The organism is Ruegeria sp. HKCCD7221, from assembly GCF_013031225.1.
GTDB lineage: Bacteria > Pseudomonadota > Alphaproteobacteria > Rhodobacterales > Rhodobacteraceae > Ruegeria.
The window spans coordinates 1-50,577 of sequence record NZ_WPZE01000014.1; the positions used below are offsets into that span (position 1 = coordinate 1).

Consider the following 50,577-nt stretch of genomic DNA (forward strand, 5'->3'; position numbering starts at 1 on the left):
GTGAAAAAACCGTTCGAAACCACACAAGTAAAATCTACGCAAAACTTGAACTGCAAAACAGGCAGCATGCAATTCGCACGTATGGGCATCTGTTCTGATTAGAGCATGAAACTGCAAACCTATTAATCTGATCTAACGTGGCAATGGTAGCTTTGTCCGCAGAGCAATCGTTCACGCCGAGCGCCGCGAAGGTTCGATTGCCGCTCGCCGCTATTCACTTCAACGACTGTTCGCAGACCAAATTGGGCATTCTTCCAGCGGCAAAAAATATGTTTCCACATGTTGCATGCTTGCTATGACTTGCCGCTGGTCTACAACTGGTGTCGTCAATCAGGAATGCCTGCGGCTGCCAGCATTTTATAGTAGGCGTCATAGATTTCTGGTTTTGCGACAGAGATACGAGCGCGCATATGCCGGAACATTGAAACGCTAAAATCGGGTTCCCGCGACATGTGAATACGTGCGAGTTCTCTAGCTCGGCTCTCATTGCCGAGAGCCATTTCCGCCACAAGTTCGTTCAGGCGAAAGACGGTCACAGTGTTATGAAATGCACGCATTTTTTGGGCGGTTTCTCTTAGATCGCGCCAGTTCCCTTCCGCGATTTGCGACAGGCTGATACCCATGTGGACACGGTAGTTTAGTGGGTCATTCGGGTTAAGTCGGAGCGCCTCCCTGGCATGTGCCTGTGCCGTTTGTGCTTGGCCCATCAGGCCATGCAGTACGCAACTTGATCCCCAGGCTGAAACGCAATTTGGGCTTCTCTCGACGACTTGATCCACAAGTGACAAACCGTACTCTGTATCCTCCGACAGAAACGCGAGTACGTAACCGGCATATGCTTGCGCCTCTAGGTCAAGATGTGATGCCGCCAGAGCCTCATGTGCCAGCTGAATTGCGTAATCAAATCGGGCCTCGTTTGGACGCGTATCCGGGTTCCATAGCAAAGTGCGGATCCAGCCTCGAAGAGCGCTTGCCAATGGGTACTCACTTGAGAGTGAAAGAGCTTTTGACAAATGGTCGTCTGCTTCAGTGAAATTGAACCTGTAGATCAAGGACTGCGCACGTAGGAAGTGATCATAGGCTCCAAGGGTGTCAGGGCGCTTGTGAGCAGCACGGTCTATTTCAGCTTGTCTGATACCTGGCGCAATCGAAGCAACGACAGCCTCGGTAATCTGGTCCTGAAGCTCGAAAACATCATCGAGCTTGCCATCGTATCGATCCGCCCAAACATGAGACCCGGTTTCCGCATCAATCAGCTGACCCGTGACACGCAACCGGTCACCAGCGCCGCGAACGGACCCTTCCAATATATAGCGGACACCAAGCTCTCGGCCGATACGACGCACATCAACCGAAAGCCCTTTGTAAGAAAAAGAAGAGTTTCGGGCGACCACGAATATCCAGGGCACTCTGGATAAGCTGGTGATGATGTCTTCGGTAATACCTTCCGCAAAGTAATCCTGTTCAGCGTCAGGCGACAGATTGTCAAAAGCCAACACCGCCACTGAAGGCCTGTCAGGACGGGATTGAGTTAACGGGGATTCAGTAGCAAATGCTGTTTGTACCAAGTAAGCAGTTACAGGGCGTGTGATATTCTTCAGATATTGCGGCCCCAATTCGGTGAACGATACATCCACCTTACCCACAAGATCTTCGTAAACCCGACCTGAAACGATGATCCCTCCGGGAGGAGCAAGACTTTCCAGCCGGGCCGCGATGTTGACGCCGTCACCAAGAACATCACCGTCGTCATCAAAAACATCGCCCGCATGAATTCCCATACGGAATTGCATTTCCGGACTTTGCCCGCGCGCCCCGTTCCGCTCAGCCATCTGACGTTGCATCGTTTCCGCACATGCCAGCGCATCTACAACCGAGGAAAACTCTGCAAGAAAACCGTCACCAGTTCTTTTGAATAGGCGTCCGCCATTCAGGCCGACATGCGGCTCCAGCGCCCTAAAGTGGCCCCTATATGTGTGCAATGCGGCTTCCTCGTTAGCACTAACAAGCGCGCTATAGCCAACAACATCAGCCACGAGTATGGCAGCCAAGTACCGCTCCAAACAAAATCCTCCCGCGTATCCATTGTGAAGGAGTGTCAAAGGGATATTAGGGGTTTCGCGCATAAATCGCGATCATTATTCAATGAACATCAGTGACCGAATAACGACACGCAAGCTTTTTGCTTTTGGGTAAATTAGGCAGAAGCGGACCTCGAAAACCGAACTTTGTAATTTCGACTTTGCACCGCAGCACAGACACTGGAGCAAGGTGCCGCGTATGACTGCCTTGAGGGCAAAACGAGCTTCTAGCCGCGAATGCAAGGTTTTGGCTTGGCACTTTGAAAAGCCTTCATACTCGGGTGCCATCAAAATTCTAGGTTCGGTGCCGTATGCTTGCTATCGTTTCAGTAAGGGTCCATTGGCGGAAATCAGAATGACAATACGGGCGTCTTCAAGAAAGGCATTCGAGTACAGAACACGTCTCACCGACAATCGGATTTGGGACATGTTCGCGCTGCGCCAAGGAGATGTGATTGTTGCAACACCGCCTAAGTGCGGAACAACATGGACACAGGCCCTTGTGCTGCCGCTCTTGTTTGAAAAGCCTGGTATGGACAAGGTCATGGATGATCTGTCGGTTTGGCTCGACCCTGCGTTTCGAGATCAACTCCCTTTAGTTCGAATGTTCGAAGCTCAAAACCACAGAAGATGCATCAAGACCCATACGCCTTTTGACGGCATTCCTTTCGATCCAGATTGCACCTACATCGCGGTGTACAGAACCCCAATCGACGCACATTTTTCGATGCGCCGACATGTGGCAAACCTGAAGGAAGACCTGATCCAAGACAGGTTCCCGGATGAGCCGACAGCTTCATTCGCACTTTTTGTTGGTGAGACCGTTCGAGAGGAGATGGCCGATGGGATCACCCTTGAGGCCATCGTTCATCACTTCAAGTCCTTCAAGTCAAACATCCAACATCCCAACATACACATTTTCCACTACGCCGATATGCGGCGCGATTTACTCTCTCATACCAGAAAGCTAGCTTCCGTACTCGGCCTCAAAATTGACGATGAAATGTTGGCCGCAATTGCGGAAAGTATGCAATTCGAGAACATGCAAGCTAATGCGCGCGCGAGTGCCAAAGAAAAAACACAACGGTCCACAACCTTCAAAGACCCGTCAGCCTTCTTCGATAGCGCAAGCAGTCGCAAGTGGGAGGGCAAGCTTTCAGACGAAGACCTTCGCGCCTTTCACAAACGTCTTGCAGAGTTGCTTCCGGAAGACGATGCGCGATGGCTTCAGTCTGGCGGAGAGCTTACTGCTTAGGACGTTGCTCGCTGAATAAATTAAGATAGCCGCTCTGGGGTCGTCTCGGCCATCTGGGATTTTTTCCGGATGACCCGTAACCTCGATGAGCGGTCATTCATGGCCAGCGACCGCGGCCAGGGTTTGCGCTTACCAACAACGGCCGTTCGCCGCGGTTTCGTCCGATGTCTCAGATGCGGACAAAGCGGACTTTGCAAAGTTTGGTGGTCGAGGCCAGCTTTGGGCATGGTTTATGGTAAGATCCATGCAAGTCCTGCGAGGGAGAGTACCATGATCGACGCTGAACAGCGATTGGTAGACCACAACATCATTTTACCTGCGCCGCTAAAATTGCCTGTTGGTATGGTGTTGCCATTTCCGTGGATTAACGTTCGGGGCGACCGGGCGTTCGTATCTGGTCATGGACCACAAGAAACAGACGGCACTCCAGCCGGGCCATTTGGAGCAGTCGGAGAAAATGTGTCTGTGGAAGAGGGCTACGCCTCAGCACGCAAAGTCGGGCTTTCTATTCTCGGCAGTCTAAAGCGCGAACTTGGCAGTCTAAACCGAATAACGGGGTGGTGCCGAGTTCATGGGATGATCAATTGCAAATCTGGCTTCAGCGATACGCCTGCGGTTCTCAACGGTTTCACGGATTTGATCATTGACGTCTTTGGAGAAGAGATTGGCCGCCATTCACGTACGGCGGTCGGAGTGGCAGGTCTACCAATCAACTTCCCAATTGAAATCGAAGCAGAGGTTATTGTCTCAACGGTCTAGAATACACGTGAATCCGGAACGACGTACTGGTCAAAGAGGAGTAGGAATGTCGCTGCGCCGGGCAGAAGTACTGTATGAAAGAAGGCATTCGGGTGAGCCAGATCCGCCTCAGCAGGACTCAGCCCAACAGACGACCAAGAAAGAGGAACCGGCAACTACAAAGTTACAGAAGAGATGTGGAATTCGGTGATCTATATTGGACCAGGCTGTTCACTGGTGAGAGACCGTTAGTTTGAGCAATTTCGATGTCCGCTTTGGGCTGCGAGCGGTCAATCATGCTCATCGCAGAAAATGGCAGCGCTGAGCCGAAAGCCGAAAGATTCCTACTTTTGTCGAGCTAGTACCTCGGCGGCCCGACGAACTGCGAGTACCGCTGTGGCGTAATCTCCCAAAGAAATCCCTCTGAAAGCGAATGCAGCCGGTTTCTCGCTAAAAGTGGTATCGACTGCTCCCGAGACAATTTCCGTCAAATCTCCAGTTACTTGATGATATGGCAGCATTGGTTTGTCGCTATCAGATTCCTGTTTTCGGTCGTCAACAATAACAGTTTTGAAGGCGGTCATACCCTCTGGAAGCCACGGAATACAGGCATCTGTAATGGCGGCGAAGGCAGTCGGCTTTAGCCATCGGGCATCCAGAAAAGGTTCGGTGGAATAGTCCAAAGTTATTGATGTCACTACCAGATCGGCATCACGCAAGGCGTCCTTGGCATTGGCGGCTGTTTGGGCCTCGAGACCCATGTCCCGAGCCCGGCGACAAAGCTTGTCGACATTCGCTTTGCCACGTCCGAACACACGAATGCTTTTCAAGGGGAAAACCTCGGAAAACGCAACCAAATGGGAGTGAGCTTGCACGCCGGCCCCAACAAAAGCCATTGTCTCAGCAGTAGGATCAGCAAGTCGACGCGCGGCAACGACTGACAGCGCCGCTGTTCTAACAGCCGTTACCCAATTTGCCCCTAAGACTGCTCGGAGAACCCCGGTTTGCCCGTCCATAACCATGATAGCGCCGTTAATCGCAGGGAGCCCCTTTGCCGGATTGTTCGGACACACCGTTACCTGTTTGGTCACGATGAACCCATCATCTCCCACTGCCAAGGTCGACATTGCGTACCGTCCATCCCCGGGCAAAATGGCTGTCTTAGGGGACGTATGAAGCTGCTCACTTGCCCTGGCTATCAGCGCAGATTCAATCGCGTCGGCAACTTCCGAAGGTTGGATCCCTAAACCTTCCAAGTCTTCGTCAGAAAGATAAGTTATTTTGCTTTCAGAAGTCATGTTGGCGCCGCTCCGCTTTACAACCCGGCTTCCCGATTAGGCTATCAAATTGCGTGTTAACATAAGCTTTGGGTGTCTAGATTGGGACTTCACTCGAGTACATTATTCGTTGCACTGGGATTTCTGTTTTCATGCTTACGGTCTCAAGTTGTCTCAAGCCAGTTGAGTTTGAAAATTGTATGCTCTCCTTCGAGACCTTTAAGCGGAACAGTTATTTGCTCGGCAAACTGAAACTCCTGTGATCCGCCCACCATGATCCGTGTGGCATCCGAGACGCGGATGTCACTTGGTGCTGCCAGGGCGGCTATACGTGCTGCTTTGTTGACAACAGTCCCGAAGTGATCAGCATCAGAAGTTATCACTTCGCCGGTATGCAAGCCGATGCGAACCCGCAACTTTGGCTCGTTTGTTTCCGCCGCGTTCGCCTGTTGAATATTTTGAGCTGCCAGCAATGCTGCCCTTGCGGAAGCAAAAGACGACATCACCCCGTCTCCCAGTGATTTCACCGTACGTCCACCACTCCCGACGATCTGCGTTTCGACAAGTCGCAGATGTCTTCCGAGGGCGTCGCTCCAAAGCGTATCGCCTATAGCCTCAGCGATTTTTGTGCTGTCCGCGATATCGGTGAACATGATGGTCGCTATACCACTTTGGCCGAGTTCGTGGGGTGTAGAGAGGGCGGCATCAAGCAGTTCCTCAAAGCCTCTGGCCTCATACCCAAATCCCTCTACGTTGTTGACCGGTAGGGAATTGTGAACGTGCACAATCTTCCAGGATCCTTTGTCGAGTTTCAGAATGACCGTAGAACGTAGGTGCGCGATCTGCCCTGTTTCAATACCCTCAATGCTTGCTTCCCATTCGACCCAACCGAGTGATCCGCATTCAAATCCTCTCAGTTCCTCTACGTGCCACTTGAACCGTGGAACCTCCCCGATGTATTGCTCCATACCGCGACGCAGCGCATCGCCTTTCCAAGCCTCGCCCTGTGCTGAGCCAAAGTATGACAGGGCAGTGTCATCAGAAAAAAGATGTGCCACCGTCTCACCATCGCCCCGACCGTAGGCGTTGATCCATCGTGCCACTATAGCGGCCAGTTCTGGTGAGGGGCTTATAGTATCTCTCATGTCAGAACGTCGCGTCGACGGCCAGAAAACTGCTTCGAAAAATATGACCTTCGCACGTCCCGTTCCTTTTGAAGCGTGTCATGGCATAACCTTTCCCGAGATCTCCATTTCTGAGGTCCTGTCAGTGTAGGCCAAGCCGGAGCGGCCATAAAGACATAGTCAGCTTTGTCCGCAAAGCGGACATGCATCGCGAATTTGCGAACGTCTGCCTCGAGCCCTAAGCAGACATCACACTTTGTGATGGTTTACGATCATAGACATCGCCTGAATGCTATAGATTTGGTGCCAATCAGTGCGGCATGCTAGCATTCACAAGAGATCTAGGTTTGAGGTGAGCCAGACACGGGGGGCACCATGTCAAAGACGCTATATGAACGTCTGGGAGGAACGGATGGTATTCGGCGAATAGTCAACACGCTGGTGGACAATCACTCCAAAAACCCAGTTGTCTCTGCTCGATTTGCGGGAACTGATATGGAGCACCTCAAGCAAATGGCAGCAGACTTCTTCGTAACTGGTTCTGGCGGGCCTGAGATCTATACGGGCAAGGATATGGTTGCTGCGCATCGGCACATGAACATCAGCGGAGATGAGTTTGTCGCAGTTCTGGACGACGCCATGAACGCCCTAAAGGCCAACGACGTCGACCAAAGGGAGCAAGAAGAGGTTTTGTACATTCTATATAGCCTCAAGGACCAAGTTGTAGGTATCTGAATTTCGCCACAACCGGGTAGAGTCGGCAATATTCAAATCTTTAAATCAAAGCTTGCTTGTCCGACTTGCAGACTCTTGAAGTCAAATGGCTTACTATGGGTCAATCGTGCATTTGGGCTTAAAATTTATGCGCAAAAGGAACCTCCAATATGAATAGGAGATTGTCTACGATCTTGGCCGCTGATGTTGTCGGTTATTCCACTCGGATGCGTGAAGATGAAATCGACACGATAAATCGTGTTAGTCTGTTAAGCGAGTTAATCGGAACTGTTGCGTCCACGCACAATGGGCGGGTCTTTAACCGCGCGGGCGATGGTTTTCTTTTGGAGTTTTCTAGCCCGGTGGCGGCAGTTCGCTGTGCTTATAACTTACAACTTCAACTCGCTGCTCCAGTAACCAAGCGAGAGATAGGACTAGAAATCAGGATTGGGGTCCATCTTGCCGATGTCATAGTAGATGGCGACGATTTGCTTGGCGATGGGGTGAATGTAGCAAGTCGTATTGAGTCTGAAGCTGAGCCGGGTATGGTCCTCGTAAGTAATGCTGTGTTTGATCACGCCAAGCGGTCGGCCCAGCTCAAGTTTGAGAACAAGGGCACCCGAAAGCTCAAGAACATTTCCGAACCAGTTACGGTCTACGCTGTTGCAGGCGAGCTTGGCACGCACAGCTGCGGAACTGCGCTTATCGAGGACAGTAGCCTTCCCTACGTGGCGGAACTGCAAAAGTCCACCAACTCAATTGTTGTGCTTCCCTTCAAGAACATGAGCAATGATCCCGAGCAGGAGTATTTTTCCGATGGCCTGACGGAAGACATCATCACAGAACTGTCCCGGTTCCCTGACATTCTCACGATCTCCAGGAATACTAGTTTTGGGTTAAAAGGGGTTGCGGCGGACGCTCGTGAACTTGGACAAAAACTCGGCGTGCGTTTCTGTCTTGAAGGCGGGGTTCGCAAGCTGGGAAATCGCATTCGGATCAACGCGTATCTGACGGATGCAGTGTCAGGCGAACAGCTTTGGACCGAGCGGGCGGATTGCAATCTAGAGGATCTTTTCGATTTTCAGGATGACCTTGTTGCCAAAATCGTCGCGAGTGTGGCTGGCCAGATCGAACGGCAATTGGAAGCCACGGCACAGCGAAAACGTCCGGGTGACCTGGAAGCCTATGAATGTTTAATCCGCGGTTTGTATTATCACCGGATTGGTGGAGTCACAAAGGAGAATGCAGAGGAAGCGGTTCATTGGTTTGACGAAGCGCTGAAACGAGATCCAGGATATGGTCGAGTTCATGCGTGGAGGGCGTGCGCTGTCGCTACAGTAGCAGAATGGACCGGTGAAGATGTATGGGATGAGTTGGTCGAAGCAGGGAACCTAGCTGTCGAGCTGGATGAAACGGACGCTGAAAGCCATCGAATTGCCGGTTCTTTGGCGCTCTATGTTCGTGACTTTGAACGGGCTAAGTTCCACTTCAATCGCGCTCTGGAGTTAAACCCAAATCACGCGTTCATTGTTGGACGAACCGGTGAACTCCATAACTTTCTCGGAGATGGAAAGGCTGCTCTTGAGTATCAAAAGCGTGCAAAGATGCTTGATCCCTTTTTGCCCGAATATTGCCGCGAACTAGAGGCAATTGCCTACTACGTCATGCATGATTTTGAGGCCTGTTTTAACACCGTGGATGAATTTGCGAGGCTCACCCGGCGGGCGGCAGCTTATCGGACTGCGGCCGCAACTCACCTGAATAATGACCATAAGCTTGAACGAGCAGTTCGCGATTTGTTGCTTCACGATCCGAACTTTAGACCTTCTACATTTATTCAAACTGAATACTTCAAAGATCGCGAGATATCTAAGAGATTGAAAGCCGAATTGAGGAGCGCTATGGCGACAACCTCACTTCGCCTCGCTGGTTGAGCACACAATTTGCTAACGTAAAAATTGAGGATTGATGCGATTTCTCTTTGCAAGAAAAGGCCATGGATCGCCGGAGTCTAACGACCACTTTGCCCGCAACTAAGTCGTCGCCCCGATTATGTCGAACATCCGCTGATAGTAGAAACTGTCTTTGCCCCCTAAAATTGGGCCACTACTTTGGCCGAGAAGGGGGAACAAGGGATGGCTCGGAAGCGATACTCAGACGAAGACATTCTGAAGCTGCTGCGTGAGATTAAACTTAAGCTGGCAGATGGCGACGATGTTCGAACAGCCTGTCGTGGTGTCGGTGTCAGCGATGCGACTTACTACAATTGGCGGCGTCGGTTCGGTGGCATGGGCAAGTCGCAACTGTCGGATTTGCGCAGCCTGGAGAAAGAAAATGCCCGGCTGAAGAAGATCGTGGCCGAACTGGAACTGGACAAGCTGATCCTCAAAGAAAGTCTGAACTACCTAAAACCGAGGGCTTATCTGCAATTCGCAAATGCAACTTATTCCCAATCGCCAGCAGACGAGCGCCACGTCTTAGCGTCCGCATCCCAAACACTGGCGGTGACGCAAGGCGTTGGGTTTGTTCCGTCGCAATTGGATCCATGAATATCCGCAACAACAACGCGTTGACGCCCAAAATCAACAACCGTCCAGCCCTGGTTGAGCAAGGATTGAACCTCCTCTTCAATCAAGAAGTGTGACATGCATCCGCCAGTTCCGCAGTAAAGAGATGCGGCGCTCGAACACGCAAAACCAGACTCATTCAAAACCCAGTCGCGTTGTAGATCTCCGTCGAGATCGATCCTTTCAACCGCGCCCCAATCTAAGTCAAACTGACCGTTGTTGAACTCCGCGCATGCCTGCGCCGCCAGATCAACCTTTGCTCGTAAACCGGTTGGAAGTTGCGAAACGTCAGCCGCGACAACTGGTGAGGTCCAAACCAGGCCCGAACCAAGCAGGATCGCAGATACCAAACGTTTCAAGTAGCTTGCCAATTGGGAAGCCGGTTGGAAGGCGGTATCAATTGCACTGATCATACCTGTAGTCCCCGTATTCCAGCCAGTTTGCCGAGCCTTCGTTAAAAATCAGAAACTCGGACCTGTCTTCCCCAAGTAGGGCTACGACAAATCCGGTCGGCGGCTCAGAATTTCCGAAGTAACTGTAGGCAGTCATGGCTCTGATCGACTCGCCGTTGACCGTTACTCGCGCGTCCCACTCCCCCTCTGGATTGTCCAAAATTACGGGTTCGATCACGCGCTCTATCGCCCCGCCACCACAATAGACAATGCCTTCGGGCGCTTCGTAGGAGGCCCCCTGGTTAATATCTGACTCGCAGGCGGAACGAAGGGACTGGATTGCCGAGCTGGAACCCTTCAAGTCAAAGATTCCGTAACTGACATCTTGATCAATCATCGACAAATTAACCGATGCATTGGCCGCAAGCTGGTCCAGCACAAAACCATAATCCTGCTGACTATTGAAACTGACCTCGACAGGATAATTGTCGACGATCTGCACGTCAGCGTTCTCTGCGCCAACCTGAAATGCGCCAACTTCGGTGGTGCCGTTCTTCAAGAAACGAATGGAAAGCCCCTGCTTGTCCGCAATGTCCTGGCTGTCCTCGTATCCAGCCGGAGCAAAGCGGATACGGTTACACTGAAGTTCCAGCGTCATGTTTCCGGTCTGAATAAATGCATTGGGATTAGGCCCGGAGTTAAACGACCACTCCGCTGATGCTGTGGTCGCCATTGCCATCATCAGTGTTCCAATGGAAATCGTTTGGAAACTCATTTTCTCTCTCCATGGTGTTGTGGTTCGTACTGTCGTTCAGCAGAGATTCCGGCCCGTTACCTGGGCAACCAGGTCAGGAAACAGGTGCGCCGTATTCGTTTGTGCCTTCTTCCGAAGGGCGCGTCAGCCACCAGATCATCAGGATGGACAGAACCAATTGAAGAATTGAGACAACAACAATACCGGTTACGCCCAGGACGGCCGCGGGTCCTCGCAATGCATCGGGGTTATCCGTCCCTTGCTCCAATACCGAAAAGAACGCCACCCCACCCAGCATAACAAAAAGCGTTGTAATGCTGAGCGCCATCGGCAGCAGCAAATACCAGCCAGGTCGTCCTGTATCATGCAGCCTCCGCCAACCGGCGGCCAGCATAGGTATGAGAACGGCCAGTTGGAAAACAGAGGACAGAACCCGAGATCCTTGCCCTGTTTCGGGGTTGGTCCCGAATATGATCGAATCCAACACAGCTAAAAAGGCACTCACGAGAACCACAAACAAGAAGAACCACCAGTATTCTGACCGTATAGCCCGCCCGGAGAACTGGAAGTATTTCGAGAAACACGTTTTAACGGCTTCACCAAATCCCATTTTTCAATCCTTTCTTGACTTTCTGTGCGCCGAAAAACGCTTCGCCGCTCAGAAGAATTCACGCGCCCTTAATCATGCGCCCACTAACCTTTTTTGTTTGAGGGCAGACGCCTATCGTACGAGAGCGTAAAGAAGTTTATGCGCGGAAAAAATGTTGATTTATTAAAAATTAGATTCAAACATGTGAATTTGACACAACTTTCATTTTACCTCCGTTGTTGTCGTTGTTGCCCGATGTCTCGGGCCCTTCCGACTGCTAGAGTGAGTGCTGGCGGTCGGAAGGCACTTTACAATGATTGAGTGCTGGGAGGACGCGATGCTCAGACTAAACGTACTCGCCCTATTTCCAGAATTCGCTCGAGCTTTTGCCAGTGTCGTCATTCAGCTTTCACACGTCGTCGGCGGTCTCGGTAGTCAAAGTAAAATCGCTCTGCCCGCCAAGCCCCCCGCGACAAGTTGTTGGAAAGGGAAATCACAGGGTCGAAGTATGTTCCATAGCCCGCTCTGACGCGAGAACTTCAAACAAGCCCATCCAATTTCACTAATTTCAAGGGAACCAGAGGGAGAAGAAAATGTCTAACAAGATGGTGATGATTGCAGGCACGACATGTTTCGCACTGCTTGCGGCCTGCGACGATACGAGTACATCAAGCGCGTCCGCCGAACTCACGCCGGCTCAGCAAGCGTGTTTGCGAGATGTAGCCAGCACAACGAACAATTCACAAGTCGTGGTGCTCTCATCCGCGTTTAGCGAGGCGGGAACACAGGTCACAGTCGGCGTTGGCGAGGATCGCGCTCCTTGGAACTGCATTGCTTACAGTGATGGCACGACAGCTGGTATCGAGTTCCTGGGTGACGAAGGCGCATTGTGACCTGTCTGCTGCGTAGCTGAAAACGGCTGCGCAGCGCTGGCTTGATCTGCTGAGGCTCGACTTGGTTTGTAGAACCACCATCATCGTATTCGCGGTCATGTACCTGTTGGCGTTGGTTGCATTCTTGACGGGCACATTTGGCTGGTTGGGACAGGAACGAGACCCTTTGTCCGGAGTGTTCCTGCTGCCGTTGGGACTACCTTGGATACTTGTGGCGGACTTATTTTCGGAGTCCGCCAAGCCGTGGTTCGCGGCGATTGCTCCGGCGCTCAACCTGTTAGCGCTGGTTTTGATTTGCAGATGGGCACGCAGATTGCGCCAGTAGTGGTGGCTGAACTCTTTCTCACCAAAAGGGAGGAAAACATGGGAAAAGTAATCTTGGGAATTGTGATCGGGCTCGTCCTCGGCGTGGTTGGGGCGATGACCTTGGGTGGCGGGGCCGCGGTGGGTGTCGGCGTTGCGACAGGCTTGTCCGCCGGTGTCTGCACCACATTGAAAGGAGCACAAGCTGAGAACCTTATCACCGCCGAGCAAGCGGATCAGATCCTCAACCGCGTAAATTCCGAAATGGCGTCACTGCAAGGAATTGAAACGACGGACGAGATCGTCGGCAGCGCGCAGGCATGCGATGAATTTCTGTCAAAGTTACGAGACGCGAAGTGAGGTTCCGCTTTGTACGGAACAAAACTCTAAGGATCAGCCAGCAAGGGACCATCTGATGAAATTCCCTGTACTCAAATTCCTCGCACCGATGTTCGCAATCGCAGGCACGGCTTCTTTTGCAATGTCTGAAGCAGACGACGCGTGTATCGATCATTTGCGACAGGTTGGTGGACCAGACGGTCAATCCGGAACGATTGAAAGCTCAGAATTCTCAGAGGCGGGCACGCTCGTCATGCTACGAGACGCAGGCGGAACACTTTGGCGCTGCATCGCGTACAAGGATGGTAGCATTGGAGAGATGTCGGTTGTCGAAGCGATGGATGATGGCGGTGGAGCCATGGCAGGCGCCGCCGGGTCTACTGGTAGCCAACGTGTCAAATTCGATGCTGGTTCCACCGGCGCCGAACTCGTTGGTGAACTCGCGCCCGGAGCGTCACAGCAATATGTTCTTGGTGCGAAAAACGAACAGTTTCTTTACGTCCGCGTTGCTCCGCGAAATGGCTCCTTAGACTACGTTATTCGTAACCCCGATGGTTCTGAACTGTTGGGATTAATGTCGGCGGACAAGGAGTATCGAGGGCAGCTTTGGCAATCTGGTGATCATGTTGTGGAGGTTATCAATCGCAGCAACTCTTCCGTCGGCTACAACGTAATTTTCGGAATTGAATAGGTGATCGACCAGAAGCCCTTGAACACGTTCCCAAAACAGCCAGGAAAAACACATGAGAACCAATGTCCTAATGGTGATCGGCGCGGTATGTATTTCTGCACTTGCAGCATGCGAAGAGAGTGGCGGATCGGTGGATGCAAGTGCACCAACTGTGGGCAGCTCTAGCGATCTTTCGCCATTTGAAGGGGCAAGAGCGGGCCAAGCTGAAATGGGCATCCAAAGTCTCGGATTTGAACTCATCCGAAGCGAAGGGCTGACCTCGTACTGGTTTAACAAGGATACAGGTGCATGTGCTCAGATCACGACGTCTGAGGGAAGGTACTCAGATGTAGCTATGCTGCCATCAGGTGACTGCTGACAAATTTCCATCAATCCCAAATCCAAGAGAAGGAGCCCAAACTTGCAATTCGACCTGGCACACGCGGCGGTCATCGTTGTCGCCTTAATCATCACTAACCTGGCATTGAAATCGGCTGGCGTGATCAACGAAGAAAACAAGCACCAATGGAACTGGAAAGTTGTTCTAGCCTACTTCGTAGTCGTCGTTATCATCAATCTCGTGTGGCCCATCTAAAGTTTCACAGCGGAAAGCTATTTGCCCACTTGATATGGTTGTCATGAACTAGCCTTTCCGAGAGACTATCAGGTCGCAAGAGTTTGAGCATTAAAGGTTCAAGAATAGAAAGGATTTGGCATGCGGTTTTTGGCGTCCCTCATATTCATTGGTGTTCTCGCAACCGCTGCGAATTCTGACGTGACCAGTCGAAATGGCGGTCCAAGCAACAGTCAAATGCTTTCAAAGGGTGGTGACGGAGGCATTGATGGTGTCGCTTTCTTTCGCCCAGTCTTAAGCGGAGTGTTGTATCGATCCGGTTTCAAGGGCGGCGACAAGGATCGAACTGGCCTAAGTGAAGGTCAACGCGAAACTCTGTGCGGCGAAGGGTTTTCAACCGGGTTTTATGCCGACTTCGGCAAAAACACTGAATACGGTCGCACCAGCTGCGGAAACGGATCCTTTGACTATCAGAGCGCCAGATCCTCTCGACCCGATGCTGTCATGGCGTCCATACACGAGGTGATTAAAAACCCTGGAAAGGGCCCTGTTCTGGTGCACTGCATGTGGGGCGTTCATTCCTCAGGTGCATTGTCGGCGATGGCGCTCGTTCAGTTTTGCGGTTGGACAGAAGAAAGGGCCAAGGAATATTGGAATGATGCCCGAAACGGAGCCCCTTGTTCAGGCGGGTGCGACCAGTGGATTGACTCAAAATTTTCCAACTTCAGTGTCGACCCAAAATTGAAGATCTCCAACGAGCAACAGGCAGCGATTTGCCCCAAATGATATTGGGAGGACTATCAAAATGAAGTTCAATCTTCTGGGGTCATTTGCTTTAATTGCACCCACTGTCTTGTGGGCGAACGACGATGTTCTCGGTGAAGCCACGACATTTGATAGTCCCAACGGCGTTACTGAACGCTGTATTCGGATCGAAAAAGTTCCAACGGGCGAGTATAAGAAAAGCGATCTTGAGGAAGAAACGGCCTATTGCGAGATTGATTTCTATGCCTCCGAAATTGCTATTTGCCCAAAAACCTGGAGCACCAGCCCAGGAATGGCAGTCTACGATATTTCGGAAGGACCTTACGTGGGGAACCGTTCTGAATTCGAGAGAAACGCTTGCAAAGAGGGGAAGGCGGCAAAAGATCTGGCTAAGGACAGGGTGGCTAAATTCAAGTCCACCATGAACCAAAAAGGCACCAGTGGAACCTTTTCCACGTCTTCACTGCTTTACTATCATTTCTCCAGATATTTCGACGCGACTGTAAAAGTTCCAGTCGCCGTTTGGCGTAGCATGGACGCCCAGGCGCATTTTTCCGAGGTCGCCGAGCCTGGCCTTGCGATTTCTGGTGGCTCTCATGGCGGGCGCATGAACCACGTAGGCTGGCGGGTCTTCGCAGCTGCGGATGCTGACCCGAACTCATACCAACCGACCGATGATCTATTCACCGCAGATCGAACGCAAATATACGGTGTACTGCTTGATAGCCCTGGGCATCGATACGGCTCGGAAATCAACGGCACCCGTAAATCTGGTTGGGGAAAAGGTCAGAACCGCGATTTTCAGGAAACTCCTGCTTTCTTGGCTTTGCGTTCTTCAAAACCCTTGCCAGAGGCCATTGTAGAGGGCGTCGGAGAAGGTCGAAGAGACCGGATGATCAACAAGGATCTCGGTCCCGATGTCAGTGACCAACAGATGGCATTTTGGATGCAAGAACTTACCGAGATTGTACTCCTCGATTTCATCTTTAGCCAGCAGGACCGCGTAGGAAACATAGACTTCACACCCTATTGGTATTGGGTCGAAGACGGAAAGCTGAAGCATAAGAAAGCCAAGCACCATGAGCCAAACGATGGAGACGTTCCCGCCGACGCGTTATTGATCCGTCGCAGCAATCTAAACGACAACGATGCTGGCGGGCGTGTCGAGTATGCCAACTTCGCGAAATCCACTCAAATGCTGGAGAAAATGCGGCACTTCTCTCCAAGCGTGTATCGGCGCTTGGTCGCTTTGAATAGTGATCTTCAATCTCAAGGTCCCGTCTACGGCTGGCTATCGCAAAGCCTTGGGTTGTCAGATAGGCAGATTGCACAAGTTGTAAAAAACACCGAGCTGGCAACGTCCATTCTCCAGGACAATTGTTCTAATGGTGATTTGATGTTCGACTTGGATCCTGTCGCATTCTTTTTGAGAAACAACACCGAGGTAGAGACAGTGGATTGTAATGACCCGTAGGCTTTCTACGCTTTTCGCGGCGTTCATTTGGACCACTCTGATCGCCTGCAAAGCGGCGGCATTGGATGTTATCGTCATATCGGATCTGAACGGCAGCTATGGTTCGGTGAAATACGATGCCCGCGTCGACAAGGCGATTAAGCGGATAGTCGAGATTGATCCCGATTTGGTGATTTCGACGGGCGATATGGTCGCGGGACAGCGCATTCCCAACTTGTCCGACAAACAGGTGAGGGAGATGTGGAAGGCGTTTCACGAGGCCGTATCAGATCCTTTAGAGGCTGCCGGCATTCCATTTGCGGTCACGCCAGGAAACCATGATGCCTCTGCTTACCGTGGGTTCGAGCGCGAAAGAAAAATATACGCAGAGGAATGGGCTCCGAGAAAACCAGACGTTGATTTCCTAGTTTCAGATGACTACCCGTTCTTCTACGCGTTTGAGATGCAGGGCATTGTGTTTGCGTCTCTGGATGCAACGACCCTGGGTCCGCTATCCGGTGACCAGCAGGACCGGCTACAGGAACTGGGTGCAGACGGGGACCCGATTGTCACTTTCAGTCACCTCCCACTTTGGCCCTTCGCGATCCAGCGCGAGCGCGAAATCATCGGTGATCCGACACTTGAAAAAATCTATTTGGAAAGCGGTGTCGTTCTGCATCTGTCAGGCCACCATCATGCCTTCTATCCCGGTTGGAAAGACGGTGTAGCTTACGTCTCCCAAGCTTGTTTGGGCGGTGGTCCGCGGCGGCTTATTGGCGATAGCGCCAGATCACCTCACAGCTTCACTCATGTTACGTTCCAGCCGAACGGAGAGTTTGGGATAGCAGTATATCGAGGACCCGATTTCGAAAGGTCGGTAAACTTTAAGTCGCTTCCGAAAGAGATCAGATCCCCGAACGCGGTGTTGAAACGTTTGGACCTTGTTAAATGACTAAAGGTTGAGTTTCAGTTCGACTTTTTCTGGGACCAGATCGTTTACCATCTCTTCGATCCGGGCTTCTGAAAGCCCTCCCGAGGTGATGAAAAGCAATGAGACGCGAGACTTTCCGGGGACGTGGTGTTTTCTGACCAGCTTCCAGCCAGCGTCTGCGGCCATAGCTTCAATAGCGCCGCTGACGTTCAATGAGTGTTCTTCGTCTGAAGCTTTGAGCGAAATTTCTACACCCTTGTTTCGTCCACCGAGCCAAATGAAACACCAACATACAACCGCCACCAGTGTGGCCATCAGCGGCAAGCCCAAACCGACCGCAAGACCAAGAACGGTCACGATTATCATTTCGACAGTGTCCACCGGATCATCGAGATTGGAGCGGAACCTGAGCAACGCGCCGATGCCAAAGATAACGAAACCGATCATTGAACCGTGCTGAACTACCAGAAAACCAACCGCCATACCGATAAGCGCATACAGGAAGAAAAGCCTTGGCATAACTATATCGCGGACGCTTCTACGGGCTTTACGTCTCACCGGATGATAGACGATCAAGCCAGCCAGAATGATCGTGACGATCACATCGAGCGTGAAGAAATACAGTTCCTGTTTGCCACGAAACTGCGTCCACCGGCGTTCGATAACGATTTCCGACCCCGAAGCCCCGGCCAGCATCGTCGCAGGATCGACTTGTGACACCGCAGCACCTGGCAACAGCAACATCAACAACACGGTCACAAATGTGAGGGTCGTATTCAACTTGTCTTCCTTCCTGCTCACGCCAAAGGCTTACGCTTAACCAAAGGCACATCATGCCCTATTCAATTCAATCGCAACAGGCGGGATCAGGTAAAGAGATTACAGTGCATTCTTCGGACATCGTATCCGGACTGTGATACGAACGCTGATACAGGGATGTGGTCCAAACGCGAGAGAATCCAATGACAGAACACAAGCTGCTTCGGTCGAAACTTGGGTTTTCACGGTGCTTCCCCAAGCTTGGAACACTAGCTTCTTATGCAAGCACGACTGTTGCATTTCTGGCATGGATCGAGCTCGCCCACGCCGAGAGTCCCGGTTTGACTCTCATCGACTCCTTCAAGGTGGCGGATAAATCGGAAGGCTTCTCGGAGCCTTCCGGATTGTCTCTGTCCAACGCGGAAGGCTTCTTATGGTCAGTAAGCGACGCTGAACCTAAACTGCACCTACTTGGAATCGACGGGGCATTAGGAAACTCATTCAAGCTGCCTTCATTGGCGGGATCAGATCTGGAGGGCGTCGCATCACGAAAAGATGGGTCTGTTTTAGTACTTCAGGAAACTGATCGATCAATTCTAGTCGTTCACCCGACTGACCCCATTCAACTAACTACAATCCCTCTCACATCTCTCAAAGGCTACTCGGACGCCGCTGAATTGCTCGTCGGTAACCCTTTGAACAAGGGACCTGAGGGCATCGCCGTCGACCCGGACACCGGGCGAGTATTCGTGGTTATCGAAGGGCAGCCGCGGCTGTTGTTAGTATTGTCATCAGAGCTAACTGAGATTGATGAAATCATCCCTTTGTATCGCGAATCTGGTTTTATGTCTGATCGCGTGAATGACGATGAACTGGATTTGAGCGGCTTAGCCTGGTCCCCGTCCTCACGTTCTCTTTGGATTTTGAGCGACAAAGGACGTCAAATCTTCATCTACAATCCAGAGTTCAAGTCCGTAAAGTCTATCAGTTTGACGTTCACAGATGATGGCAAACAAAAGGAAGTTAAACATCCCGAAGGAATCGCTCTCGATGAGACCAAAGGGCTTCTCTATATCCTGACAGACGATGCCAAGAAATCGCGGCTTTATGTTTTTAATATCCCCAAATTTTGATCGCTAGAGAATGAAGTTCACACCGCCACGATAGCTTCCGCAAGTTGTTGCAGCTAGCTTACCACTCCTCTTCGTTGGTCCGCCCTAATCAGAACCGAACGCTTAAGTTTGCACCGAGGCCATGTTCTTGGCCGTTGGAGCGAACTGAATAGCCATATCCTGCCGTTAGTCTGGCCAGATCAGAGATCTGATACCCTAGCCCCAGACCAAGAACGAAGCCGTTTGCTCCTCGGTTTTGACCGACTTGCGTGAACGTGCCAAATATCGGGCTTGTTACAGTGATTTCGTGCTCATTGTCCTTGTTGGCAAAGAAGTCATATTCATACCGGGCAAAGGCGATTGGGGTTAGCAAACCATTCTCTGTCAAGAAGTTTTGTTGATAGTCAACTCCAATGGAAGCGACCAAAGACTCTGCGTTCGCTTTTTCAATGGAATAGTTGAAATCGCCACCGCCGGTTTCTGTGCCTGAGCCTTGTCTGATGCGTCCGTAGTTCAATCCAAAAACCGTAGAAACCCTAGCACCGTTGTCCAGGCTAAACAGCTTCCGTGCCTGGATACCGGCGTGGATTCCCTCTTGGTCCAAATCTGACTTTGCTTCGCCGCCCGTAAAGCCATCAACAGAAGGGTTTCGCCGCTTGGCGTCGGTTTCACCGAACATGTAACCGATCAGCCCAGAGAACTCCCATGTTCCGGTTGTCGTACGCCCATAGACGCCCACGTGATAGCTGTCGGTCGAAAAGTCCTGATCGACTTGATCGTGCTCATCCATGGAGGATGTCCCGAAGCCTGCGTAAACGCCGACCACACCTCGATCCGTACTTGCGACGTCCGCTCCAACCAAAATGGTGCCCAGCGAATAGTCGAATGTCCCAAGGCCGTTACTTCCATCAACGTCCCCGCTCACATAGGATGTGTCGATCCACCAGCGCCGGTCAGAGCAGTCGATTGCGCCGCTCGGTCTCTGGGCCGAGTCGATGTCGCCAGATGCAACGGGTTGATCGTCATTGCTGAAGCCGACCGCTTGATACTTGCGGCAGTCAGCGTGGCTTAGCACGGTGTTGGTTATCAGGTCTAATTGCTCAAGCCCAACGGTCAGGTTCGAGGAATAGGGTTCGGCGTGCACACGGTTAAACCCAGCCAGGCCTGAATTGGTAAGCGTGTTTACGGCATTGCCCAAGGTTGAGCCATTGGTCAGATTGGTTCCAGGTGACATGTTTGTGGTGTTGGCCACCGCGCCAGCGAGATTGCTGGCATTTGGCGAATTGGTAACTGCTGGGTTCTGGGGTAAGCTTGTGACCGGTTGAGCGGTGAATGCGATATCAATCTGACCATCAGTGGTCGGCGTGTTGGCTATCGTCAGATTGGACAACGCTGGAAGGGATCCTCCTGCGACGAGCGTCGGTGAGTCTCCATCAAATCTTGAGGCTTGAAATACCGTGTAGTTGTTGCCGGCAGCGTAGTCCTGCGCTGTCAGACCGGGCCGAGCAGCTTCGACTTGTACAGTCGCGCGGTCAATTCCCGTCACCGGCCCGCTGGATGACACCAAGTCAGCTTTTTGCCCGGCCGTCGGATCGACTTCAGTCAAGAGCCTTGACCCAGTTTCAAAGGCAATGCCGCCGCTATTGTTGAGTGTACCAATTGAAAAGCCCGGCGAAAGCACCCCTCCGTTCTTAACTGTGAAGTTGAATGCGTTCACAGTACCCGTTCCGGCCAGCGTGCCAAAATTCTCAAAGTTTACGGTGTTCAAACTGCTTGCCGCATCAAGCCGAACGGTTGTACCGGCGGCTATCGCCATATCGCTGGTCGAAGAAATCGAACTATTCGTCAGCGTGAAATCAGAAGCCTCAGCAACTCGGGTCTGAATATTATATGCCCCAAAGACTACTTCGGTGGCTCCCATAACGGTCAGGTTGTCGTAGGTTAGCGGGCGGTCGGACTGGAAGTAAACTTCAGTGGGGTCGATATTCGCGCCGTTGAATGGCGCAAACGTCATGGATCGGCCGGAACCAATAGAAGTTCCGATGAGGTTCACTCGAAGCTTCCCGTTGATGTTTTTTGCCAAGGCTTCTCGCGAAACAAAGTCTCCGCTACCTGCGGCGACATCAACATTCAGAAGCGTCAAAACTGAAGCATTACTTGGAACAGTGTTTTGGCCGGGAACATACAACTCAATTTCACCTGAGGACGTGATTGAGGAGTTTCCAATTGTAAGCCCTGTAATGGGCCCGTTTGGGATCGGGAGACACGTGCGTTCGGTCGTTGAGATTGTTTGATTGACACGAGTGCTTTCAGATCCAGATGAATACTCTATCCGGGGAGAACCTAATTCTACGCAGGCTTGTGAGCTTTGAGCCGCGGCGCTGGCTGATAGTATCACATAAGTTGAGATCGCTGAGCTGAAGCCCACCAAAGTCTTGCGTCGTGCAACTCGACTTAGATTTATAGCGCTATAGTTTGACACCTGCCTTGCCCTCGATCTAAGCGAATAAGTCAAACCCACCTTAAAGCTTGTTTCCTCTTATGGAAATTTTTCTGAAGCAACTAAGCAATCCTATCAAACAGCAGATAGAGGCGCTGCCATTCTTCGCATTGACCTGTCAAAAGCTTGGGCCGGTGAAGAGTCTCAGAAAATTCGAAAGAGTCTGCTTCCTAAGGGCTAAAGTGCACTCACGACGAAAAGCCGCTTAGTGGAGGAACAAGGGTGCCAACCAAGTTCGATGGAAGATTGCTCTCTTGGAGTACGGCGTTAATAATATGTGCAACAGCTGTACTCGTCGTACTGCTTGGCGATCAGGTCGTTGCGTTTGGTGGTATTGCGGCAGTCGCGGGTTTTTCAGCTGGTTTTTTAGGGTCTGTCTTTTCTAGTCTTGTTGCTAACGCCAGAACGTTTGTGATGGTGCTGGTGAGCATACTGGTATGCACACTCTTCCCGCTTCAGTGGATCGCCTTTCTGTGTGGTTTTGTCTTGATCAGTTGGGCTGCTTTTGAAGGGTACAAGAACGGTGGATTTGCAACAGTTCCTGCATTGAACGGATTGCTCTTGTACTTACTGATCCCCCCCGACGAGCGTACTGTTGTTCATGTTGTGATTTTTCTGGCCGCGGCAACAGTCGGTAGTTTGCTCAGCGTTCGGCTTAACTTGGCGGGATCAGCAATACGACCTCCCATGTCTTCCAAAGAAGCAATTTCTGTTTGGCTATTCTTAATTGTCGGCATGAGTTTGACGTCATTGCTCGCTCACGTAATCGGAAATCAAAAATCCTATTGGCTTTCGTTGTTGTTCGTATTCCGCGTCTTGGCTCCAATTCAAAAAGTGCCTGATGCTGCATTGCGGTTTGGGGTTGGCGTGGCGCTTGGGTCTTCGGCAGCTTTATGTTTCGAGTTCAGCGGCTTGTCTAACCAAGTCTTATTGATCCTCGGGTTTGCTTCCGCTGTCATAGGCATGCACAGAATAGGTGGTAACACGCTATGGACCGCGATGTTCTTTACTGTTGCCACTCTGTTGGTGACGGCCCCAACGATTGAGTTTGCGGTCTTTCGAATAGAAGCGGCGGCGATGATAGTCTTTGTAGTCGGAGGGCTATCATTCCTGATCAGTTGGTTTTGGGAACAGATAGAAAACCGTTCCGAAAACTAAAACCGCAAAGCAGCTGACAGAAAAACCTCGGTCGCAAGTCTTCCTGCTCACCGCGCTCGACAGCATTGGTGTCGCACTTCTGAAATTGCAAATTTGTGCCCGACTAGATGAGCACTTCTCGACAAGTTGGGAGAGGAACACTTTAGACGCGTATATTTGTTGCAAAGGGCGTCGAATTTTTCAATGTAAGGCTTTGAGTTTATGACTATGGCCCTTCAAGACCTCGATTGCATCGCAATCCAGCCGTCGGCCCGTACAATGCGAATATGACAAAAGATATTGAATCTAACGCTCAGACAGTCGCTGATGCCCTAACCTCTGCCCAGTAGATATCCAAATTGTCTTCAGAGGCAGAACAGCTAGCGCTCCAATCTGTTTGGGTGTTGCAGGCTCTTTCGCGATAGGTCGGAAGAAGTAGACGTGAAGCGTTTTTGTAATCAGTTCGGTATTGAAACGGGTATTCTAACGCGCAATTGCGGTCGCCGCCAACCTGCTGCGCAATACAGCGAAAGGAAGCACTATGACCAAAACACTGAGAGCTTGTTTGTCTTTGTGGTTGGTTTCAATCGCTCCTGCGTATGCGCAAGAACCTCCTCGTCTCGTTTTGCAGCTGACCGTTGACGCGTTGCGGGGCGATCTGCCGACACGTTACTTTGAGAATCTTGGGGAGGGTGGCCTTAAGAATTTACTTGAAAACGGTGTACACTATGTGGACGCCCATCATTGCCATGCCAATACAGAGACTGTTGTCGGGCACGCCACATTGGCGACCGGGGCAACACCGGCAGTGCATGGGATGATCGGAAACATATGGTTCGACAGAACCTTGGACCGCGTTGTCTACAACGTTGAAGACAGCACCGCTCCGCTTCTTGGAGATGGCGCTGGCGTCAATGACGATATTGAAATTGACCCAACGCAGGCGGCAGCTGGCACAGATGGGCGGTCACCACGCGCTATGCTTGTTACGACGCTTTCGGACGAATTAAACGCTTCCACTGCTGGTGCGGCCAAGGTCTTTGGAGTTTCAATCAAAGACCGTGGGGCTATTACAATGGCTGGACAAAGCGGCAAAGCCTTCTGGTTCTCGAAAGCCGCAAATCGTTTTGTCACAAGCTCGTATTATTACGACAAATACCCTGATTGGGTTTCTGTCTGGAATGACGCATCGCCGAGTGCCTCATTTGAAGGAACCTCTTGGGAATTGATGCACCCAAAGGAAGCCTATCTCTTTGGCGACCGTGACAACCAACCGTGGGAGACGGATGTCGCCGGGTTCGGCATAACCTTTCCTCATCGCTATTCTTCGACGCAAAATGGGTTTGACCCGCTGGAAAATCCCTACTTTACGACCTTTTTAACGCTTAGTCCCGCTGGCGACGATCTGACGGCGCAATTTGCCAAACGATTGATTGATGCCGAGGATATCGGGCAAGACGCGGTAACGGATTATCTGGCGATTAGCTTCTCGTCCGTGGATTACGTCAACCATGTGTTTGGCCCCTCCAGTCTTGAAGCCGAGGACACGATATACCGCCTCGATCAGACTCTCATGAATCTCTTCGCGTTTATCGACGAACGGATTGGGCTGGAAAACGTTTTGATAGTTCTATCGGCGGACCACGGCACCACCGATGCGCCGGGCTATTTGGAGAGTGTTGGCATCCAAACTGGCCTTGTTGCTCCGGACACATGGGACCCGACGGAACAGATAGCCAGGCTTAAGGAGCGGTTTGGGATCACCGGGAAATTGCTTGAGGGTTATAATCACCCCTATCTCAATATCGCCCCCGAAGTATTGGCTCGCCGTGATATTGATTTACCCACGCTGGAGTCAGCTATTGCAGAAGAGCTTCTATCCTTTCCCGATGTGGCATTCGCCGTCCCCAGTACGGCTATCGAAGCAAACCTCCTACCCGATACCGACATCATGCGCCTGATCCGCAACAACTACCACCCCACCCGATCCGGGAACATATACGTAATTTTCAAACCCGGCTGGTTCATCGCAGACTTCGATGGTCTGTCCGTCACATCCACCCACGGGTCACCGTGGCGCGGTGACACACATGTGCCGATTATCTTTGCTGGACCGAACTTAAAACCGCAACGGGTCGCACGCCGTGTTTGTACGACTGCTCTCGCATCCACACTGTCTGCATTATTGAGCACGGCACGTCCTAATGGTGCGAGCGGTGAAGTGTTACAAGAAGTCTTGGATTAGACCGCTGTAAAGCGCGAGTCCTGATATTGAAGCAAGCTAGGCAAAACCGCGACGGCATCGTCCACAACGCGATCCTCATATTCGTTGATTCTTGGCGACTACGGAAACCGCCCAACGCAGCACTCTTTAGCGTACACAAATGCGGAGCAGACCTTCACGGAACATATCGTTCCGGCTTCGGAGACTGAATACTCTCCAAATACTCAGCAATATCGATAAGTCTGGAAGGAATACGCGTAACCAAACCATTCCCCGTATCGAATTCGACAGTAGGGCCGTCGTTCAACTCGGTGATTATAGGCATGTCATCGCGAGGTTCTTGAGCTTTCAAATATCCGTCCAAGATCGACATGACCTCCAACATGGGCCACACACCCCCTCTGCGTTCGGAAATCTTTGTTAAATCAGCAGGCTCTGTTTTCAAATCAGCTGCGTCAGGTCCTTTTCCATTTGCATCGATTCCGTGACATCTGGCGCAATGCTCAACAAAGAGGTCTTTGCCAAGGTCCGAAAACTCATCGGCCGCAGATATCGTCGCAACCGAAGAAATGCCCATGCTTGCAACGATCATAAAGTACCTCATAAGCCGGAGGTCCTTTACTAAACGAGAGTTCACTACAACAAAAATGGACCGACATCTTCCCCCGGTCAACGTCGGTCCTTTAACACATAACGTTCGCTACCCGCTTCGGGCCGCAAGCAGCCAGCTATGCTCACCGCAAAGAACAGCAGCACCGAGCCCACTACTACCGCCTTGGTGATTTTGCGAGCACGGTAGATACGGTGCGCGTCTTTCTACTTCTTGTGATCGCGATTGCGCCCAGCACTAAGGCACATGCAAAAGCTTGAGGAAAAGAGATGGCTTCGCCAAAAGCAAGATATCCCACGGCAAACATTGTGGGCAATTCGACGCTTCCGACGACCGCAGTTTGGGAAGCCCCAATAACAGGTGAGCATATCGTGTAAATAAGCTGGGGCACGAAAGCGGTAACCAGACCAATACCAACAATGAAAAGCCAATCGGACTGTTCCATTGGGAGAAGCTCTCCAACCTCTGCACCAAGTATAAGCGGCGCGAGGCCCAGTACAGACCCCAGAGAAACTGACGCGATACGTGCCAACGGCGCAATCCGTGACAACCTGTGTACCAGGACGCAAATTCCGAAACCAAACCCAAATGGGGCGGCAAGGGATAGCAGCAGCGTTGGTAGGTATTCCGCAGCCACTGACGCAGGCGAGCCAGCAATGACAGCTGCAACCACAATCAGACCAGCGGCCAACACGGCGCGTCGCGTGGGTGCATCGCCAAACAGAGCCCAAGCAATAACTAAGGTGAACACCGGATAGGTCATGTAAAGCACACCCACTGTCGATGCGGGCAACTTCTCCAGCGCCGTTACATATCCGATCCAACCAAGCCCCATTACGGCTCCGGCGGAGAGACCCCAAATGATCTCTCGCCATTCTTTTCGGTGCACAATGAGAACAGGAAGCAGAAGAAGAGCCGCAACAACGTAGCGGTAGAATGCGACCGCATAGGGTGCAACGCCCTGTTCGGTTAGGCTGCGGCTGAAGTAGGGAACCAGGCCGAAACAGATTGAAGCAAAAAGAACACCAAAAACGGCAAATGCGTAAGGGATGGATGGTCGATTTCGCGCAGATTTCGTGGCCATAATCTGGAGCTATCACGCATTTGAATTTTCGTCTTTAGTGATTCTACGAACGACTGCTTTGTCCACAATGCAGACATTCACTGAATGCTGCTTAACAGCCAGCTGAGCGCGGCACTGCGAAACGTCTCCGGGCTTCACTCGATTGCTCTATGGATGTTCTTTTCACTCGTCCACAACACGAAACTCACCGGAAGGCGCATCAGTAGGTGGTTCCTCAAACTCATTGGAAATCAGACCGCGGCGGATGAGTTCTCTAATGGCGGCCGCTCTGGAAGGCAATCTGTTATCGAATCGCCAATCATCGATGGCTTTAAGCTCTTCGAGGTCGAGCATCAGTTGTAGTTTTTCCGTGCGCTTTGGTGGTCGGTTTTGATCAGACACTGGCATGACCTCAGTAGCTTACGTCAGTTACTCCAAGCATGTATGGCAATGGGCCTGTGTGTCTACATCAATCTTGGCATGTTGTGCCGGATACCCAGGATCATGAAGCGCCCCATGATGTGTCGGATACCTATATTAAGTATATGATTTTATTTGAAATTTTATGAATTGCTCTTAGGTTTTACTCCGCAAGCAACGAAACGGAGTGAAAATGATACAGCAAGTCTTAAAGTCTGAAGTTCAGGAAGAAACCAACGACACAGGCATCGACAAGAACGCCTGGATCGCCAACGCGGTGACGGAAGTACTGGCCGATACCATGGTCCTGATGGTGAAAACACAAGGCACACATTGGAACGTCGTGGGCCCGCTATTCCTGCCGATCCATGAACTAACAGAGCGTCAGTATCGCGACCTGTTCGAAGCTGCGGATGAATTGGCCGAGCGTGTGCGTGCGTTGGGTCAGGTGGCACCGATCTCGTTCACGGACATGGTTAGCCAAGCCAAGCTGACCGAAGAAGAGACGGTTAAAGATGCAGAGGGCATGATCAAACAATTGGTCGCAGACAACGAAGCGATTGCTCGGAACCTGCGTGAGACTGCCGCGACCGCAGCCCGTTATGGCGATGGAGCTACAGAGGATCTGATGAACGCCAGGATGGCGAAGCATGAGGAAGCTGTCTGGATGCTCAAGGCAATTGTTGCGGCCTAATTGGCGGCTCCCCTCGATTTGAACCAAGGTTTGCGAAGAAAGGAAAAACGATGACACGTGTTGGGTACGAGAAAAAGGCACAGCTGCAACTGGATAGTTGGAATGCCCAGATTGATGTTCTCGAAGCCAAGCTGAAGGTGGCCGAAGCGGACGCCAAACTCGAGCTCGAGGAGCAGCTCAGCAAGCTCTACAAGGCAAGATCTGACGCAGAGGCTCAACTGAATGATTTGAAGTCGACTAGCGACGAGGCCTGGGAAGATGTCAAAAAGGGCTACGAGGCTGCATGGAGCGATATGCAGAGTGCTTTGAAAAAAGCGGCCGACCGGTTCTCGTAGAGCTGTGTTTGTGAACAAAGCTCGTGTCGTAAATGGGGACCGGAATGCAAACACCTAGAGAATTAGTGAGGTACTTTCGCGGGTTCCTAACTATCCCTGCCGCCATTAGTCTTTCAGGGCTTTTGGTGGCTGGGATTGTCTTCAAGACGGAGCAAGCGCTCGCGAGTTGGGGTTGGTCCGCTTCCGATTGGCTGAGCGTTTCTAATCGTACTGCGAGCGATGTACTAAGCGCAATCTCGGCAGCATCCATGTCCGCGTTGGTCATGGTCTATTCCATTGTTTTGCTGGTCTACACCTTAGCAGCCGGATCAATTGGGCCCAGGCTCTTGCAGCGCTTTGGCGAAGACAGGGTAAATCAGATTGCAGTTGGCTCACTTGGAGCGACGTTTTTATACAGCTTGTTGGTCTTGTGGCTGATACGCGATGACACATCTGTAAATTTGGCCGTTGCGATTGGAATAGTCTATTCAATCATCTCAGTTCTTTTGCTGTTGCTCTTCGTTCATACAGTATCGACGCGCGTAACCATTGATCAGGAGGCGGCGCGGATTTCGGAAGCCTTGGATCGCCAAGTGAGCACCGCAATCGAAAACAGTGCAGATATCCCATCTTCAGTGGCAGTCCCTGAGGTGGGAGGCAAGCGCCAAGTCTTGGCTTCGGGCACTGGATATGTGAACTCCATCAATACCGAAGGTCTGGTGAGTGCGGCCAAGAAGGCAGGAGCAGTCGTCGCTTTTGATGTGCAGCCAGGTGACTTCATGGTTCCAACGGACACTTTGGCCAATGTTTATGGTGATAGTGACGAAAGTCTTAATGATCTGGTGCAAGCGGCAGCTCCGTTAATCTCCGCGCGAGATCCTAATGGCGATATCCGCTTTTCTGTCCATCTTCTCGTTGAAATCGCACTTCGGGCGTTGTCACCGGGTGTCAACGACACGTTTACCGCAATAGTCTGCATCGACCGACTGTCGGCGTCTCTGGCTCGAGCGTGGTCGTCAAAGCTTTGCACGGGTGTGTATCGGGATGATGACGGAAACGTACGGGTGGTTTACCCGTCCATCACGGCTGAGGCACTGTTTCACGACTCTATGCCAGCTCTAAGACGCGCTGCCCGGGGTAATGGTCTCGTAACGGCCGCCCTTATTCGCGCTTTGGTGCGCATCGCAGAGGCAGCTCCAGAAGAAGATTTGCTGGCTGTTGTAGTTGAACTATCTGCGGTCAGAGATGAGACCCGAGAAAGCGATATGCTTGAGCGCGATATTGATAAGTTTTGTGGCCAGGTCGAAACCGCAATTGAAGGCTTTTAGTCAACCGTCCTGGACAATTGCAGTCCAGTGCGGCTGGGGGGTGGTTTGTGAGTGGGCCATCCCCCAACTTATGGAAAAGTGCTCTTCGAAAGGTCTTAGTTACATTTCAACGAAAGGTAGTCAGTGAGTGGCGAAACCAAACGGCTACTTTGTCCGCAACTAAGTTGTTGCCGCGACTATGACGAACAATGTGCTCTCCAATTGGATGTATCCAGCACATTTCGGAGCACTGACGTAATTTGCTCTCTTTTTTTGCCCCGCTTTTCTTACGATGCGGGATGTTGGGTGTGACTTGGGGTCTTTTTTCACTGGTAGATCTTGTACTATCCTTGATGGGAATACCCGGATAGGATATTCGGACACAGAATACAAGGAAAAAAATGGCGGAAAAATCCGGCAGCCTTGAAGGCGTGGCAAAAAGAGAAAACTGGATCGAGCTTGGCGAAGCTCTTTCAGAGGCAATGAGCCAACCAGAATACTACGGGCTCGGAACTTCGAGTGAAGTTCTCCAAAGTGTAGCTAATATCAAAGGAAAACAATCGGATAGCTTAAAGAAAACTGTGAATGTAAGCGCTTGGTTAAAGCAAAATTACCCGGATATCTTTGCCGCGAGACCTCCATGGCTCGGCATGACCCTGGTGATGTTCCTGATGAAAATGAATGAATTGGACCCTTCGGAAGCCAAGAAATCGGCCGCCGAAGTCTTTGCGGGCCATTCCGGTCAGGTTGCGCTCAAGAAAAAGTATGACGAACTACGAAAAAAGAGAAAGCAGGCGTCTAATTCAGTTACCAGTGCTGCGATTTCTGCACCAGAAAGAGCTCAGCAGTTCGAAACCATCGTGACCAACTACTTCGAACGCTTTGGGGCGCAGTTGTTCAACACCAGTCATGTCACCATTCGTTCAGGCAAAGTTATAGAACCGGTCAGCCCCGATCTAGTCGTGGATTGTGCAGACGGACGCCGGTTTGCAATCGAAACAAAAGCATATCGTAGTCAAGTAAACCGCCGCGATATCATCGGTACACTGGGGCACTTGGCCCTTATCGAAAAGCTTGTGCCAGAAATTCTCATGATCGTGCCCGAAGGAAGCGCATATGACTTGCGTCGGATGAATGATTTGCGCGACAAACTCTTCTTAAAGGGTATTCGCTTTGCGACACTGCCCGAAAAGAGAGCTGAACGAGCTACAGACCTTAGGGTATCCGAATAAAGCTATTTGCTGTCAGCATCATGGGATACAGCATTTGACAAGGGTCTGGTGACTTTCAAGGACGACGGGACACCTAGGTTTTCGAGTAAATTTGTCCGCACCGGCAATGAGCTCGTTTTCTGGACATTCCAAGCAGATCTCTGGTCAAACTGCTGGGCACAAGGAGAACCTGATCTGGTATCGCGATCAGGTGTTCAATCCTTGAGCAACTGAAACCTATCCTTCGACACCCGCATAAGGCGATTTACTTGCTCTCCTCTGCACTATTATCGTGAAACAGTGCAAACTTATGGGCAAATCGTGCAAACTTATGGGGTGCGTGAAGGTTTGTGCGCGTCCCTACAAAATCTCAGAAATCTAGGTTTTCAACGCTCAACGCGTTTTGTTGGATGAATTCGCGGCGAGGCTCGACCACGTCACCCATCAGTTTGGTGAACAGGTCGTCTGCTTCGACCATGTCATCGACCCGCACCTGCAAAAGGGTACGGGCATCCGGGTCCAGCGTGGTTTCCCACAACTGATCGGGGTTCATCTCGCCCAGTCCTTTGTAGCGTTGCAGGGACAGACCCTTTTCGCCCTCTTCCAGAATGGCGCGCAGCAGGTCCAGCGGGCCGTGGATGGCTTGCATCCGATCACGGCGAACCAGAGTGGCCGGGGTGTTGTAAACCTCTTGCAGGCTTTGGGTGAAACTACCCGTCTTGCGCGCCTCGCCCGAGCGCAGCATGGGGCCGTCCAGCGTGCGCACTTCTTCGACGCCCCGCAGGATGCGGGCCAGACGGATGCCATGATCCTGTGTAATCCGGCCTTGCCAACCGCGTTCGTATTCCAGCGCGATCAGGTCCAGACGGGCGGCCACCTTGTCGGCCACACCTTGCAGGTCGGCATCCACCGCACCCGGAACAAATGCTCCGGCGACCGCGGCCTGTTCCAGGATGTGACGCGGGTAATGCGTTGGGAAGGCGTCCAGCACACGTTTCAACTGGCGCGCTTCGTCTACGACGCGGGTCAGGTCCTGCCCGATTATCTCCTCACCCGAGCCCAGTTTCAGCACCGCGCCCTCAACGCCTTGATTGATTAGGTAGTCGTCCAGAGCCGCCTGATCCTTCAGGTAAACTTCTGATTTACCACGCGAAACCTTATAAAGCGGCGGTTGCGCGATATAGAGGTATCCACCTTCGATCAGCTCCGGCATCTGCCGGTAGAAGAAGGTCAGCAACAGGGTCCGAATATGCGCGCCGTCCACATCCGCGTCGGTCATGATGACGATCTTGTGGTAGCGCAGTTTTTCGATGTTGAACTCATCGCGGCCAATGCCAGTGCCCAGCGCCATCACCAGATTGCCGATTTCCTGCGACGAGAGCATCCGGTCAAACCGCGCACGTTCGACGTTCAGAATTTTCCCACGCAGGGGCAGAACGGCTTGGGTCAGACGGTCCCGGCCCGTCTGCGCAGACCCACCGGCCGAGTCCCCCTCCACCAGGAAAACTTCGGTCTTGGACGGGTCTTTCTCGGAACAGTCTTTCAGCTTCCCGGCCAGATAGTTCACATCCATCGCCGTTTTGCGGCGGGTCAGTTCGCGCGCCTTGCGGGCCGCCTCGCGGGCCAGAGCAGCCTCGATGATCTTACCGACAATGCCCTTGGCCTCATTCGGATTCTCCTCGAACCACTCGGCCAGTTTTTCGTTCATCAAGCCTTCGACCGCCGGGCGCACTTCGGACGACACCAGCTTGTCCTTGGTCTGGGAGGAGAATTTCGGATCGGGTACCTTGACCGACAACACACAGGTCAAACCTTCGCGCGCGTCATCACCGGTGAAGCTGACCTTTTCCTTCTTCGCGATCCCGCTGGACTGCGCATAGTTGTTGATCGTCCGGGTCAGAGCGCCTCGGAAACCGGCCACATGCGTGCCGCCGTCGCGCTGCGGGATGTTGTTGGTAAAGGGCAGAACCGTCTCATGATAACTGTCATTCCACCACATCGCGATTTCGACCCCAATGTCGTCACGCTCGCCCTTGATATAAATCGGCTCGGGCATCGCGGGCGTCTTCGACCGGTCGAGGTATTTGACGAATTCCTTGACGCCACCCTCATAGAACAGCTCGGTCTCCAACCGTTCGGCGGGGCGTTCGTCGATCAGGATGATCCGCACGCCCGAGTTCAAAAAGGCCAGCTCACGCAGGCGCTTTTCTAGCGTTTCAAACGAATATTCGAGGTTCGAGAACGTACTGGTCGAGGCCAAAAACCGCACTTCGGTCCCAGTACGATCCCCACATTCGCCCACGACCTTCAGATGTTCCGCCGTTTCGCCACCTTCAAAGCGCGCCACGTGTTCCTTGCCGTTGCGCCAGATGCGCAGCTCCAGCCAATCGGACAACGCATTCACAACCGAGACACCCACACCGTGCAGGCCGCCTGACACCTTGTATGAGTTGCTGTCAAACTTCCCGCCCGCATGCAGTTGGGTCATGATGACTTCAGCGGCTGACACACCTTCTTCGGGGTGAATATCCACCGGAATCCCACGGCCGTTATCGCTGACCGAAACACTGGAATCGGCATGGATTTTCACGGTCACATGGTCGGCGTGCCCGGCCAGCGCCTCATCAATTCCGTTGTCCACAACCTCGTACACCATGTGGTGCAGACCCGACCCATCGTCAGTGTCACCGATATACATACCGGGACGTTTGCGAACAGCCTCTAAGCCCTTGAGAACCTTAATGGAATCAGCGCCATATTCCTGTGTTGCCTGTGCGTCTTCGGACATTCGGTTAGTACCTATATTATTTTGGTAACTTATACGTTTTCTGGTGGGGAATGTCACGCGATCCCACCAGATTTTGTGTCGGTCAGTGTCTTTTTCAGCAGATCACAGCCGATCTAGATCGGCCGCAATATCCGACGCCAATTCTATCGCATTCACATCGTCACGCTCGGCTGACAACCGCAGACCCAAAAGATCCGATTGGTACCGTGCGGCCAACCGATCCGGGTCATGATGTGCGCCAATTTCTCCGGCCGCCTGCGCACGTCGGAAAAGGGTGGCGAAACACTCTTTCATCTCCTCCAGATGAGCGCCTGCCTTGTCCGCCAAACCGTGCCCCTTGGCCTGCAGTTCAGCGAATGTCTTGGCCAGCATACAAGCACGCGCTGGCATTTCCTTGGCGCTTATCACGATCTGCGGCTGCGTTTTTAACGCCTGTAATGGCCCAACCTCATCCGCCATGGTCGTCAATCGCGACACGCCATCCTGCGCGTACCGCTCCAACGCCAGAGCATACAGTGCATCCTTGGATCCGAAGGCCGCATAGAAACTGCCAGGTTTCAGATTCAGTTCGCGTTCAAGATCCTTGAGGGACGTTCCAGCCCACCCCTGACGCCAAAAGATATCCCTGGCCTGCGCGATCAGCGCATCGCGGTCGTATGAAGGTTTGCGAGGCATCGGGTTCACCAATTCTTGAGCATTTACTCAAATATATACTTGAGTGATCGCTCAATAAAGCCTAAATACGACTCACAGCGCCAGAAACAGGAGTTTTGACATGGCAAACTTCCCCTCTCATGACCTTGAAACCGCACCTGAAGGGTCCAAACCGCTGCTGGAAAAGTCTCAGGCCGCGTTTGGCCGACTGCCCGGCCTGCACAAAGTGATGGCTGAAAGCCCGCAGCATCTGGAAGGCTATCAGATTCTGCACCATTTGTTCCTGCAAACCGACTTTGACAATGACGAGAAGACCGTTGTCTGGCAGACAATCAACGTGGAAAACGAATGCCACTATTGTGTGCCTGCCCATACCGGCATCGCCAAGATGATGAAGGTCTCGGACGAAATCACCGAGGCCCTGCGCAACGAAACTCCGCTCCCGTCAGCCAAGCTTGAGGCCCTGCGGACCTTCACGTTGCAAATGATGGAAACCCGTGGCAACCCGTCCGATGCACAGCTTCAGGCGTTCTTTGACGCCGGTTATTCACACCGCGCCGTTCTGGATGTGGTGCTGGGCCTGGCACAGAAAACCATGTCGAACTACGTCAACCACATGGCCCAAACACCCGTTGATGAGGTGATGCGCGGCTTCTTGTGGGAGCGTAAAGTCGGCGAGCCGGCCTAAGCCGTCACGACTGAGCCCTCATCGCTTTCGGTAACAACAAGCGTTTGGGCCCGGTCCCCCAACTCCGCAAACAGCTCAGGCCCGGTGCCTGTCATCCAGGCCTGAGCCCCCAGCGCGCAAATCTCATCATAAAGCGCAGCCCGCCGCCCGGCATCCAGATGTGCCGCAACCTCATCCAGCAATACGATCGGCGGCGCACCCACTGTCTCAGCCAGCGCACGTGCGTTCGACAGGATCAACGACACCAACAGCGCCTTCTGCTCTCCGGTTGAACAATCCCTGGCGGGAACACCCTTGGCCGCAAAAACCCCATACACGTCAGACCGATGCGGCCCCACCAATGTCCGCCCTGCAGCCAAATCGCGGAACCGGCTTTCGGCCAGTGCCTCGCGCAGATCGTCTGCCGTTTCGGGCATCGCACCTTCGGTTTGCACTAGCTCCAGATCAGCCGATGGGAAGGCGGTTTCCGCCCGCTCCTGCGCAGCGCGCAAACCATCCAACGCCGACAGTCGCGCTGCGTGGATACGGTATCCGGTCTCGGCCATCTGCCCCTCAAGCGCTGCATACCAATGGGCATCACGCACTTGCTCTTTCAGCAGGCGGTTCCTTTCGCGCATGGATTTCTCATAAGTCAGGGACGCCTCAGCGTGGGTCGGATCAAAACTCAAGGCGATGCGATCCAGAAACCGCCGCCGCCCCTCGGCCCCTTCGATCCACAACCGGTCCATTGAAGGGATTAGCCAGACCACCCGCGCCAGCTTGCCCAAATCAATCTGACTGGCCGTTTTGTCATCAATCCGAACCTGCCGTGCCGCGCCACCCTCGGACCACGTCTCGATCTCATAGCTTTGCCCCTGCGCCTGCAACACACCAGACAGCTTCCAGCCCAGCGCCTCGGGCCGCCGCGTCATCTCAGCCGCACTCGCCCGCCGCATCCCACGACCGGGCGAGAACAACGACACCGCCTCCAGAATATTAGTCTTACCGGCCCCGTTTGGCCCATGCAGCGCAACCGGCCGCCCATCCAAAGCCAGCCGCGCCAGCTTATGCGACCGAAAATGCGAGACCGTCAGTTCGGTCAGGGCCAATCCCATGACCCCACCCTTCTTCTGTTCAAAAATACTTCCGCCGGAGGCATCGCGCGCCAGCGCGATCAGACGCGCATCGGCATGACGACGTAAACCGCGCTCTGATCATTGCCTTCGCGCATCAAGGTCGGATCACCGGCCGAGTTAAACAGAAACACAGCATTCTCACGATCCACCTGAGAAGCAATCTCGAGCAGGTATTTCGCATTGAATCCAATCTCAAGCCGCTCGTCGCCATAAGCCACAGCCAGCTCTTCCTCGGCGGCACCGCTGTCAGGGGCATTGACCGACAGAACCAGCTTATCGGCATCCAGCTGCAATTTCACCGCGCGCGAGCGTTCGGACGATACGGTCGCCACACGATCCACGGCTTGCGCGAATTCGGCGGCATCCACTTCCAACTGGCGCGTATTGCCCTGCGGGATCACACGAGTGTAGTCGGGGAAGGTGCCGTCGATCACTTTCGAAGTCAGTGTGATATCAGGCGTCGCAAAGCGCACCTTGGTTTCACTGACAGACACAGCGATATCCATCTCATCATCGTCCAGCAGCTTGCGCAGCTCACCCACGGTCTTGCGCGGTACGATCACGCCCGGCATATCAGCCGCCCCGTCAGGCAGATCCGCATCAATCCGCGCCAGACGGTGCCCGTCTGTGGCCACACAGCGCAGCACCTTACCGCCCTCGGACCCGTCGGCCACATGCATATAAACGCCATTCAGGTAATAGCGCGTCTCTTCGGTCGAGATCGCAAATTTCGACTTGTCAAACAAACGCCGCAACAGCGCCGCCGAGGCGGTAAAGTTCGACTGATACTCCGAGGACGCCATCACGGGGAAATCCTCTTTCGGCAGGGTCGCCAGCGAAAAGTTCGACCGCCCCGCTTCAACCGTCAGACGACCTGCGGCACTGTCAGCGGTCAACGTCACCAAAGCCCCATCCGGCAGCTTCCGCACAATTTCATGCAAAGTCGTCGCCGCTACGGTGGTCGCACCGGCTTTTTCGACCTGTGCGGGCGCCTTATCAACCACTTCGATATCCAGATCGGTGGCACGGAACATGGCCACATCGCCTTCGGCTTCGATCAGCACGTTGGCAAGTATTGGAATGGTGTTGCGACGTTCCACAACGGATTGGGCCTGCGAGACGGCCTTAAGAAGGGTGCCGCGTTCGATGCTGATCTTCATACCCTCAATTCCTTTGACTTGCGTGCCGATTTGGGCGGGACTGGCACGTTAGCGGTTCCACCCTGAGGCACAAGGATTTTTTATGGATTTCTGAGTCGGATTGACCAAAGCGTCAAGAGGGGCGTGACCAAGCGGGCACAGTTCCCAGCCAACCGTGGGTTAAAGCCCACAAAAAAACGCCCCGGGCCAAAGGGTCCGGGGCGGTTTTAAATAACTGAGGCTGGAAATCAGGCTTCCAGTGACCGGCGCAGCATCTCGACGTCTTCGGCGATCTGGCCGTCGGTCGTTTTCAGCTCTTCAATTCGTTTGACACCGTGCATGACCGTTGTGTGATCACGCCCGCCGAAACGACGCCCGATCTCGGGCAAGGACCGGCTGGTGAGTTGCTTGCACAGATACATCGCCACCTGGCGCGGACGTGCATAAGACCTCAGGCGCTTGGGGCCGATGATGTCGGATAGACGGATGTTGTAGTACTCTGAAACCTTGCGCTGAATTTCTTCGACGGTGATCTTGCGCTCGGATGCGCGCAGCACGTCGGCCAGACAGTCCTGCGTCAGTTCCATGTCGATCTCGCGCCCCACCAGCGAGGCAAAGGCGAACAGACGGGTCAGCGCGCCTTCCAGCACACGAACATTGGTCGAGATGCGATGTGCCAGAAACTCCAGCACGCCGTCTGCAATTGTCAGGTCAGGATAGGTGCTGCTGTACTGTTGCACCTTGTTCTGAAGAATACCCAGACGCAGTTCATAGTCAGTCGGGTGCAAATCCACAACCAGACCACATTGCAGGCGCGATTTCACACGGTCTTCCAGATCCTTGATCTCACCCGGTGCGCGGTCCGCCGAGATGATGATCTGTTTGTTCTGATCCACCAGCGCATTGAACGTGTGAAAGAATTCTTCCTGCGTGGAGTCCTTACCTGCGATGAATTGCACGTCGTCTACCATCAGCACATCGACCGAACGGAACAGGTGTTTGAAATCCATCATGCGGCGTTCGCGCAGAGCCTGCACAAACCGATACATGAACTGTTCCGCTGACAGGTAAAGCACGTTCAGATCGGGCCGTTTGGTTTTCAGTTCCCATGCAATAGCGTGCATCAGGTGCGTTTTACCCAGACCAACTCCACCGTACAGAACCAGCGGATTGAAGGTCACGGGGCCACCTTCGGACACACGGCGCGCAGCGGCGTGGGCCAGTTCGTTGGGCTTACCAACCACAAAAGTGTCAAATGTGAAACGGGCATCCAGAGGCGCGGCCTGCAAGGATTCCAACGCATCATTTGCAACTTCGGTCAAATGGGGCACAGCAGCCTCTGGCGCTGGTGCTTGCGCCGACTCTGCCTCGACAGACGGGCGCGTCGGTGAATTTGCCGCGACCCGGAACGCAAGGCGTTGAACGGGCTCACCTGACGTATTCAACTCATACAAGATGAGATCTGCAAAATTTTGGCTGACGTAATTGCCCATAAAATTCGTAGGCACCGAAAACACAGCTACCCCATCCTGAACCTCTTGGAACTCCAGAGGTTCGATCCAGGTGGTGTAGTTATTCTTTCCAATAGCCTTGAGCAGTTTGTTACGCAGTAGTCCCCATTTTTCTTGTGTCATTAAGCGCCTCACGCATCCCATTCTTTATTGGCCTGTCGGCCTTATTACTAAGTCCCGGTCGCCCGGTACGCGCACTCACACGCAAAAGGGTACCCATCCGCCAAACTGAAATAGCCTGACGCCTTGTTTTTGAATGTCGACACTACCTGGCACAAAGGCATTCCAAATAACGGAACCGCCCCGGAAACCGGGTTGCGTGTCGCAATCTTCTTTTTTTAGACAGGGCTAGGAGTCCTGAATGCATCAGGTCCCAAAGCAGATCAGCAAACCAGCAGTCCCGGTTGCCAACATTCGTCCCCGATCGCCCTGATGCCCGTCAGTTTGATCCCTGGAACAGCCTGTCCCCCCAAGCGAGTGAATCGCTGAATCAGTGGTAACAAGATGGCGAGGTCCCCGGCAACGAAACTCTGATATTGACTCGCCTCTGAGCGCGAAAGAATCTCTTGGCTTGGTGAAGCGCGGTATTCTGGCAACAGCAAAAAGGGCACCGCGATGCGCGACGCCCTTCAAAATAGTTCAGCCTTTCTTACGTGACCTGAGGTCAGCGAAAGGCTCAGCCCAGCGCCTTCACGCGCGAGGACAGGCGCGACATTTTACGCGCTGCGGTGTTCTTGTGGAAAACGCCTTTGGTGACGCCGCGCATCAGCTCGGGCTGGGCCGCGCGCAGAGCGGCGGTTGCTGCGTCCTTGTCGCCGGATGCGATCGCTTCTTCGACCTTGCGCAGGTAGGTGCGGATGCGCGAACGACGTGCTTTGTTGATTGCGAAACGCTTCTCGTTCTGACGAGCGCGTTTTTTTGCCTGGGGCGAGTTAGCCATGTGTCTCTGACCTTTGTACGGTACGGTTCTATGAATTGCGCGCCACGGGTAATCCGCACCGGATCAGAAATCACGAGTGTGAGTCGGGCCAAAGCGGGCCGCACGCGCATGTATAGCGGCGCTTACTATCCAAGTTGGAAGGGTTTGCCAAGCAGATTCTTATTGCTGCAAGGCAGGTTTGAAAAAGGCGGGCATGTACCCGCCTGATCCGATCTGAAAGGTCGTTTACTTATCGCGGAACTGGGCCGCGCGCTTTTCAAGAAAGGCAGCCATGCCTTCTTTTTGATCTTCGCTTGCAAACATCGAATGGAACACCCGACGTTCAAACAACATCCCCTCGTTCAGCGGCAATTCATAGCTGCGATTCACAGCCTCTTTCGCGGCTATTGCGCTCAACTGAGATTTTTCGGCTATCTTCTGGGCTGCGGCCGTCGCCTCATCCAACAGTTTCTTTGCAGGGACAACCCGGCTGACCAAGCCCGCCCGTTCTGCTTCTTCGGCATCCATGAAACGCCCGGTCAGATTCATGTCCATTGATTTGGACTTGCCGACAAACCGGGTCAGACGCTGCGTGCCACCCAGACCCGCGATGACTCCGAGATTGATTTCCGGTTGACCGAACTTGGCCGAATCTGCGGCGATTATGAAATCGCACATCATCGCCAATTCGCATCCACCGCCCAGCGCGTAACCTGCGACTGCGGCGATGATCGGTTTGCGTATGGCCGTTATCCTGTCATTCACATCACCGAACAGGTTTCTGGTGTAGACATCGACAAAACCCATCTCGGACATCTCTTTAATGTCCGCGCCGGCGGCAAAAGCCTTTTCCGAGCCGGTGATGATGATGCAGCGCACCTTGTCGTTTTGATCCGCCTCTTCCAGCGCTGTGCACAATTCCTGCGTCAACTGCGAGTTCAGTGCATTCAGAGCATCTGGTCTATCAAGCTTGATAAGGGCGACGTGGTCTTCGATTTCGACGATGATCGTCTCAAAAGCCATGAGGTGTAAGCTTCCGGTTGTTCCGTTCAGTAACGATTCATTATCACGCGAAAACCTTGGATCAAGTTATCTTTGGCATTGCGTACAATAGAAGGATGAGCGACCGGACTGAGTGATTCTTTTTATGGCAGCATCGCATCCTTCGGTGCGGCAGGGGCCACCCTCGCGGCCATAGACATCAAAGCTGTGCTGAAAATATCCAAGTTCTCCATCGGCTTGGCGGAAATCACGCAGCGATGAACCACCCGCATCAATCGCGTCCCGAAGCACCTGACGAATGATGGGAACCATGGCACCGACACGCTGCGCAGAAATTTGACCAGCTTTTCGACGTGGGGACACTCTGGCGCGATAAAGCGCCTCACAAACGTAGATATTTCCCAATCCGGCAACGATTCCCTGATCCAGCAGCGCGGATTTGACCGGAGTGTTCCGGCCTTTGAATGCGTCGATCAGGTGTTGTTCATGAAAGTCATTGCCCAACGGCTCGGGTCCAAGAACAGACAGCAACTTGTGTTCTTCAGCGGTTGCCGTGGGCAGCAAGTCCATCGCACCGAATCTGCGCGGGTCGTTGAAGGTAATCCGCGCGCCATTTGCCATGTGAAATACCACGTGGTCGTGCTTTTCCGGCATCGGATGATCATGCACGAACTGCCCCAGCGGATCGCCCGACACCGTCATCCGACCGGACATGCCCAGATGAATCAGCAAGGTCTCACCGCTGCTAAGATCAGCCAGGATGTATTTCGAACGTCTTCGCAGCCCATCCACCCGCTGCCCGGTCAACCGTTCGGCCATCCGTTCGGGAAAAGGCCAACGCAGATCGGGGCGGTTCACATCGGCGCGTTCGATAACGACACCCTCCATCGCCGGGGCCAAACCGCGTTTTACTGTCTCGACCTCGGGCAATTCGGGCATTACTTGGCTCCTATTCCAAAGGGCCGCATTGTGCCCGATACCAATGGCCCTATAACAGAGGCGAAATTCGACAAACGGCAAGGCAAATGTCCGACACCAACGACAAGACCACACATTTCGGATTCGAAACCGTGCGCGAGGCTGAAAAGGCCGGGCGCGTGCAGGGCGTGTTTAACTCGGTCGCCTCGAAATATGACGTGATGAACGATGTCATGTCGATGGGAATCCACCGGGTCTGGAAAGACGCGATGATGGATTGGCTGGCCCCGCGCCCCAGTCAGCGCCTTCTGGACGTGGCAGGCGGGACCGGAGACATTTCCTTCCGCTTCCTCAAACGTGCGGGCCACGGCCACGCCACCGTTCTGGACCTGACCGAGCCGATGCTGGTCGAAGGCCGACAGCGCGCCGAAGCCGATCAGATGGCCGACAGCCTGAATTGGGTGGTTGGCGACGCCATGTCCCTGCCGTTCGAAGACAACACGTTCGACGTCTACACGATTTCGTTCGGCATCCGTAACGTGACCCGCCCGCAAGAGGCGCTGAACGAAGCCTACCGCGTGCTGAAACCCGGTGGCCGTCTGATGGTTCTGGAATTCAGCCAGCTGCCCAATGACGGGCTGCAAAAACTGTATGATCTCTACAGTTTCAACGTCATCCCGCGCATGGGCAAGCTGATCGCCAACGATTACGACAGCTATCAGTACCTGGTGGAATCCATCCGCAACTTCCCCGATCAGGAAACCTTTCTGGGCATGGTCCGCGCCGCAGGGTTCGAGAACGCGAAATACCGCAACCTGAGCATGGGTATCGCCGCGCTACACTCCGGCTGGAAAATCTGATGCGCGGTCCCCACAACATTATCCGCCTGATCCGCACAGGCGCTACATTCGAACGCACCGGCGCGATGAACGTGGTGCTAGACGCATTCGAGGCGCCAAAAGCTTTGCGCCTCCTTGCCCATACATTGGGCAAACCATTCCAGTGGCTCGGGTATAAGGGCGATCCGTCGATGCCCCCGGCCACCCGCGCGCTCACGGCGCTGGGTCCGGCATACATCAAATTTGGCCAGGTTCTCTCGACCCGCCCCGATGTTGTCGGCAACGAATTGGCCGAACAACTGCGCGTCCTGCAGGACAAACTGCCCCCCTTTCCCAAGGCCGAGGCCATGGCCGAAGTCGAAAAGGAATTGGGACAACCCGTTTCGAATATATTCGACGAATTCAGCGAACCCATCGCTGCGGCATCCATCGCCCAGGTCCACAAGGCAAAGCTGACCAGCACAGGCGAAGATGTCGCCGTCAAAGTCCTACGCCCCGGGATCGAGCGTGCCTTCCGCAAGGACGTCGACGCCTTCTATTTCGCGGCACGCATCGTGCAACTGTTTGCCCCCGGCGCGCGTCGCCTGAGACCGATGGAAGTGATCGAACACTTCGACGGCGTCGTGCGAGGTGAACTTGATCTACGTCTCGAAAGCGCCGCCGCTTCGGAATACGCCGCCAACACCAAGGACGATGCCGGGTTTTGGCTGCCGCCTGTGGTCTGGTCCCTGTCCGCGCGGCGGGTGATGACCCTCAGCTGGGCAGACGGCATCCCCTTGGGCGACAATGACGCGCTGGATGCGGCCAATCATAACCGCCGCGATCTGGGCGAGCGCGTATTGCGTCTGTTCCTGCTGCACGCTCTGCGCGACGGTTTTTTTCACGCCGACATGCATCAGGGCAACCTCAAGGTCGCGACCAATGGGGATATCATCGCCTATGACTACGGCATCATGGGCCATATCGACGAATACACTCGTCGGGTCTATGCCGAGATCCTCTTCGGCTTCATCCGTCGCGACTACAAACGCGTGGCCGAGGTCCATTTCGAAGCGGGCTACGTCCCTGCCGACAGGGATGTCGACGAATTCGCACGCGCCCTGCGCGCGGTAGGAGAGCCCATCTTTGGCATGGACGCCACCCATATTTCGATGGGCCGCCTGCTGAATTACCTGTTCGAAGTCACCGAACGGTTCGGCATGGAAACCCGCACCGAATTGATCCTGTTGCAGCGCACAATGGTGGTGGTCGAAGGTGTCGCGCGCTCGCTGGACCCACAAGTCAACATCTGGGAAGTCGCCCGCCCCGTGGTCGAGGACTACATCAAGCAATCCATCGGCCCGCGCGCGGCCCTGCGCGATTTCGGAAAAACGGCCATGGTTCTGGCCCGCTTTGGCCCTCGCCTGCCCGCCCTGGTGGAAAACGCGCTGATCGCACAAACCCAGAAGGACGAACCACGAAACACCCGCTTTTGGTCAATGGCGCTCCCGGCGACCATCGGTGCAGCCGCAGGCGCAGTTCTCGTTTTGATCGTTGCGGCGCTCAGCTAAAACCGATCTGCCCCTTCATCTGGCCCAAAATATCCTCGGGGGGAATCGCGCCCAAAGGCGCGATGGGGGGCAGACAGCCCCCCAACAACGTCTCAAGTCAGAGCAGTTCAAAGGCAATGGCGATTCCCTGACCACCGCCGATGCACATCGTCACCAGACCTTTGGACCCACCGATCCGCTCCAGTTCGTACAGCGCTTTCAGCGTGATGATCGCACCGGTCGCCCCGACAGGGTGACCCAATGCAATCGCGCCGCCGTTCGGGTTAACCTTGGCAGTATCCAGCCCCAGTTCGTTGTTGACGGCAATTGCCTGGGACGCAAAGGCTTCGTTGCTTTCGATCACGTCGAAATCCTCGACCGTCAAGCCAGTGCGCGCCAGCAGGTTCTGCACCGCAGGCACCGGACCGATGCCCATCACTTCGGGCCGCACACCCGCGTGGCCATAGCCCAGAATACGCGCTTTCGGCTTCAGACCGGCTTTCTCAGCCGCCTCCGCCGTCGCCAGAACCATCGCGGCTGCACCGTCATTGATACCCGAGGCATTGCCTGCCGTCACACGGCCGTCCTTCTTGAACGCCGGACGCAACCCGGCCAGCGCCTCGATCGAGGTCGCCTTGGGATGCTCATCGACCATGAAGTCCACCATATCGCGCTTGACCTTGACCTGAACCGGTGTGATCTGGCTTTGGAAATACCCAGCCTCAATCGCAGCAGCGGCGCGGGTCTGGCTGGTCAGGGCAAACGCATCCATCTGTTCGCGTGTAACCTGATGCTCGTCCGCGACGTTCTCGGCTGTCACACCCATGTGGCCAGTACCAAACGGGCAGTTCAGCGCACCCAGCATCATGTCCAGCGATGTAACGTCGCCCATTTTCGCGCCCCAACGTGCCTGCGGAACGATGTAGGGGCTGCGCGACATGCTCTCGGCACCACCAGCAACTGCGAATTCGGCATCGCCCAGCATCAGCGACTGCACCGCCGACACAATCGCCTGAGCACCCGAACCACACAGACGGTTCACGTTCATCGCCGGAGTTTCAACCGGGATACCTGCCTGTTTCGCCGCCGCACGAGACAGATACATATCGCGCGGTTCAGTGTTGATCACATGGCCGAAAACCACGTTACCGATTTGGCCGCCCTCAACGCCCGACTTCTCCATCGCGGCTTCGGTCACAACAGTTGCCAGATCAATTGGCGCGGTCGAGGACAATGCTCCGCCGAACGTCCCAACAGCGGTACGGGCCCCATCCAGAATGACGATATCTTTCATGTGTCTTCTCCTCTTGGAATTGGCGCCACTATGCATCTGCAGCACAAGGCTGTCCCATAGGACGTACCGTCACAAGCAGAATTGACAAGCCATCCTGAAAAGCGCATCAAATTCCGCCATGACGGAAAAATCAGACGATATCCTGACACGACTGCCCACCCGCCTGAAAGAAGCGCGCCGCGCCAAGGGCCTGTCCCTCGAAGCGGTCGCCAATCTCAGCGGTGTGTCCCGGTCCATGGTCAGTCAGATCGAACGGGGCGAGAGCAGCCCAACAATATCGACCCTGTGGAATTTGACGCGGGCCCTTCAGGTAGATTTTGCAGGGCTGCTGGAGGAAGCTGACAGCGTCGATCAAATCGAAGTTCTGCGCAGCGCAGAGGTGCCCAGCATCGAAAATATGGGCCAGAACTGCCGTATTCGCATCCTCTCTCCGCCCGAAGAAGCAGGCGGCCACGAGGTCTATGATATCTACTTTGAGCAAGATGGCGGGCTGACCAGCCAGCCCCACGCGCGGGGCGCGCGCGAGCAACTGACAGTGCTGGAAGGCGCGGTTCGCATCACATCCGGGTCCGCCACCCGCGATCTGAAACAGGGTGACACGGCACGATATGCCGCGGACGTTGCCCATTCGATCACCGCCGAAGGTACCGCCAGAGTTTTTCTGATCGTCAAAAACGCCTGAACTGGCAAAAATCCACCTTCACGGAAATTTTTCCGTCATTGTGCCAATCCCCTATTTGGGAATTTCATCCGCTATGTTAGATACGCGACTCAAAGCAAGGAGATCGCCATGGCTGATACGTTCCTGTCCCATATCACGGACACCCTCGCGCAGATCGAAGCGGAAGGTCTGTATAAACGCGAGCGCATGATCACTTCGCCTCAGGGCGGAGAGATCACGGTAGGTGGCAAGCAGGTCATCAACCTGTGTGCCAACAATTATCTGGGGCTGGCCGATCACCCGGCATTGATCGACGCAGCCAAAGGCGCGATGGAGCCCAAAGGGTTCGGCATGGCCTCGGTCCGGTTTATCTGTGGCACGCAGGATATTCACCGCGAATTGGAGCAGAAGCTGGCACAGTTCCTGAACAAGGATGATGCGATCCTGTTTGCCGCTTGTTTCGACGCAAATGGCGGGTTGTTTGAACCCCTTCTGGGCCCGGAGGACGCGATTATCTCGGACAGTCTGAACCATGCCTCAATCATCGACGGGGTGCGCCTGTGTAAGGCGAAACGCTATCGATACATGAACAACGACATGAACGATCTTGAGGCCTGGCTGAAACAGGCGCGCGCGGATGGGGCGCGGCATATCATGATTGCCACGGACGGCGTGTTCTCGATGGATGGTTATCTGGCCAACCTTCCGAAGATCCGCGAACTAGCCGACAAGTACGACGCCATCGTCATGGTCGACGATTGCCACGCCACCGGGTTCATGGGGCCAAACGGGGCGGGTACGCCGGATCATTTCGGCGTCGACGTGGATATTCTGACAGGAACCTTGGGCAAGGCACTTGGGGGGGCAATCGGCGGTTACATCGCTGGGCCCCAGCCAGTGATCGACCTGCTGCGGCAGCGGGCGCGGCCCTATCTGTTCTCAAACTCGCTGCCGCCCTCCATTGTGGCCGCTGGGCTAGCGGCCATTCGCCTTGTCAACGACGGCGCAGACCTACGCACCCGGCTGTTCGAAAACGCAAACTACTGGCGGGCCGGTCTGGAAAAACTGGGGTTTGACCTGCTGCCCGGTGAACACCCGATCATCCCGGTAATGCTGGGCGAAGCGACGCTGGCACAAGATATGGCCGCGCGACTATTTGATGAGGGCGTCTATGTCTCGGGCTTTTTCTTCCCGGTCGTCCCACGCGGACAGGCCCGGATCAGAACCCAGATGAACGCCGCGCTGACCCGTGACGAGTTGGACCGCGCCTTAGCCGCCTTTGGCAAGGTTGGTAGCGAATTGGGAGTGATCTGATGCGGCCCAACACCATGAAAGCACTCGAGAAATCAAAACCTGAAGAAGGTCTTTGGATGGTGCAAGCCCCGGTCCCCGAGATCGGCCCGGGCGAGGTTCTGATTCGTGTCAACAAGACGGGCATCTGTGGTACAGACATTCACATCTGGAACTGGGACGAATGGGCCGCAGCAACCGTTCCAGTGCCCATGATCACCGGCCACGAATTCGCCGGCGAGATCGTCGAGATCGGGCGCAATGTGGCTGGGCTTGAGGTTGGTCAAAGATGCTCGGGCGAGGGCCATCTGATCACCAATGACAGCCGACAAAGCCGCGCCGGAAAGTTCCATCTGGACCCCGGCACGCGCGGTATCGGTGTGAATGAGCAGGGGGCCTTTGCGCAGTATCTTAAGCTGCCTGCCTTCAACGTGGTCCCTCTGCCTGACGACGTGCCAGACGAAATCGGGGCCATTCTCGACCCGCTGGGAAACGCTGTTCACACTGCGCTCAGCTTTGATTTGTTGGGCGAGGATGTTCTGATCACCGGCGCAGGGCCAATCGGGATCATGGCGGCCGCTGTCGCCCGCCATGCCGGTGCGCGACACGTAGTGATCACCGACATCAACCCCGACCGCCTGAAACTGGCGGAACATGTGGTTCCCACCGTGCGAACAGTCGATGTTTCCCACGAGGACCTACAGGACGTCATTTCAGACCTTGGCATGACGCAGGGGTTTGATGTGGGCCTGGAAATGTCAGGCTCGCAAGCCGCGCTGGATCAGATGGTCGAGGCACTGGTGATGGGCGGCAAAATCGCTCTGCTGGGGATACCGCCCGGCAAGTCGCCTGTGGACTGGTCACGCATCGTGTTCAAGGCCATCACCATCAAGGGTGTCTATGGCCGCGAGATGTTCGAGACATGGTACAAGATGATCGCCATGCTGCAGAACGGATTGGACGTCAGCCGGGTCATCACGCATCGGTTCAAGGTCGACGACTTTGCCCAAGGGTTTGCCGCCATGAAATCCGGGCAATCCGGCAAGGTGGTGCTGGACTGGACCTGACGCTCTGGCACCGCACGAAATTTGACCCTAAACATAGGGCGAACCCGGCGGTTGGAGGAGCACATGAGCGACAATGACAGGTATCTGGAACGCGGGATCGAGGACTCTCTGGTTACCGATTTCGCGGAAACCCACCGCAAGAGTTACGGGGATTTCCTGCAGCTCAAGACCCTGCTGAACCTGCAAAAGACCTTTCAGGATCCAGCCCAGCCCGATGAGATGCTATTCATTATCATCCATCAGGTCAGTGAATTGTGGCTGAAACTGATGCATCACCAACTGGTCGAGGTACGAAGGTTTCTGCAGCAGGACGAATTTGGCCCCGCGATGAAGAACCTTGACCGGGTAAAAGCCATCCAGCGACAGTTGATCGCGTCGTGGGAAACGCTTCTGACTATGACCCCTGCCGATTACATGACGTTTCGGCAGGCCTTGGGCAGCTCGTCCGGCTTCCAAAGCTATGGTTACCGTCAGATCGAGTTTATTCTGGGCAACAAGGACGCCGCGACCCTTAAAGTGCACGCTCATGACCCCGAAGTGATGGAAATGCTATCCGCCGCCCTGACCAAACCGTCGCTCTATGACGAAGTCCTTCACATGATGGCACGGCAAGGGTTCGATGTGCCTGACGACTTGCTGAACCGCGACTATGCGCAGCCATACTCCGGTGACTCGCGCATCGTGAAGCTGTGGGTGCAGGTCTTCCGCGACACGAACACGTATTGGGACCTCTATGCGCTGGCCGAAAAGCTGATGGATGTGGAATCCCTGTTTCAACGCTGGCGTTTTGACCATGTCACCGCAGTTGAGCGCGTAATCGGCAACCAACCCGGCACTGGTGGCTCCAGCGGTGTGTCCTTTCTACGCAAGGCCTTGGATTTGCGGTTTTTCCATGATCTCTACGATGTACGTACCGAACTGATGTATGCCGAGCAGGAGTAAGTGATGCTGTACCGGGGTTTCACACAGGAAGAACTGGATCAGGAATATTCACCCCGTTCGATGATCGGTTGCGACCTGACGCCCTATGTCGACAGTTGGGCTGCACTCAGCGCGCAGCATCGGGCGCAGATGGAATGCCACGAGAACCTCGCTTACGGCGACAGCCCGTCGCAGGTTCTGGATTTCTTTCCGGCAAAAGGCACTGGCGCACCGCTGCACGTGTTTATCCACGGCGGCTATTGGCAAGCGATCAGCCAGCGCGAATCCGCGATGATGGCCCCGGCCCTGATCGAGGCTGAGCAGTCCTTTGCGACCCTGAACTATACGCTGGCTCCGAACGCGCGGATCGGCGACATGATCGAGGAATGCCGCGCTGCCATACTCTGGCTGGCCGCGAACGCCACCAGTTTAGGCTATGACCCTTCCCGCGTGACACTGTCCGGCCACAGCGCCGGGGCGCATCTGGCCAGCATGGTCATGGCAACGTCCGCCGACGCTCTGGCGCGCGCAGGACTGCGCGTGCGCGACGTGATCTTGATCAGCGGGGTTTATGATCTGGAGCCGATCAGCCTGACACCCGTCAACGACCCGCTGCAACTAACCCCGGTCGAGGTCCACGACCTGTCGCCCATCCGGCGCCTTCCGGCCCCCGGCCCGCGCTATCGCGTGACCGTAGGTGAGCGCGACACCCCCGAATTCATCCGCCAAAGCCGACACTACGCAGAACTTTTGCGAAAGGCCGGGCACTCGGTGAGTTTTGACCTGCAAAGTGGGGTGCATCATTTCGACATCGTCATGCATCCGGGGACGTTTTTGGCGGCGATAAAATAGCCAACGGCATAATCTGCAACGCCAGGAACGTCTGATTTGAGCCCAAAGCGGTCACGCAAAAGCGAAAATTTAAACCCAAGTTACCATGGCTCACTGCGACCCGATTTTATGTTAAAGTAAGCAGGCACCAAGTAGAGATTGTTAGTTCGGAGCGACAAAGATGGAACGCAAATTAGCGGCCATTCTAGCCACCGATATAGTCGGTTTCGCTGGGCTGGTATCACGCGATGAAAGCGGGACATTAGGTAAGTTGGTTCGTCTGGAACGTGAAATCATCGGTATGCAAGTGGAAGCAAACCGAGGGCGAGTATTTAAGTCTACCGGAGATGGGTTTTTAGCGGAGTTCTCAAGCGTCTTTGAGGCGGTCAATTGTGCAATCAATATTCAAAGAGCCTGCGCGCGCGAAGCACGCCAGTCGAACGGTGACGACCCTCTCATCTTACGCGTCGGCATCTCTCTCGGTGATGTCGTTGTACACGGCGAAGACATCCTAGGAGACGGTGTAAACACCGCCGCACGGCTGGAAGCAATTGCAGAACCGGGTGGAATTGCGATCTCAGCAGAGGTAATGGCGCAAATAGCTGGCAAGATAGATCTTCCGCTGGCGGATTGCGGTCACA

Annotated in this window: 49 protein-coding genes; 30 read left to right on the forward strand and 19 right to left on the reverse strand. The window is 53.9% G+C overall.

From position 1 onward, the window contains the following. On the forward strand, positions 1-98 hold a 98-nt coding region (locus tag GOX73_RS21110; RefSeq protein ID WP_171127170.1), incomplete at its 5' end, for a LuxR C-terminal-related transcriptional regulator. Positions 99-326: 228 nt separating this feature from the next. On the opposite strand, the gene GOX73_RS19890 is transcribed toward GOX73_RS21110, so the two are convergent. Further along, complete coding sequence (locus GOX73_RS19890) at positions 327-2,051, reverse strand: adenylate/guanylate cyclase domain-containing protein (protein WP_171126712.1); 1,725 nt, start codon at positions 2,049-2,051, stop codon at positions 327-329. A 457-nt stretch (positions 2,052-2,508) separates the two neighbouring features. Here GOX73_RS19890 and GOX73_RS19895 point away from each other — a divergent pair, with 457 nt between their 5' ends. After that, on the forward strand, positions 2,509-3,336 hold the full coding sequence (locus tag GOX73_RS19895) for a sulfotransferase domain-containing protein (RefSeq protein WP_171126711.1): 828 nt from the start codon (positions 2,509-2,511) through the stop codon (positions 3,334-3,336). A gap of 270 nt (positions 3,337-3,606) precedes the next feature. Further along, positions 3,607-4,095, forward strand: a complete 489-nt coding sequence (locus tag GOX73_RS19900) for a RidA family protein (protein ID WP_170458402.1) — start codon at positions 3,607-3,609, stop codon at positions 4,093-4,095. 323 nt (positions 4,096-4,418) lie between these two features. Here the strand turns inward: GOX73_RS19900 and GOX73_RS19905 are convergent, their stop codons facing one another. Together GOX73_RS19905 and GOX73_RS19910 are read right to left on the reverse strand one after the other, a co-directional pair. After that, positions 4,419-5,372, reverse strand: coding sequence for an ornithine cyclodeaminase family protein (locus tag GOX73_RS19905; RefSeq protein WP_171126710.1), 954 nt, complete (start codon positions 5,370-5,372; stop codon positions 4,419-4,421). Positions 5,373-5,515: 143 nt separating this feature from the next. After that, the gene (locus tag GOX73_RS19910; protein ID WP_171126709.1) at positions 5,516-6,454 is read right to left on the reverse strand and encodes a nuclear transport factor 2 family protein; all 939 of its coding nucleotides are present in this window, start codon (positions 6,452-6,454) and stop codon (positions 5,516-5,518) included. 396 nt (positions 6,455-6,850) lie between these two features. On the opposite strand from GOX73_RS19910, the gene GOX73_RS19915 reads away from it, so the two are divergent. From GOX73_RS19915 to GOX73_RS19925, 3 genes are all read left to right on the forward strand, one after another. After that, on the forward strand, positions 6,851-7,210 hold the full coding sequence (locus GOX73_RS19915; protein ID WP_171126708.1) for a group 1 truncated hemoglobin: 360 nt from the start codon (positions 6,851-6,853) through the stop codon (positions 7,208-7,210). Between the two features lie 173 nt (positions 7,211-7,383). Next, the gene (locus tag GOX73_RS19920; protein WP_171135078.1) at positions 7,384-9,123 is read left to right on the forward strand and encodes an adenylate/guanylate cyclase domain-containing protein; all 1,740 of its coding nucleotides are present in this window, start codon (positions 7,384-7,386) and stop codon (positions 9,121-9,123) included. A 201-nt stretch (positions 9,124-9,324) separates the two neighbouring features. Then, the gene (locus GOX73_RS19925) at positions 9,325-9,738 is read left to right on the forward strand and encodes a transposase (RefSeq protein ID WP_171126706.1); all 414 of its coding nucleotides are present in this window, start codon (positions 9,325-9,327) and stop codon (positions 9,736-9,738) included. A gap of 414 nt (positions 9,739-10,152) precedes the next feature. On the opposite strand, the gene GOX73_RS19930 is transcribed toward GOX73_RS19925, so the two are convergent. Beyond that, positions 10,153-10,923, reverse strand: coding sequence for a hypothetical protein (locus GOX73_RS19930; RefSeq protein ID WP_171126705.1), 771 nt, complete (start codon positions 10,921-10,923; stop codon positions 10,153-10,155). A 73-nt stretch (positions 10,924-10,996) separates the two neighbouring features. After that, the gene (locus tag GOX73_RS19935; RefSeq protein WP_171126704.1) at positions 10,997-11,512 is read right to left on the reverse strand and encodes a DUF805 domain-containing protein; all 516 of its coding nucleotides are present in this window, start codon (positions 11,510-11,512) and stop codon (positions 10,997-10,999) included. A gap of 572 nt (positions 11,513-12,084) precedes the next feature. On the opposite strand from GOX73_RS19935, the gene GOX73_RS19940 reads away from it, so the two are divergent. The 8 genes from GOX73_RS19940 (at position 12,085) to GOX73_RS19975 (ending at position 17,440) form a co-directional block, all read left to right on the forward strand. Then, positions 12,085-12,384, forward strand: a complete 300-nt coding sequence (locus GOX73_RS19940) for a hypothetical protein (protein ID WP_170418729.1) — start codon at positions 12,085-12,087, stop codon at positions 12,382-12,384. Between the two features lie 243 nt (positions 12,385-12,627). Continuing rightward, positions 12,628-13,047, forward strand: coding sequence for a hypothetical protein (locus GOX73_RS19945; protein ID WP_170408625.1), 420 nt, complete (start codon positions 12,628-12,630; stop codon positions 13,045-13,047). Between the two features lie 55 nt (positions 13,048-13,102). Beyond that, positions 13,103-13,717: a hypothetical protein gene (locus GOX73_RS19950; protein ID WP_170624503.1), complete on the forward strand. Its 615-nt coding sequence runs from the start codon at positions 13,103-13,105 to the stop codon at positions 13,715-13,717. Between the two features lie 52 nt (positions 13,718-13,769). After that, positions 13,770-14,075: a hypothetical protein gene (locus GOX73_RS19955; RefSeq protein WP_170418736.1), complete on the forward strand. Its 306-nt coding sequence runs from the start codon at positions 13,770-13,772 to the stop codon at positions 14,073-14,075. 42 nt (positions 14,076-14,117) lie between these two features. Beyond that, complete coding sequence (locus GOX73_RS19960) at positions 14,118-14,291, forward strand: hypothetical protein (protein WP_157054209.1); 174 nt, start codon at positions 14,118-14,120, stop codon at positions 14,289-14,291. Between the two features lie 120 nt (positions 14,292-14,411). Next, the gene (locus GOX73_RS19965; RefSeq protein WP_170418739.1) at positions 14,412-15,056 is read left to right on the forward strand and encodes a hypothetical protein; all 645 of its coding nucleotides are present in this window, start codon (positions 14,412-14,414) and stop codon (positions 15,054-15,056) included. Between the two features lie 19 nt (positions 15,057-15,075). Beyond that, positions 15,076-16,509 (forward strand): hypothetical protein, encoded by a 1,434-nt coding sequence (locus GOX73_RS19970; RefSeq protein WP_171135079.1) that lies wholly within the window; start codon positions 15,076-15,078, stop codon positions 16,507-16,509. Next, entirely contained in the window at positions 16,499-17,440 is a 942-nt protein-coding gene (locus tag GOX73_RS19975; RefSeq protein ID WP_170624505.1) for a metallophosphoesterase, read from the forward strand. Before GOX73_RS19970 ends, GOX73_RS19975 begins: the two co-directional genes overlap by 11 nt. Here GOX73_RS19975 and GOX73_RS19980 read toward each other — a convergent pair whose 3' ends face one another. Further along, positions 17,441-18,199 (reverse strand): hypothetical protein, encoded by a 759-nt coding sequence (locus GOX73_RS19980; protein WP_117870884.1) that lies wholly within the window; start codon positions 18,197-18,199, stop codon positions 17,441-17,443. Between the two features lie 182 nt (positions 18,200-18,381). Here GOX73_RS19980 and GOX73_RS19985 point away from each other — a divergent pair, with 182 nt between their 5' ends. After that, positions 18,382-19,311: an SdiA-regulated domain-containing protein gene (locus tag GOX73_RS19985; RefSeq protein WP_171126702.1), complete on the forward strand. Its 930-nt coding sequence runs from the start codon at positions 18,382-18,384 to the stop codon at positions 19,309-19,311. A gap of 88 nt (positions 19,312-19,399) precedes the next feature. On the opposite strand, the gene GOX73_RS19990 is transcribed toward GOX73_RS19985, so the two are convergent. Continuing rightward, positions 19,400-21,478 carry an autotransporter outer membrane beta-barrel domain-containing protein gene (locus GOX73_RS19990; RefSeq protein ID WP_254429265.1) on the reverse strand — a complete coding sequence of 693 codons (2,079 nt, stop codon included), beginning with the start codon at positions 21,476-21,478 and terminating at the stop codon, positions 19,400-19,402. 534 nt (positions 21,479-22,012) lie between these two features. Here GOX73_RS19990 and GOX73_RS19995 point away from each other — a divergent pair. Beyond that, positions 22,013-22,948, forward strand: a complete 936-nt coding sequence (locus GOX73_RS19995) for a hypothetical protein (protein ID WP_171126701.1) — start codon at positions 22,013-22,015, stop codon at positions 22,946-22,948. 520 nt (positions 22,949-23,468) lie between these two features. Further along, a complete protein-coding gene (locus GOX73_RS20000; protein ID WP_171126700.1) occupies positions 23,469-25,172 on the forward strand; it encodes an alkaline phosphatase family protein in 1,704 nt (567 codons plus the stop codon). A 154-nt stretch (positions 25,173-25,326) separates the two neighbouring features. On the opposite strand, the gene GOX73_RS20005 is transcribed toward GOX73_RS20000, so the two are convergent. From GOX73_RS20005 to GOX73_RS20015, 3 genes are all read right to left on the reverse strand, one after another. Continuing rightward, positions 25,327-25,743, reverse strand: a complete 417-nt coding sequence (locus GOX73_RS20005; protein WP_171126699.1) for a c-type cytochrome — start codon at positions 25,741-25,743, stop codon at positions 25,327-25,329. A 175-nt stretch (positions 25,744-25,918) separates the two neighbouring features. Further along, positions 25,919-26,845 (reverse strand): DMT family transporter, encoded by a 927-nt coding sequence (locus tag GOX73_RS20010; protein ID WP_171135080.1) that lies wholly within the window; start codon positions 26,843-26,845, stop codon positions 25,919-25,921. A gap of 162 nt (positions 26,846-27,007) precedes the next feature. Beyond that, positions 27,008-27,226: a hypothetical protein gene (locus GOX73_RS20015; RefSeq protein ID WP_170416151.1), complete on the reverse strand. Its 219-nt coding sequence runs from the start codon at positions 27,224-27,226 to the stop codon at positions 27,008-27,010. Positions 27,227-27,437: 211 nt separating this feature from the next. On the opposite strand from GOX73_RS20015, the gene GOX73_RS20020 reads away from it, so the two are divergent. The 4 genes from GOX73_RS20020 (at position 27,438) to GOX73_RS20035 (ending at position 30,791) form a co-directional block, all read left to right on the forward strand. Further along, positions 27,438-27,938, forward strand: coding sequence for a Dps family protein (locus GOX73_RS20020; RefSeq protein WP_170416161.1), 501 nt, complete (start codon positions 27,438-27,440; stop codon positions 27,936-27,938). 50 nt (positions 27,939-27,988) lie between these two features. Next, complete coding sequence (locus GOX73_RS20025) at positions 27,989-28,273, forward strand: coiled coil domain-containing protein (protein ID WP_170416163.1); 285 nt, start codon at positions 27,989-27,991, stop codon at positions 28,271-28,273. Between the two features lie 44 nt (positions 28,274-28,317). Then, positions 28,318-29,580 carry a DUF2254 domain-containing protein gene (locus GOX73_RS20030; protein WP_171126697.1) on the forward strand — a complete coding sequence of 421 codons (1,263 nt, stop codon included), beginning with the start codon at positions 28,318-28,320 and terminating at the stop codon, positions 29,578-29,580. 380 nt (positions 29,581-29,960) lie between these two features. Beyond that, positions 29,961-30,791, forward strand: coding sequence for a hypothetical protein (locus tag GOX73_RS20035; RefSeq protein ID WP_171126696.1), 831 nt, complete (start codon positions 29,961-29,963; stop codon positions 30,789-30,791). Between the two features lie 349 nt (positions 30,792-31,140). On the opposite strand, the gene gyrB is transcribed toward GOX73_RS20035, so the two are convergent. Together gyrB and GOX73_RS20045 are read right to left on the reverse strand one after the other, a co-directional pair. Then, entirely contained in the window at positions 31,141-33,558 is a 2,418-nt protein-coding gene (gene gyrB, locus GOX73_RS20040) for a DNA topoisomerase (ATP-hydrolyzing) subunit B (RefSeq protein WP_171126695.1), read from the reverse strand. Between the two features lie 102 nt (positions 33,559-33,660). Next, positions 33,661-34,233, reverse strand: coding sequence for a TetR/AcrR family transcriptional regulator (locus GOX73_RS20045; RefSeq protein WP_171126694.1), 573 nt, complete (start codon positions 34,231-34,233; stop codon positions 33,661-33,663). A 100-nt stretch (positions 34,234-34,333) separates the two neighbouring features. Here GOX73_RS20045 and GOX73_RS20050 point away from each other — a divergent pair, with 100 nt between their 5' ends. Then, the gene (locus tag GOX73_RS20050) at positions 34,334-34,900 is read left to right on the forward strand and encodes a carboxymuconolactone decarboxylase family protein (RefSeq protein WP_171126693.1); all 567 of its coding nucleotides are present in this window, start codon (positions 34,334-34,336) and stop codon (positions 34,898-34,900) included. Here the strand turns inward: GOX73_RS20050 and recF are convergent. The 6 genes from recF to mutM all read right to left on the reverse strand — a co-directional run bounded on the left by recF (position 34,897) and on the right by mutM (position 41,525). Next, on the reverse strand, positions 34,897-35,994 hold the full coding sequence (recF, locus tag GOX73_RS20055) for a DNA replication/repair protein RecF (RefSeq protein ID WP_171126692.1): 1,098 nt from the start codon (positions 35,992-35,994) through the stop codon (positions 34,897-34,899). The genes GOX73_RS20050 and recF overlap by 4 nt on opposite strands. A gap of 59 nt (positions 35,995-36,053) precedes the next feature. Further along, entirely contained in the window at positions 36,054-37,175 is a 1,122-nt protein-coding gene (gene dnaN, locus GOX73_RS20060; RefSeq protein WP_171126691.1) for a DNA polymerase III subunit beta, read from the reverse strand. A gap of 227 nt (positions 37,176-37,402) precedes the next feature. Then, positions 37,403-38,788 carry a chromosomal replication initiator protein DnaA gene (dnaA, locus tag GOX73_RS20065; protein WP_171126690.1) on the reverse strand — a complete coding sequence of 462 codons (1,386 nt, stop codon included), beginning with the start codon at positions 38,786-38,788 and terminating at the stop codon, positions 37,403-37,405. Between the two features lie 553 nt (positions 38,789-39,341). Beyond that, complete coding sequence (gene rpsT / locus GOX73_RS20070; RefSeq protein WP_152459792.1) at positions 39,342-39,605, reverse strand: 30S ribosomal protein S20; 264 nt, start codon at positions 39,603-39,605, stop codon at positions 39,342-39,344. A gap of 225 nt (positions 39,606-39,830) precedes the next feature. Further along, positions 39,831-40,607 (reverse strand): enoyl-CoA hydratase, encoded by a 777-nt coding sequence (locus tag GOX73_RS20075; protein ID WP_171125979.1) that lies wholly within the window; start codon positions 40,605-40,607, stop codon positions 39,831-39,833. A gap of 66 nt (positions 40,608-40,673) precedes the next feature. Beyond that, a complete protein-coding gene (gene mutM, locus GOX73_RS20080) occupies positions 40,674-41,525 on the reverse strand; it encodes a bifunctional DNA-formamidopyrimidine glycosylase/DNA-(apurinic or apyrimidinic site) lyase (protein ID WP_171126689.1) in 852 nt (283 codons plus the stop codon). A gap of 86 nt (positions 41,526-41,611) precedes the next feature. Here mutM and ubiE point away from each other — a divergent pair, with 86 nt between their 5' ends. Together ubiE and ubiB are read left to right on the forward strand one after the other, a co-directional pair. Beyond that, entirely contained in the window at positions 41,612-42,364 is a 753-nt protein-coding gene (gene ubiE, locus GOX73_RS20085; RefSeq protein ID WP_171126688.1) for a bifunctional demethylmenaquinone methyltransferase/2-methoxy-6-polyprenyl-1,4-benzoquinol methylase UbiE, read from the forward strand. Then, positions 42,364-43,893, forward strand: coding sequence for a 2-polyprenylphenol 6-hydroxylase (gene ubiB / locus GOX73_RS20090; RefSeq protein ID WP_171126687.1), 1,530 nt, complete (start codon positions 42,364-42,366; stop codon positions 43,891-43,893). Before ubiE ends, ubiB begins: the two co-directional genes overlap by 1 nt. A 97-nt stretch (positions 43,894-43,990) precedes the next feature. Here the strand turns inward: ubiB and GOX73_RS20095 are convergent, their stop codons facing one another. Next, the gene (locus tag GOX73_RS20095; RefSeq protein WP_171125971.1) at positions 43,991-45,166 is read right to left on the reverse strand and encodes an acetyl-CoA C-acyltransferase family protein; all 1,176 of its coding nucleotides are present in this window, start codon (positions 45,164-45,166) and stop codon (positions 43,991-43,993) included. A 118-nt stretch (positions 45,167-45,284) separates the two neighbouring features. On the opposite strand from GOX73_RS20095, the gene GOX73_RS20100 reads away from it, so the two are divergent. The 6 genes from GOX73_RS20100 to GOX73_RS20125 form a co-directional block, all read left to right on the forward strand. After that, on the forward strand, positions 45,285-45,848 hold the full coding sequence (locus tag GOX73_RS20100; protein WP_171126686.1) for a helix-turn-helix domain-containing protein: 564 nt from the start codon (positions 45,285-45,287) through the stop codon (positions 45,846-45,848). Positions 45,849-45,956: 108 nt separating this feature from the next. Further along, positions 45,957-47,141 carry a glycine C-acetyltransferase gene (locus tag GOX73_RS20105; protein ID WP_171126685.1) on the forward strand — a complete coding sequence of 395 codons (1,185 nt, stop codon included), beginning with the start codon at positions 45,957-45,959 and terminating at the stop codon, positions 47,139-47,141. A gap of 14 nt (positions 47,142-47,155) precedes the next feature. Beyond that, complete coding sequence (tdh, locus tag GOX73_RS20110; protein WP_171126725.1) at positions 47,156-48,184, forward strand: L-threonine 3-dehydrogenase; 1,029 nt, start codon at positions 47,156-47,158, stop codon at positions 48,182-48,184. Positions 48,185-48,247: 63 nt separating this feature from the next. Next, positions 48,248-49,126, forward strand: coding sequence for a tryptophan 2,3-dioxygenase (locus GOX73_RS20115; RefSeq protein WP_171125966.1), 879 nt, complete (start codon positions 48,248-48,250; stop codon positions 49,124-49,126). A 3-nt stretch (positions 49,127-49,129) separates the two neighbouring features. Next, positions 49,130-49,957 carry an alpha/beta hydrolase gene (locus GOX73_RS20120; protein ID WP_171126684.1) on the forward strand — a complete coding sequence of 276 codons (828 nt, stop codon included), beginning with the start codon at positions 49,130-49,132 and terminating at the stop codon, positions 49,955-49,957. Positions 49,958-50,117: 160 nt separating this feature from the next. Then, positions 50,118-50,577 (forward strand): adenylate/guanylate cyclase domain-containing protein (locus GOX73_RS20125; protein ID WP_171135081.1); only part of this gene is annotated, 460 nt, incomplete at its 3' end.

Excerpts from the sequence above, each read along its gene's own strand:
- GOX73_RS19895 (WP_171126711.1), top strand. The coding sequence starts at position 2,509 with ATGTTCGCGCTGCGCCAAGGAGATGTGATTGTTGCAACACCGCCTAAG.
- GOX73_RS19900 (WP_170458402.1), top strand. The coding sequence starts at position 3,607 with ATGATCGACGCTGAACAGCGATTGGTAGACCACAACATCATTTTACCT.
- GOX73_RS19905 (WP_171126710.1), bottom strand. The coding sequence starts at position 5,372 with ATGACTTCTGAAAGCAAAATAACTTATCTTTCTGACGAAGACTTGGAA.
- GOX73_RS19915 (WP_171126708.1), top strand. The coding sequence starts at position 6,851 with ATGTCAAAGACGCTATATGAACGTCTGGGAGGAACGGATGGTATTCGG.
- GOX73_RS19925 (WP_171126706.1), top strand. The coding sequence starts at position 9,325 with ATGGCTCGGAAGCGATACTCAGACGAAGACATTCTGAAGCTGCTGCGT.
- GOX73_RS19930 (WP_171126705.1), bottom strand. The coding sequence starts at position 10,923 with ATGAGTTTCCAAACGATTTCCATTGGAACACTGATGATGGCAATGGCG.
- GOX73_RS19935 (WP_171126704.1), bottom strand. The coding sequence starts at position 11,512 with ATGGGATTTGGTGAAGCCGTTAAAACGTGTTTCTCGAAATACTTCCAG.
- GOX73_RS19940 (WP_170418729.1), top strand. The coding sequence starts at position 12,085 with ATGTCTAACAAGATGGTGATGATTGCAGGCACGACATGTTTCGCACTG.
- GOX73_RS19950 (WP_170624503.1), top strand. The coding sequence starts at position 13,103 with ATGAAATTCCCTGTACTCAAATTCCTCGCACCGATGTTCGCAATCGCA.
- GOX73_RS19955 (WP_170418736.1), top strand. The coding sequence starts at position 13,770 with ATGAGAACCAATGTCCTAATGGTGATCGGCGCGGTATGTATTTCTGCA.
- GOX73_RS19965 (WP_170418739.1), top strand. The coding sequence starts at position 14,412 with ATGCGGTTTTTGGCGTCCCTCATATTCATTGGTGTTCTCGCAACCGCT.
- GOX73_RS19970 (WP_171135079.1), top strand. The coding sequence starts at position 15,076 with ATGAAGTTCAATCTTCTGGGGTCATTTGCTTTAATTGCACCCACTGTC.
- GOX73_RS19975 (WP_170624505.1), top strand. The coding sequence starts at position 16,499 with ATGACCCGTAGGCTTTCTACGCTTTTCGCGGCGTTCATTTGGACCACT.
- GOX73_RS19985 (WP_171126702.1), top strand. The coding sequence starts at position 18,382 with ATGACAGAACACAAGCTGCTTCGGTCGAAACTTGGGTTTTCACGGTGC.
- GOX73_RS20000 (WP_171126700.1), top strand. The coding sequence starts at position 23,469 with ATGACCAAAACACTGAGAGCTTGTTTGTCTTTGTGGTTGGTTTCAATC.
- GOX73_RS20005 (WP_171126699.1), bottom strand. The coding sequence starts at position 25,743 with ATGATCGTTGCAAGCATGGGCATTTCTTCGGTTGCGACGATATCTGCG.
- GOX73_RS20010 (WP_171135080.1), bottom strand. The coding sequence starts at position 26,845 with ATGGCCACGAAATCTGCGCGAAATCGACCATCCATCCCTTACGCATTT.
- GOX73_RS20020 (WP_170416161.1), top strand. The coding sequence starts at position 27,438 with ATGATACAGCAAGTCTTAAAGTCTGAAGTTCAGGAAGAAACCAACGAC.
- GOX73_RS20025 (WP_170416163.1), top strand. The coding sequence starts at position 27,989 with ATGACACGTGTTGGGTACGAGAAAAAGGCACAGCTGCAACTGGATAGT.
- GOX73_RS20030 (WP_171126697.1), top strand. The coding sequence starts at position 28,318 with ATGCAAACACCTAGAGAATTAGTGAGGTACTTTCGCGGGTTCCTAACT.
- GOX73_RS20035 (WP_171126696.1), top strand. The coding sequence starts at position 29,961 with ATGGCGGAAAAATCCGGCAGCCTTGAAGGCGTGGCAAAAAGAGAAAAC.
- gyrB (WP_171126695.1), bottom strand. The coding sequence starts at position 33,558 with ATGTCCGAAGACGCACAGGCAACACAGGAATATGGCGCTGATTCCATT.
- GOX73_RS20045 (WP_171126694.1), bottom strand. The coding sequence starts at position 34,233 with ATGCCTCGCAAACCTTCATACGACCGCGATGCGCTGATCGCGCAGGCC.
- GOX73_RS20050 (WP_171126693.1), top strand. The coding sequence starts at position 34,334 with ATGGCAAACTTCCCCTCTCATGACCTTGAAACCGCACCTGAAGGGTCC.
- recF (WP_171126692.1), bottom strand. The coding sequence starts at position 35,994 with ATGGGATTGGCCCTGACCGAACTGACGGTCTCGCATTTTCGGTCGCAT.
- dnaN (WP_171126691.1), bottom strand. The coding sequence starts at position 37,175 with ATGAAGATCAGCATCGAACGCGGCACCCTTCTTAAGGCCGTCTCGCAG.
- dnaA (WP_171126690.1), bottom strand. The coding sequence starts at position 38,788 with ATGACACAAGAAAAATGGGGACTACTGCGTAACAAACTGCTCAAGGCT.
- rpsT (WP_152459792.1), bottom strand. The coding sequence starts at position 39,605 with ATGGCTAACTCGCCCCAGGCAAAAAAACGCGCTCGTCAGAACGAGAAG.
- GOX73_RS20075 (WP_171125979.1), bottom strand. The coding sequence starts at position 40,607 with ATGGCTTTTGAGACGATCATCGTCGAAATCGAAGACCACGTCGCCCTT.
- mutM (WP_171126689.1), bottom strand. The coding sequence starts at position 41,525 with ATGCCCGAATTGCCCGAGGTCGAGACAGTAAAACGCGGTTTGGCCCCG.
- ubiE (WP_171126688.1), top strand. The coding sequence starts at position 41,612 with ATGTCCGACACCAACGACAAGACCACACATTTCGGATTCGAAACCGTG.
- ubiB (WP_171126687.1), top strand. The coding sequence starts at position 42,364 with ATGCGCGGTCCCCACAACATTATCCGCCTGATCCGCACAGGCGCTACA.
- GOX73_RS20095 (WP_171125971.1), bottom strand. The coding sequence starts at position 45,166 with ATGAAAGATATCGTCATTCTGGATGGGGCCCGTACCGCTGTTGGGACG.
- GOX73_RS20100 (WP_171126686.1), top strand. The coding sequence starts at position 45,285 with ATGACGGAAAAATCAGACGATATCCTGACACGACTGCCCACCCGCCTG.
- GOX73_RS20105 (WP_171126685.1), top strand. The coding sequence starts at position 45,957 with ATGGCTGATACGTTCCTGTCCCATATCACGGACACCCTCGCGCAGATC.
- tdh (WP_171126725.1), top strand. The coding sequence starts at position 47,156 with ATGAAAGCACTCGAGAAATCAAAACCTGAAGAAGGTCTTTGGATGGTG.
- GOX73_RS20115 (WP_171125966.1), top strand. The coding sequence starts at position 48,248 with ATGAGCGACAATGACAGGTATCTGGAACGCGGGATCGAGGACTCTCTG.
- GOX73_RS20120 (WP_171126684.1), top strand. The coding sequence starts at position 49,130 with ATGCTGTACCGGGGTTTCACACAGGAAGAACTGGATCAGGAATATTCA.